Origin of the sequence: Burkholderia sp. HI4860, from assembly GCF_002223045.2 — a bacterium.
Lineage (GTDB): Bacteria > Pseudomonadota > Gammaproteobacteria > Burkholderiales > Burkholderiaceae > Burkholderia.
Map to the genome: position 1 here is coordinate 1,010,155 of NZ_NKFO02000003.1, position 56,303 is coordinate 1,066,457.

General features: G+C 67.6%; 52 protein-coding genes (2 of these 52 only partly in view). 17 read left to right on the plus strand and 35 right to left on the minus strand.

Annotated features, from left to right (window positions below):
- From CFB34_RS19990 to rfbB, 7 genes are all read right to left on the minus strand, one after another.
- Window positions 1–51: the 5' portion of a DegT/DnrJ/EryC1/StrS family aminotransferase gene (locus CFB34_RS19990; protein ID WP_089439379.1), read on the minus strand. Its footprint begins 1,095 nt before the window's first position; only the first 51 of its 1,146 coding nucleotides appear in the window; the start codon lies at window positions 49–51; the stop codon falls past the left edge of the window.
- 79 nt (window positions 52–130) lie between these two features.
- On the minus strand, window positions 131–1,444 hold the full coding sequence (locus CFB34_RS19995; protein WP_089439378.1) for an ABC transporter ATP-binding protein: 1,314 nt from the start codon (window positions 1,442–1,444) through the stop codon (window positions 131–133).
- Window positions 1,434–2,240, minus strand: a complete 807-nt coding sequence (locus CFB34_RS20000; protein WP_089439377.1) for an ABC transporter permease — start codon at window positions 2,238–2,240, stop codon at window positions 1,434–1,436. The genes CFB34_RS19995 and CFB34_RS20000 overlap by 11 nt, the downstream gene beginning before the upstream one ends.
- A gap of 75 nt (window positions 2,241–2,315) precedes the next feature.
- The gene (gene rfbD / locus CFB34_RS20005; protein ID WP_089439376.1) at window positions 2,316–3,212 is read right to left on the minus strand and encodes a dTDP-4-dehydrorhamnose reductase; all 897 of its coding nucleotides are present in this window, start codon (window positions 3,210–3,212) and stop codon (window positions 2,316–2,318) included.
- Window positions 3,209–3,757 (minus strand): dTDP-4-dehydrorhamnose 3,5-epimerase, encoded by a 549-nt coding sequence (gene rfbC / locus CFB34_RS20010; RefSeq protein ID WP_089439375.1) that lies wholly within the window; start codon window positions 3,755–3,757, stop codon window positions 3,209–3,211. Before rfbC ends, rfbD begins: the two co-directional genes overlap by 4 nt.
- Window positions 3,742–4,635 (minus strand): glucose-1-phosphate thymidylyltransferase RfbA, encoded by an 894-nt coding sequence (rfbA, locus tag CFB34_RS20015; protein WP_089439374.1) that lies wholly within the window; start codon window positions 4,633–4,635, stop codon window positions 3,742–3,744. The genes rfbC and rfbA overlap by 16 nt, the downstream gene beginning before the upstream one ends.
- A gap of 11 nt (window positions 4,636–4,646) precedes the next feature.
- Complete coding sequence (rfbB, locus tag CFB34_RS20020; RefSeq protein WP_089439373.1) at window positions 4,647–5,708, minus strand: dTDP-glucose 4,6-dehydratase; 1,062 nt, start codon at window positions 5,706–5,708, stop codon at window positions 4,647–4,649.
- A 338-nt stretch (window positions 5,709–6,046) separates the two neighbouring features.
- Between rfbB and CFB34_RS20025 the strand changes: the two genes are divergently transcribed.
- A complete protein-coding gene (locus CFB34_RS20025; RefSeq protein WP_089440361.1) occupies window positions 6,047–6,886 on the plus strand; it encodes a symmetrical bis(5'-nucleosyl)-tetraphosphatase in 840 nt (279 codons plus the stop codon).
- A 32-nt stretch (window positions 6,887–6,918) separates the two neighbouring features.
- Here CFB34_RS20025 and CFB34_RS20030 read toward each other — a convergent pair whose 3' ends face one another.
- From CFB34_RS20030 to CFB34_RS20065, 8 genes are all read right to left on the minus strand, one after another.
- Complete coding sequence (locus tag CFB34_RS20030) at window positions 6,919–7,776, minus strand: lysophospholipid acyltransferase family protein (RefSeq protein WP_089439372.1); 858 nt, start codon at window positions 7,774–7,776, stop codon at window positions 6,919–6,921.
- Between the two features lie 19 nt (window positions 7,777–7,795).
- Window positions 7,796–9,076, minus strand: coding sequence for a dihydroorotase (locus CFB34_RS20035; RefSeq protein ID WP_089439371.1), 1,281 nt, complete (start codon window positions 9,074–9,076; stop codon window positions 7,796–7,798).
- Window positions 9,077–9,129: 53 nt separating this feature from the next.
- The gene (locus CFB34_RS20040; protein WP_006476735.1) at window positions 9,130–10,161 is read right to left on the minus strand and encodes an aspartate carbamoyltransferase catalytic subunit; all 1,032 of its coding nucleotides are present in this window, start codon (window positions 10,159–10,161) and stop codon (window positions 9,130–9,132) included.
- A 73-nt stretch (window positions 10,162–10,234) separates the two neighbouring features.
- Window positions 10,235–10,747, minus strand: coding sequence for a bifunctional pyr operon transcriptional regulator/uracil phosphoribosyltransferase PyrR (gene pyrR / locus CFB34_RS20045; protein WP_089439370.1), 513 nt, complete (start codon window positions 10,745–10,747; stop codon window positions 10,235–10,237).
- Window positions 10,734–11,183: a Holliday junction resolvase RuvX gene (gene ruvX / locus CFB34_RS20050; RefSeq protein WP_011351144.1), complete on the minus strand. Its 450-nt coding sequence runs from the start codon at window positions 11,181–11,183 to the stop codon at window positions 10,734–10,736. The genes pyrR and ruvX overlap by 14 nt, the downstream gene beginning before the upstream one ends.
- On the minus strand, window positions 11,180–11,758 hold the full coding sequence (locus tag CFB34_RS20055; RefSeq protein ID WP_011351143.1) for a YqgE/AlgH family protein: 579 nt from the start codon (window positions 11,756–11,758) through the stop codon (window positions 11,180–11,182). The genes ruvX and CFB34_RS20055 overlap by 4 nt, the downstream gene beginning before the upstream one ends.
- Before the next feature lie 182 nt (window positions 11,759–11,940).
- Entirely contained in the window at window positions 11,941–13,242 is a 1,302-nt protein-coding gene (locus tag CFB34_RS20060; RefSeq protein ID WP_089439369.1) for a hypothetical protein, read from the minus strand.
- 104 nt (window positions 13,243–13,346) lie between these two features.
- Window positions 13,347–13,517, minus strand: a complete 171-nt coding sequence (locus CFB34_RS20065) for a rubredoxin (protein ID WP_004186709.1) — start codon at window positions 13,515–13,517, stop codon at window positions 13,347–13,349.
- Window positions 13,518–13,771: 254 nt separating this feature from the next.
- Between CFB34_RS20065 and CFB34_RS20070 the strand changes: the two genes are divergently transcribed.
- Both CFB34_RS20070 and CFB34_RS20075 read left to right on the plus strand, forming a co-directional pair.
- Window positions 13,772–14,638 (plus strand): hydroxymethylpyrimidine/phosphomethylpyrimidine kinase, encoded by an 867-nt coding sequence (locus tag CFB34_RS20070; protein ID WP_089439368.1) that lies wholly within the window; start codon window positions 13,772–13,774, stop codon window positions 14,636–14,638.
- A 538-nt stretch (window positions 14,639–15,176) separates the two neighbouring features.
- Entirely contained in the window at window positions 15,177–15,548 is a 372-nt protein-coding gene (locus CFB34_RS20075; protein ID WP_089439367.1) for a hypothetical protein, read from the plus strand.
- A gap of 109 nt (window positions 15,549–15,657) precedes the next feature.
- Here the strand turns inward: CFB34_RS20075 and groL are convergent, their stop codons facing one another.
- On the minus strand, window positions 15,658–17,298 hold the full coding sequence (gene groL, locus CFB34_RS20080) for a chaperonin GroEL (protein WP_039361154.1): 1,641 nt from the start codon (window positions 17,296–17,298) through the stop codon (window positions 15,658–15,660).
- 46 nt (window positions 17,299–17,344) lie between these two features.
- On the minus strand, window positions 17,345–17,638 hold the full coding sequence (gene groES / locus CFB34_RS20085; protein ID WP_039361157.1) for a co-chaperone GroES: 294 nt from the start codon (window positions 17,636–17,638) through the stop codon (window positions 17,345–17,347).
- A 680-nt stretch (window positions 17,639–18,318) separates the two neighbouring features.
- Here groES and CFB34_RS20090 point away from each other — a divergent pair.
- The 6 genes from CFB34_RS20090 to CFB34_RS20115 all read left to right on the plus strand — a co-directional run bounded on the left by CFB34_RS20090 (window position 18,319) and on the right by CFB34_RS20115 (window position 26,085).
- Window positions 18,319–19,785, plus strand: a complete 1,467-nt coding sequence (locus tag CFB34_RS20090) for a carbohydrate porin (RefSeq protein WP_089439366.1) — start codon at window positions 18,319–18,321, stop codon at window positions 19,783–19,785.
- Window positions 19,786–19,850: 65 nt separating this feature from the next.
- Window positions 19,851–20,984, plus strand: coding sequence for a hypothetical protein (locus CFB34_RS20095; protein ID WP_089439365.1), 1,134 nt, complete (start codon window positions 19,851–19,853; stop codon window positions 20,982–20,984).
- An 11-nt stretch (window positions 20,985–20,995) separates the two neighbouring features.
- Complete coding sequence (efeB, locus tag CFB34_RS20100; RefSeq protein WP_089439364.1) at window positions 20,996–22,306, plus strand: iron uptake transporter deferrochelatase/peroxidase subunit; 1,311 nt, start codon at window positions 20,996–20,998, stop codon at window positions 22,304–22,306.
- Window positions 22,307–22,371: 65 nt separating this feature from the next.
- Window positions 22,372–23,406 carry an iron ABC transporter substrate-binding protein gene (locus CFB34_RS20105; RefSeq protein WP_089439363.1) on the plus strand — a complete coding sequence of 345 codons (1,035 nt, stop codon included), beginning with the start codon at window positions 22,372–22,374 and terminating at the stop codon, window positions 23,404–23,406.
- A 2-nt stretch (window positions 23,407–23,408) separates the two neighbouring features.
- Window positions 23,409–25,007, plus strand: coding sequence for an iron ABC transporter permease (locus CFB34_RS20110; protein WP_089439362.1), 1,599 nt, complete (start codon window positions 23,409–23,411; stop codon window positions 25,005–25,007).
- A 28-nt stretch (window positions 25,008–25,035) separates the two neighbouring features.
- Window positions 25,036–26,085 (plus strand): ABC transporter ATP-binding protein, encoded by a 1,050-nt coding sequence (locus tag CFB34_RS20115; RefSeq protein ID WP_089439361.1) that lies wholly within the window; start codon window positions 25,036–25,038, stop codon window positions 26,083–26,085.
- A 46-nt stretch (window positions 26,086–26,131) separates the two neighbouring features.
- Here CFB34_RS20115 and CFB34_RS20120 read toward each other — a convergent pair whose 3' ends face one another.
- The 9 genes from CFB34_RS20120 to CFB34_RS20160 all read right to left on the minus strand — a co-directional run bounded on the left by CFB34_RS20120 (window position 26,132) and on the right by CFB34_RS20160 (window position 35,349).
- Window positions 26,132–26,647, minus strand: a complete 516-nt coding sequence (locus tag CFB34_RS20120) for an SRPBCC family protein (protein WP_089439360.1) — start codon at window positions 26,645–26,647, stop codon at window positions 26,132–26,134.
- Between the two features lie 44 nt (window positions 26,648–26,691).
- Complete coding sequence (locus tag CFB34_RS20125; RefSeq protein ID WP_089439359.1) at window positions 26,692–27,324, minus strand: DUF1571 domain-containing protein; 633 nt, start codon at window positions 27,322–27,324, stop codon at window positions 26,692–26,694.
- Window positions 27,321–27,758, minus strand: coding sequence for a quinol oxidase (locus CFB34_RS20130; protein ID WP_179243618.1), 438 nt, complete (start codon window positions 27,756–27,758; stop codon window positions 27,321–27,323). Before CFB34_RS20130 ends, CFB34_RS20125 begins: the two co-directional genes overlap by 4 nt.
- 31 nt (window positions 27,759–27,789) lie before the next feature.
- Window positions 27,790–28,572: an anti-sigma factor gene (locus CFB34_RS20135; protein WP_089439358.1), complete on the minus strand. Its 783-nt coding sequence runs from the start codon at window positions 28,570–28,572 to the stop codon at window positions 27,790–27,792.
- Window positions 28,569–29,084, minus strand: a complete 516-nt coding sequence (locus CFB34_RS20140; RefSeq protein WP_089439357.1) for a sigma-70 family RNA polymerase sigma factor — start codon at window positions 29,082–29,084, stop codon at window positions 28,569–28,571. Before CFB34_RS20140 ends, CFB34_RS20135 begins: the two co-directional genes overlap by 4 nt.
- Window positions 29,085–29,118: 34 nt before the next feature.
- On the minus strand, window positions 29,119–29,478 hold the full coding sequence (locus tag CFB34_RS20145; protein ID WP_089439356.1) for a hypothetical protein: 360 nt from the start codon (window positions 29,476–29,478) through the stop codon (window positions 29,119–29,121).
- Between the two features lie 294 nt (window positions 29,479–29,772).
- Window positions 29,773–32,766, minus strand: a complete 2,994-nt coding sequence (locus CFB34_RS20150) for a hypothetical protein (protein WP_242808687.1) — start codon at window positions 32,764–32,766, stop codon at window positions 29,773–29,775.
- A 485-nt stretch (window positions 32,767–33,251) separates the two neighbouring features.
- Complete coding sequence (locus CFB34_RS20155; protein WP_089439354.1) at window positions 33,252–34,496, minus strand: FAD-binding oxidoreductase; 1,245 nt, start codon at window positions 34,494–34,496, stop codon at window positions 33,252–33,254.
- A 73-nt stretch (window positions 34,497–34,569) separates the two neighbouring features.
- The gene (locus CFB34_RS20160; RefSeq protein WP_089439353.1) at window positions 34,570–35,349 is read right to left on the minus strand and encodes an ABC transporter substrate-binding protein; all 780 of its coding nucleotides are present in this window, start codon (window positions 35,347–35,349) and stop codon (window positions 34,570–34,572) included.
- A gap of 379 nt (window positions 35,350–35,728) precedes the next feature.
- On the opposite strand from CFB34_RS20160, the gene CFB34_RS20165 reads away from it, so the two are divergent.
- The 5 genes from CFB34_RS20165 to CFB34_RS20185 all read left to right on the plus strand — a co-directional run bounded on the left by CFB34_RS20165 (window position 35,729) and on the right by CFB34_RS20185 (window position 41,138).
- On the plus strand, window positions 35,729–36,703 hold the full coding sequence (locus CFB34_RS20165; RefSeq protein WP_089439352.1) for an ornithine cyclodeaminase family protein: 975 nt from the start codon (window positions 35,729–35,731) through the stop codon (window positions 36,701–36,703).
- A complete protein-coding gene (locus tag CFB34_RS20170; protein WP_089439351.1) occupies window positions 36,700–37,494 on the plus strand; it encodes a PAS domain-containing protein in 795 nt (264 codons plus the stop codon). Before CFB34_RS20165 ends, CFB34_RS20170 begins: the two co-directional genes overlap by 4 nt.
- A 207-nt stretch (window positions 37,495–37,701) precedes the next feature.
- A complete protein-coding gene (locus CFB34_RS20175; protein WP_089439350.1) occupies window positions 37,702–38,433 on the plus strand; it encodes a DsbA family oxidoreductase in 732 nt (243 codons plus the stop codon).
- Window positions 38,434–38,569: 136 nt separating this feature from the next.
- Complete coding sequence (locus tag CFB34_RS20180) at window positions 38,570–40,006, plus strand: DHA2 family efflux MFS transporter permease subunit (protein WP_089439349.1); 1,437 nt, start codon at window positions 38,570–38,572, stop codon at window positions 40,004–40,006.
- Window positions 40,007–40,349: 343 nt separating this feature from the next.
- A complete protein-coding gene (locus CFB34_RS20185; RefSeq protein WP_089439348.1) occupies window positions 40,350–41,138 on the plus strand; it encodes a sulfite exporter TauE/SafE family protein in 789 nt (262 codons plus the stop codon).
- Window positions 41,139–41,243: 105 nt separating this feature from the next.
- On the opposite strand, the gene CFB34_RS20190 is transcribed toward CFB34_RS20185, so the two are convergent.
- The 5 genes from CFB34_RS20190 to CFB34_RS20210 form a co-directional block, all read right to left on the minus strand.
- Window positions 41,244–41,681, minus strand: coding sequence for a hypothetical protein (locus CFB34_RS20190; protein ID WP_089439347.1), 438 nt, complete (start codon window positions 41,679–41,681; stop codon window positions 41,244–41,246).
- Window positions 41,681–42,271 carry a nucleotidyltransferase domain-containing protein gene (locus tag CFB34_RS20195; RefSeq protein ID WP_089439346.1) on the minus strand — a complete coding sequence of 197 codons (591 nt, stop codon included), beginning with the start codon at window positions 42,269–42,271 and terminating at the stop codon, window positions 41,681–41,683. Before CFB34_RS20195 ends, CFB34_RS20190 begins: the two co-directional genes overlap by 1 nt.
- Window positions 42,272–42,492: 221 nt before the next feature.
- On the minus strand, window positions 42,493–44,328 hold the full coding sequence (locus CFB34_RS20200) for a peptidase S1 (protein ID WP_089439345.1): 1,836 nt from the start codon (window positions 44,326–44,328) through the stop codon (window positions 42,493–42,495).
- 615 nt (window positions 44,329–44,943) lie between these two features.
- Window positions 44,944–47,034, minus strand: coding sequence for a D-(-)-3-hydroxybutyrate oligomer hydrolase (locus CFB34_RS20205; protein ID WP_089439344.1), 2,091 nt, complete (start codon window positions 47,032–47,034; stop codon window positions 44,944–44,946).
- A gap of 136 nt (window positions 47,035–47,170) precedes the next feature.
- Entirely contained in the window at window positions 47,171–47,536 is a 366-nt protein-coding gene (locus CFB34_RS20210; protein WP_089424630.1) for a BON domain-containing protein, read from the minus strand.
- Window positions 47,537–47,974: 438 nt separating this feature from the next.
- Here CFB34_RS20210 and CFB34_RS20215 point away from each other — a divergent pair, with 438 nt between their 5' ends.
- The 3 genes from CFB34_RS20215 (at window position 47,975) to CFB34_RS20225 (ending at window position 51,166) form a co-directional block, all read left to right on the plus strand.
- Entirely contained in the window at window positions 47,975–49,417 is a 1,443-nt protein-coding gene (locus CFB34_RS20215) for a TAXI family TRAP transporter solute-binding subunit (protein WP_089439343.1), read from the plus strand.
- 94 nt (window positions 49,418–49,511) lie between these two features.
- Window positions 49,512–50,150 carry a 2-hydroxychromene-2-carboxylate isomerase gene (locus CFB34_RS20220; protein WP_089439342.1) on the plus strand — a complete coding sequence of 213 codons (639 nt, stop codon included), beginning with the start codon at window positions 49,512–49,514 and terminating at the stop codon, window positions 50,148–50,150.
- Window positions 50,151–50,218: 68 nt separating this feature from the next.
- A complete protein-coding gene (locus CFB34_RS20225; protein WP_089439341.1) occupies window positions 50,219–51,166 on the plus strand; it encodes a LysR family transcriptional regulator in 948 nt (315 codons plus the stop codon).
- 34 nt (window positions 51,167–51,200) lie between these two features.
- On the opposite strand, the gene CFB34_RS20230 is transcribed toward CFB34_RS20225, so the two are convergent.
- From CFB34_RS20230 to xdhA, 4 genes are all read right to left on the minus strand, one after another.
- Window positions 51,201–51,602, minus strand: coding sequence for a polyketide cyclase (locus tag CFB34_RS20230; protein WP_089439340.1), 402 nt, complete (start codon window positions 51,600–51,602; stop codon window positions 51,201–51,203).
- Between the two features lie 88 nt (window positions 51,603–51,690).
- On the minus strand, window positions 51,691–52,308 hold the full coding sequence (gene xdhC / locus CFB34_RS20235; RefSeq protein ID WP_089439339.1) for a xanthine dehydrogenase accessory protein XdhC: 618 nt from the start codon (window positions 52,306–52,308) through the stop codon (window positions 51,691–51,693).
- 262 nt (window positions 52,309–52,570) lie between these two features.
- Complete coding sequence (gene xdhB, locus CFB34_RS20240; protein WP_089439338.1) at window positions 52,571–54,934, minus strand: xanthine dehydrogenase molybdopterin binding subunit; 2,364 nt, start codon at window positions 54,932–54,934, stop codon at window positions 52,571–52,573.
- An 18-nt stretch (window positions 54,935–54,952) separates the two neighbouring features.
- On the minus strand, window positions 54,953–56,303 hold the 3' portion of the coding sequence (gene xdhA / locus CFB34_RS20245) for a xanthine dehydrogenase small subunit (protein ID WP_089439337.1). 200 nt of this gene lie beyond the right edge of the window; 1,351 of the gene's 1,551 nt are visible here — the last part of the coding sequence; its start codon lies off the right edge, out of view; the stop codon is at window positions 54,953–54,955.

Genomic DNA, 56,303 nt, shown 5'->3' on the forward strand with positions numbered 1-56,303 from the left:
CGGTTTCGTCACATAGATCGGACTGGCGAAACCATCCGGCTTTTGTCTCATAGGGCGCTCCTGATTGATTCCTCGTGCGGATCCGCACGCGCCGGCCCCGGCGCCGGATCCACTACCGGCCAACGCTGCGTCAGGCCACCGTCTTCGACAACAGCCGCGTCTGGACCTTGTTGTCGAAATGTACGGCGCCATAAAGCGGCAGATAGGTGCCGCGCGAGACGTTGAATTGCACGGCGATCGGCACATGATCGCACGTGTCGACCTGGCCAATGCTCAGGTCGGTCGGCACTGACGTGGCCGCGCTGATGCTGTAATCGCCGCCGCGCAGCGATACCTTGAACGTCCAGTCGACCACGTGGACTTCACCCGCGTGCACGTCGTACAAATGCGCGTGCTCGAGGCCGGTGTCCGAGTACGCGATATCGAAACCGTTCTTGTCGCGCAGGTGATAGCCGAATGCCAGCAGCGGCAGATCTTCCTCGACGCTCACGATCATTCTCAGCGTCACGGTGTCACCGTAGGTAACCTGGCGTGTCGCGCGCCCCTGTTCGTTCAACAACTGCACGTTGACGAAGCTTGCGCGGCCATTGCGGATCCGCTGGAACGCCGCCTGCTTCTGGAATTCGTCCGCGCCGTCGTTGAGATCGGCATCGAGCTCGGCGATCTGCGTCGAGGGCGCCTCGTCGTCGGCAATCACATGCTGCTTCTTGCGGACATAAGACGAGTAATACGACTCGATCACATGGTCCGTCGATCCGACAGCAAGCATGTTGCCGTGATCGAGCAGGATCGCGCGGTTGCACAGCGCCTTCACCGAACCGGGGTCGTGGCTGACGAACAGCAGCGTCGTGCCCCGATCCATCAGCTTCTTCATCACGGCCATGCACTTCGCCTGGAACAGCGCGTCACCGACCGACAGCGCCTCGTCGACGATCAGGATGTCCGGATTGACGTGGATCGCGACCGAGAATGCGAGGCGCACGTACATGCCCGACGAGTACGTCTTCAGCGGCTGGTTGACGAAATCGCCGATCTCGGAGAAATCGACGATGGCCGGATACTTCTCTTCCAGCTCTTCCTCGCTCATCCCGAGAATCTGGCCGTACAGCATCACGTTTTCGCGACCGGTGAACTCGGGATTGAATCCCGATCCGAGTTCGAGCAGCGCGGCAACCTTGCCGTTCGTTTCGACTGTGCCGGCGCTCGGCGCGAGCGTCCCAGAGATCACCTGGAGCAGCGTGGACTTTCCCGAGCCGTTGTGACCGACAATCCCCACCGTCTCGCCGCGCGCGATATCGAACGAGACATCGCGCAACGCCCAGAACTCCCGGTAATACTGCTTGCGGGAGCCGAACAGCATCTGCATGAGGCGTGCACGCGGGTTATCGTAAATATGAAAGACCTTGCTCAGATCCTTCACGCTGACTGCAAGATCAGAGGACATCTGCGAATCCTTTCCGCGTGCGATTAAACCATTGGTAGCCCAGTACCGCGACGCCGATACTGACGATCATCATCACCAACACACCGGTCCAGCTCGGCACGGTTCCAAAGATCACGACGTTGCGGCTTTGCTCGATGACGAACGCGATCGGATTCATTCCGACGATATGCTGGTAACTGGCCGGCAGTGAGCTCACCGGATAAAACACCGGCGTCAAGAACATCAGCACCGTCGTCACGAGCCCGATCGACTGGCCGATGTCCTGGATGAACACGCCCAGCGACGCCAGGAACCAGCAGACACCGAGGGTGAACAGGATGAACGGCAAGACGATCAGCGGGAAATACAGGATCGTGAGATGCACCTGGAAACCCAGCACGAGCATCGCGAGCACCAGCACGCAGAAGCTGATCGCGGCATGGAACAGCGCGACGAGCAGCGCGACGACAGGCAGCACCTCGAGCGGAAACACGACCTTCTTCACGTAGTTCGCGTTACTGATGATCAGTGATGGCGCACGGTTCACGGCTTCCGAGAACACCTGGAACATGATCATCCCGACGAACAGCACGACTGCAAATTCCGTCTTCGAATCAGATCCGGTATTCCAGCGTGCCTTGAAAATCACGCTGAACACAAACGTGTAGACGGTCAGCAGCAGCAACGGGTTGAAGAACGACCACAGCAGGCCGAGCACCGAGCCGCGATATCGGCCGACCACTTCGCGGCGCGCCATTTGGAGGATCAGGCGGCGATGCCGCCAGATAGGAAGTGATGGTTGAATGATTTCCCGCATGACAATCTCTAGCTAAACCATGCCGCACGAACGACTCGGCATGTAGTGTGATGTGCGCCGCCGGATCGGGCAGCATCAGGCATCGAACAGTTCCGCGAGGACGAGCGCAAGCCCGTCCGACCACTGCGGTCGGTGCAATCCGAAACGCTCGTCGAACCGCGTGTTGTCGAGTACCGAGAAGGTCGGACGCGGCGTCTTCGCCGGATACTCGGCTGCGGGGATCGGCTTCACTTCCCGGACAGACAGGCCTGTCTGTGGGGACAGGCTTCTGGCGCCGGCAAAAATGGCTTCCGCGAACGCGTGCCAGGTCGTCGAGCCCTGCGCCGTCATGTGATAGAGGCCGCTCGCGAACGATTCCGCCCGCCGCTCGACGAGCGCTTTCGCCGCCGCGTGCGCGGTCAGGTCCGCAATCATGCGTGCGCTCGTCGGCGCGCCGAACTGATCGCTGACGACCGACAGCGTCTCGCGACTCGCACCCAGCCGAAGCATCGTGCGCAAGAAATTCTGGCCGCGCGACGCGTAGACCCACGACGTGCGGAACACGAGCCAGTCTCCGCCGGCGTCGGCGATCGCCTGTTCGCCGGCCAGCTTGCTCGCACCGTAAGCGTTCAGCGGGCGCACGTCGTCGCTCTCGGCATACGGCGTTCGCTTGCTCCCGTCGAACACATAGTCGGTCGAGAAGTGGATCAGCAACGCGCCACACTTCCGCGCGGCGCGCGCGAGCGCGCCCGCCGCATCGCGATTGATTGCAAATGCAGTGTCGGGCTCGTCCTCGGCGCGATCCACCGCGGTATACGCAGCCGCATTGACCACGAGATCGGGCGCGAGCGCGTCGACATATGCAGCGACGGCCGCCGCATCGCCGAGATCAACGACTTGACGTGTCGCGGCTACCACCTCGCCCAGCGGTTGCAGCGCACGCACGAGCTCCCATCCGACCTGCCCGTTCGCCCCCGTCACGAGAATCTTCATGCGTAGGTCTCCAGATCCGCCAGCACGGTACCGGCGAGATCCTTCGGTGCGATCACCGGAGCGCCGTCGAGCGGCCAGTCGATGCCAACGTGTGTGTCGTTCCACAGCAGCACGCGCTCGAATTCGGGATACCAGAAATCGGTCGTCTTGTATTGAAACGTCGCCGCCTCGGACATCACCAGAAAGCCGTGCGCAAATCCGGCAGGCACCCACATCTGCAGGTGATTTTCCGCGGACAGAACGCTGCCGACCCATTTGCCGAACGTCGGCGAAGAACGACGCAGATCGACGGCGACGTCGAACACCTTGCCTTCGACGACGCGGACCAGCTTGCCCTGCGCATGACGGACCTGATAATGCATCCCGCGCAGCACGGACTTGACCGAGCGCGACTCGTTGTCCTGAACGAACTCGACATCCGCAACCTGCTCACGGAATTCCCGCTGATTGAAGCTCTCGAAGAAATACCCGCGAGCGTCGCCGAAGACCTTGGGCTCGATCAGCTTGACGTCTGGAAGTGCCGTGGAAGTTACCGTGATTGCCATAGAATCTTGTCCGTCAGTAGGTTCTTCAGATATTGCCCGTACGCGTTCTTGGCAAGAGGAGCGGCAAGCGTCAGCAGGCGCTCGGCATCGATCCAGCCCATTCGGTAAGCAATCTCCTCGGGGCATGCGACCACGAGGCCCTGGCGCTTCTGCAGGGTCGCGATGAAAGCCGCAGCCTCCATCAGCGAATCGTGCGTGCCCGTGTCAAGCCATGCGTAGCCGCGCCCCATGATCTCCACCTGCAGCTTGCCTGCCGCGAGATAACGGGAATTGACATCGGTGATTTCGAGCTCGCCGCGCGCTGACGGCTTGATGTCGGCCGCAATGTCGCACACGTCGTTGTCGTAGAAATAGAGGCCAGTCACGGCGTAGCGGGAGCGCGGCTGGGCCGGCTTCTCCTCGATCGACATCGCGCGCATCTGGTCGTCGAATTCGACGATGCCGTAGCGCTCCGGATCCTGCACGTGATAGGCAAAGACGGTCGCGCTTTCGGTACGCCCATTCGCCGCGTGAAGCTGCTTCGCGAGATCGTGACCGTGGAAGATGTTGTCGCCGAGAACCAGTGCGCTCGGATCGTTGCCGATGAAGTCCCGCCCGATGATGAACGCCTGCGCGAGCCCGTCGGGCGACGGCTGAACCGCGTACTGCAGGTTCATCCCCCACTTCGAGCCGTCGCCCAGCAACGCCTCGAAGCGCGGCGTGTCCGCCGGCGTCGAAATGACCAGCACGTCGCGAATGCCCGCGAGCATCAACGTCGAAAGCGGGTAGTAAATCATCGGCTTGTCGTACACCGGCAGTAGCTGCTTCGACACCGAGTGGGTAATCGGGTACAGCCGCGTGCCCGAGCCGCCCGCGAGAATAATGCCTTTACGTGCCATCGATCAGCCCCTCACGTGCGTTGCGCATAGTTCGTTTCGACCCACTTGCGGTAATCGCCGGACGCGACCTCGTCCACCCATACCTGATTGTCGAGATACCAGCGCACGGTCTTCGCGAGCCCCGTCTCGAACGTCTCGGCCGGCTTCCAGCCGAGCTCGCGCTCGAGCTTGCGCGCATCGATCGCGTAGCGGCGGTCATGGCCGGGACGATCCTTCACATAGGTGATCTGGTCGCGATACGATCCCGTCGCCTTCGGCCGCGCCGCGTCGAGCAGATCACAGAGCGTGTGCACGACGTCGAGGTTCTTCTTCTCGTTCCAGCCGCCGATGTTGTACGTCTCGCCCGGCACGCCGCGCGCAAGCACTTCGCGGATCGCGCTGCAGTGGTCGCCGACGTACAGCCAGTCGCGCACGTTCTGGCCATCGCCGTAGACCGGCAACGGCTTGACCGCGAGCGCGTTCGCGATCATCAGCGGAATCAGCTTCTCCGGGAACTGGTACGGGCCGTAGTTGTTCGAGCAGTTCGTCGTGAGCGTCGGCAGACCGTACGTGTGGTGATACGCACGCACCAGGTGGTCGGAGCCGGCCTTCGTCGCCGAATAGGGGCTGTTCGGGGCGTAAGGCGTCGTTTCCGAGAACTGGGGATCGGTCGCGGACAGCGACCCGAACACCTCGTCGGTCGACACGTGCAGGAAGCGGAACGCCTCCTTGTCCGCATCGTTTAGGCCGTTCCAGTGCGAGCGTGCCGCTTCGAGCAGCGTAAACGTACCGACGACATTGGTCTGCACGAAATCGGCCGGCCCGTGGATCGAACGATCGACGTGACTCTCGGCTGCAAAGTGGATCACTGCGCGCGGCTTGTGCTCGGCAAACAGCGCGTCGAGTGCCGCACGATCGCAGATATCGACACGAGCGAACACATGATCCGGATTCCCGTCGAGCGGCGCCAGCGTACGCAGGTTGCCCGCATAGGTCAGCTTGTCGACGTTGAGCACGGCCTCATCGGACACATCCATCCAGTCGAGTACAAAATTGGCACCGATAAAACCCGCGCCGCCGGTAACCAGGATCATGAAACACCCTCTAATAATAATGTGCGGCGCGCCTGGCAGGCGCTCATCGCACTTCTTGTCATGTCACAGTGGCCAAGTCTCGGCCGATCAGGCCCGGCATTTTAACCGGTCGCCATACCAGCAAAGTCACGAGATGTTAATTTCGGAGTGAAAATGTCAATTATAGGAATCCAGCCGGTGCCAACTCCATGCTGCTAACAACTTGATACAGCGCGAGGCCCTTTGCGCCACGAAAAATAGCATGCCTGGCGGGTCGCCCGATGTGGATCAGCCGTTGCGCCAACGTATATTCATACGATTTTCCCCAGTTCACCTCGTTTCGGTACGATCTGACCCTCATGCTTCCTGCCCCCATCGCCATCGGCGACATCCAAGGCTGTCATTCCGCTTTCCAGTCTTTACTCGAAAAGCTTTCAGCCCCCGCCGACACGCCGCTGTGGATCGCCGGCGACGTCGTCAACCGCGGCCCGGATTCCCTCGCCTCGCTGCGCGCACTCGTCGACCTCGGCCCGCGCGCGACGGTCGTGCTCGGCAATCACGACCTGCACCTGCTTGCGGTCTCCGCCGGCCTGCGCACTGAGCGCCCGGGCGACACCATCGGCGAGATCCTCGACGCGCCCGACGCCGATGCGCTGCTCGACTGGGTCCGCCACCGTCCGTTCGTGCATGCCGAGAACGGCATGCTGCTCGTCCATGCGGGTGTGCTGCCACAGTGGGATGCCACGCTCGTGCTCGAACTCGCCGACGAGCTCCAGCGCGCGCTGCGCGCGCCCGACTGGCGCGACACGCTGCAGAAGCTGTACGGCAACGAGCCGAATCAATGGAGCCCTGATCTGAAGAAACGTGACCGGATGCGCGTCGCGTTCAACGCGTTCACGCGCGTGCGCTTCTGCACGCCCGACGGTGCAATGGACTTCAAGGCGAACGGCGGCCCCGACAGCGCGCCGCCCGGCTACCTGCCGTGGTTTGACGTACCGGGGCGCCGCACCGAGGACGTGACGATCGTGTTCGGCCACTGGGCCGCGCTCGGCCTGATGGTGCGCGAGAACGTCGTCGCGCTCGATTCGGGGTGTGTATGGGGCAATCAACTGTCAGCCGTGCGGCTGACCGCCGATCCGGCGCAGCGCACGGTCACGCAGGTGCAGTGCGATGCGTGCCGCGCGCCGGGCGGAGAGTGATTAAAGGCTGATTCGCGTCGCCGGGAAGCGCGTCAACCCTCACGCCCCGGCACCGGTGCGTCGGCCGCCTCATGCCCAGCCGCGCCGACACCAACCTCGGTCGCCGGATACGCATGCTTCTGCAATTCCGCGAGCGACTCGGCCGTCGGTTTGCCAACCTTCGCCTGCAACTTCACGAGCGCAGCCCCGATCGCTTCACGCGCCGCCGCGGACGTCGCCCGCCGGTCGCCCCCCGGTGCAATCGGTTCACACACGTACAGGTGCGCGACGAGCGGGCCGCCGCGCAACACCATGTCGAGCGACGTGCCCAGCGCCAGTTCGCCGGTATAGGCCGGCGCAACCGACTGCCGCCCCTGCGCATCCTCGTACATCAGGCAGATCGGCTGCACCGCGCAGCCGGCCGACACCGCGGCCTGGAACAGGTTCGCGTGGAACGGCAGCAGTTCCTGCCCGTCGGTCGTCGTCCCTTCCGGAAACACGCACATCAGCCCGCCGTTGCGCAGGCGCTCGGCCATCTCGTGCATGACGCGCATCGCCTCGGTGCGCTTCTCGCGCTGCAGGAACACGGTGTCGAGCTTCTCGGCGAGCCAGCCGACCACCGGCCACTGTCGCACCTCGGCCTTCGACACGAACGGCGTCGGCCGCCACGCGTTGACCGTGTAGATGTCGAGCCACGACACGTGATTGCCGACCACGAGCGCACTCGCGTCGAGCCGCGCGCTGTCGTTATGGACGACGAGACGCATCCCGCAGATCCGCAGCAGCTTGAGCGACCAGCGGCGTATCAGCTCGGCGCGGCGCGCCGGCGTGACGTGCGAAAAACGCAGCGCGACGATCACCATGCCGCGCAACAGGTGGAAAACGAGACGCAGCTTGCGAAGGGCAATCATGGCGATAGTCCGGCGTGGTTCAGGAGCGCTCGAACGCGATCCGCCCGGCCACGAGCGTCGCGCGCACGGTGGCCGGCAGTTCGTAGCCGAGGAACGGCGAGTTGTGGCCCTGGCTCTTCAGCGCACGCGGCTCGACGCGCCAATGAGCGCGCGGGTCGAACACGCACAGGTCGGCCGCACCGCCTTCGGTGAGGCGGCCAGCCGGCAGCTTCAGCACGTCAGCCGGCGCGGACGTGATGCGGCGCAGCGCCTGCGCGAGCGGCGTACGCGTCTCGTCGGCCCACTTCAGCGTCAGCGACAGCAGCAGCTCGAGCCCGGTCGCGCCCGGCGTCGCTTCGCCGAACGGCAACAGCTTCTCGTCGTCGTCGACCGGCGTGTGATCGGAGCAGATCGCATCGATCGTGCCGTCGGCGAGCGCCACGCGAATCGCTTCGCGATCGCGCTCGCTGCGCAGCGGCGGATCGAGCCGGAACTGCGAATCGAAGTAGCCGATGTCGACGTCGATCAGATGCACGTGATTCACGCCGACGTCGCAGGTCACGGGCAGCCCCTCGGCCTTCGCCTCGCGCACGAGCGCGAGGCCGGCCGCCGACGACAGCCGCGCGAGGTGCACGCGTGCGCCCGTCACGCGCATCAGTTCGAAGATCGTGTGCAGCGCGATCGTCTCGGCCGCTACCGGAACGCCGGACAGCCCGAGCCGCGACGCCAGCGCGCCGCTCGCGGCGACACCGCCGCGGCCGATGAACGCGTCTTGCGGGCGCAGCCACGTGGTGTAGCCGTAGGTGCTCGCGTACTGCAGCGCACGCAGCAGCACCTGTGTGTCGCGCACCGGCACGTTGGCGTGCGTGAACCCGACACAGCCGGACTCGGTCAGCGCGACCATCTCGGTGATCACCTCACCCTTGAGGCCGACCGTCAGCGCGCCGAGCGGATGCACGTTCGCCTGGTGCAGGTTGCGCGCACGGAACTTGAGCATCTCGACGAGGCCCGGCTCGTCCAGCACGGGGTCAGTATCCGGCGGGCACACGAGGGTCGTGACACCGCCCGCGACAGCCGCGGCCATCTCGGACGCAAGCGTCGCCTTGTGCTCGTAGCCGGGTTCGCGCAGCCGCGCGCACAGGTCGACGAGGCCGGGCGCGACGATCATGCCCGCCGCGTCGATCGTGTTGTCCGCGTTGAAACCGGCCGGCGCCGCCGTGCCGAGCGCGGCGATCTTGCCGTCCGCGACGAATACGTCGGCCTGCTGCTCGGTGCCGGCGACCGGATCGATCAGCGTGCCGCCTTTGATATGAATCTTCATGCGCTGTCAGTGAATGCGTTGATTGCGTGAATAAGGATGCGCGAAAGCGGGGCTCAGTCGCTGTTGCCGGCGACGATGCCCATCACCGCCATCCGCACGGCGATGCCGAACGTGACCTGGTTGAGGATCACCGACTGCGGGCCATCGGCGACCTGCGAATCGATCTCGACGCCGCGGTTCATCGGGCCGGGGTGCATCACGATCGCGTCGGGCGCGGCCAGCGCGAGGCGCTCGGGCGTCAGGCCCCAGGTCTTGAAGTATTCCTGCGCGGACGGCAGCAACGCGCCGCTCATCCGCTCGTTCTGCAGGCGCAGCATGATGATCACGTCGACGCCCTTAAGCCCTTCGTCGAGGTTGTGGAACACCTTCACGCCCATCTGCTCGAGCCCGCCCGGCAGCAGCGTGCGCGGGCCGATCGCGCGCACTTCCGGCACGCCGAGCGTGGTGAGTGCATGGATGTCGGAGCGGGCGACACGCGAATGCAGGATGTCGCCGACGATCGCCACGCGCAGCTTCGTGAAGTCGCGCTTGTAGTGACGGATCGTGTACATGTCGAGCAGGCCCTGCGTCGGGTGCGCATGGCGGCCGTCGCCGGCGTTGATCACGTGCACGTGCGGTGCGCAGTGCTCGGCGATCAGGTACGGCGCGCCGCTCGACGCATGGCGCACGACGAACAGGTCGGCATGCATCGCCGACAGGTTGTTGATCGTGTCGAGCAGCGATTCGCCCTTGCTCGTCGACGACGCATTGATGTTCAGGTTCAGCACGTCGGCCGACAGGCGCGTCGCGGCGATCTCGAAGGTCGTGCGCGTGCGCGTCGAGTTCTCGAAGAACAGGTTGAACACGGACTTGCCGCGCAGCAGCGGCACCTTCTTCACTTCACGGTCCGTCACGCTGACGAACTGCTCGGCCGTATCGAGGATGTGGTTGACGATCGAGCGCGGCAGGCCCTCGATCGACAGCAGGTGCTTCAGCTCGCCGTTTTTCGTGAGCTGCGGGTTGCCCTTCAGGAAGCCGTAGCGGAACCGGTCGGGGCTCGCGGCCGCGGCGGGATTGCCGGTGCGGCCAGTGGTGTCGGTGGTCATGGTGTGCGTGATTCCAACTATGCAAACGGGCCGCGGTGCAAACCAGCGGCCCGGGATACGGTTCGCGTGTCGTTCAGGCGCCGTGCACCTCGACGCGCAGCGTGAACTGCGCATCGTCGCGTGCGAGCACGAGCGTCGCGCCGGCCGGCACGTCGAGCGCGCCGCCCGCGAAGCGCGCGGCGACCGGCAGCTCGCGGCCGCCGCGATCGGCGAGCACCGCGAGTTCGACCGCGGCCGGACGGCCATAGTCGAACAGCTCGTTGAGTGCCGCGCGCACGGTGCGCCCGGTAAACAGCACGTCGTCGACGAGCACGATGCGCGCGCCGTCGATCTCGAACGGCAGCGACGTCGGGCTGGCCTGGCTGTGCAGCCCCTTCTTCGCGTAATCGTCGCGGTGCAGCGCGACGTTCACGACGCCGAACGCGGGCGCACCGAGATCGCGCGCGAGGCGCTCGGCAAGCCATGCGCCGCCGCTGTGAATGCCGGCGAGCCGCGGGCCGCCCGGTTCGGCGAACGCCGTGCCGTACGCGGCGCGGATCTGGTCGAGCAGGACGCGGTAAAGCGCCTCGGCGTCAATGGTGCTCATGGTCGGACAATTGATCGAGATACTGTTGAAGGATGACGCGCGCGGCCTCGGCATCGAGCATCTCGGCCCGTGCGCGGCCGCGCACGTTGCGCTCGCGCAGCCCGGCCTCGGCCTCGACCGACGAATAGCGCTCGTCGACCCACGTGACGGGCAGCCCGAAGCGGCCGTTCAGCTGGTTGCCGAAGCGCTTTGCCTGCTGCGTCATGTCGTGCGGCGTGCCGTCCGGATGCATCGGCAGGCCGACGACGAGCGCGTCCGGCCGCCATTCGGCCAGCAGGTCGCCGACCGCCTTGAAGCGGTGTTCGCGGTTCAGGTTCTGGATCACGACGAGCGCACGGGCCGAGCGCGTCAGCGCATTGCCGACCGCGACGCCGATACGTTTTTCGCCGTAGTCGAACGCGAGGAGCGTCGCATCGCGCGCGCTCGCGCCACTCATGCGTGCCCTGCTTCGCCGGACAGCATCGACGAGCTGACGCCGAGCAGGCCGAGTGCGGCTTCGAAGCGCTCTTCGGCCGGCGTGTCGAACACGATGCGCGGATCGGCGGCGACCGTCAGCCAGCCGTTGCGGGAAATTTCTTCCTCGAGCTGCCCTGCCCCCCAGCCAGCATGGCCGAGCGTCAGCAGGAAGCGTTTCGGGCCGGTGCCCGTCGCGACCGCCTCGAGCACGTCCTTCGACGTGGTCATCTCCAGCCCACCCTCGACGGACATCGACGAGTTGTAGCTCGCGCCCTCCACCGGCTCGTGCAGCACGAAACCGCGCTCGGTCTGGACCGGGCCGCCGAAGTACACCGGGATGTGCAGCAGCGGCTCGATGTCGAGCTTCAGGTCGATGCGGTTGAACAGCGATTCGAGGTCGATGTCGGTAGGACGATTGATGACGAGGCCGAGCGCACCGCGCTCGCTGTGATCGCAAAGATAGACCACCGTTCCCGAGAACGTCGGATCGGCCATGTTCGGCATGGCGATCAGGAACTGGTTGGTGAGATTGATGCGATCGGAAGGCTTTGACATGGTTTGAATTTTAGCAAAGACGCCGCGGCCTGACCGGGCCGCGATCAACAAGCAACGCCGCACCGCGCTGGCAACGGCGCGCACGGATCACATGGCACTCTAACACGCGCGCGGGCGCTGTCGGCAGCGTGTTGCGGACCCGCGCGGCAAGGGCCGCCGGCGCGTGTTCGTCCCCTTGTTCGTCAGGCCCGGCCGAGCGCCGCGCCGAGCGCGCCGGACGCCGCCGTGAGGTCCGGCGGCGCAACGCCGGCCGCAATCTTCAGCAGCGCCGCGCGCAGCATGTCGGACGCGTGGCCATGCGCATCGAGGCCGCCGTCGGCAAGCGGCACACCGTGCGCCGCACGCCGCCACGCGAGGCCAAGCGTGTCGGCCAGCAGCGCCGCGTGGCCGAGCCCCAGCGCGCACGCGGCCGTGCCGACCCGGTAGGCGGCGCCGGACGCATGCCACGCGGCACCCGCGTCGGCTCCGGCCGGATCGGCCGCGAGGTCGGCCATCGACGCATCGGCCGTCTGCAGGAAATCCTCATAGGCATGCGCATTGACCGTCACGACGCCGAGTGCGCGAGTCGGCGCGGCGGCAACCGCGTCGCGTTCGGCCCGGGCGGCATCGGCCTCCCACAGCGCTTCGGACGCCGGCGTGCCGGCGACGTGCCAGTCGACCGTCAATCCGTAGTCGTGCAGCACGTCGACGAGCGCGACATCCTCGGCCGCGGCGCCGAACAGCGCGAAATCGCGCCACAGCAGCGCCACCGTCTCCCGCACGAGTTCGGGCGGCGCACTGCGCCGGCCCTGCGCGTGCTCGCCGAGCAGCAGGTTCGTGCGCGCGAGAAAGCGCTTCAGCTCGGGTGCGCCGCTGGCGCGCAGCGCGCGCACGCATGCGGCCGCGAGCCGCCAGAAATCGTATGGCTCGTCGCCGGCGAGCGCGACCAGCATCGCATCGAGTTCGTCGAGTGCCGCGTCGGGTGCGCCGTGTTCCGCGCGCAGCACGCCAAGCAACGCCTGTTCGTAGCGGGCACGAATCCGGGTCGCGAACGCGTCGGGCAGCACACGCAGCGTGGCGGGCGGCACCGCGCGGCCGACGAGCGCGAGCGCGTCGAGCGGCACCTGCGCGCGCAGGTCGGCGGCGCTTTGCGCACGCAATGCGCGGAAATGTTCGAAGAGAACCGGCGAGCAGGCGAGCTCACGCAGGTTGTGGCGTGCGACGGCCGCGCGGAAATCGCGCAGCGCGGCACGCCAGCCGGCCGAAGTCGGCTCGGCGGCGACGAGCGGCACGGCGGCCGACAGCTGCCCCGCGAAACGCGCGGCCGGCAGCCAGCCGGCTTCCGCGAGCACGGCCGCCGCAGCGGCGAGCGGTGCGGCCGCGTCGTCGCGATGCTCGAAAGCGTCGGCGGCCGCCGCAAGCCATGCGTCGGCCGCGCGCACGGCTCCGCCGCGCGGGTTGGGCAGTGCGTCAGGGTGGGGAACGTTCGCCGGTTCTGGCCTCATGGACACGCGCGCCTGTCATCGTCAAGTCGCTCGCGCGAGCCTCGACGCATGAGCGCCGGGTCGATGCGAGGCCTGAGCGGTGTGTCCGTGGGCCAAGGGTCCGGTCAGATCTGGACCATCTCGAAGTCTTCCTTGCGGGCGCCGCATTCAGGACACGTCCAGTTGATCGGGACGTCTTCCCAGCGCGTGCCCGGGGCAATGCCCTCTTCCGGCAGCCCGGCTTCTTCGTCGTAAATCCAGCCACAAATCAGGCACATCCAGCTCTTGTATTCCATCTTAAGCCGCGTCGGGAAAGTCGGTAAATTCGGGAGCCATGATGGTACCGTGTCGGGGCCGGACTGCCTAGCAATCGCGCTGGAGTAACGCGACTACGTTGCGCTGCGCTAAAAAATCCGTCGTGCGGGCCGGATTCCGCCGCATAATGGCTGAAAAGTGCGGCCTGCCGGGCAACACAGGGCCGAAAACGCCCATTTCGCCTCGCCGTCCGCATGCCCGTCGCTTTCCCGTTTTTCTCTTGCCCCATTTTTACATGTCCAGCAACGCCCCTCCGATCGTCCTCACCTTTGGCCTGTCCGACCCCACCGGCGGCTCTGGCATTCAAGCCGATCTGTTGACCCTGGCGAGCATGGGCTGTCACGGCGTGTCCGTCCTGACGGGCTACACCGTGCGCGACTCGGCCGCCTGCGACGAAGTGACCGGCCTCGATCCCGACGTGGTCGCCGCCCAGGCGCGCATGCTGCTCGAAGACATGCCGGTTGCGGCGTTCAAGATCGGCGCGGCGACGCGCGCGGAAGTCGTGAGCGCGATCGCCGAGGTCGTCGCCGACTACGACGGCGTGCCGCTCGTGCTCGCGCCCGACTTCACGCTCGACGACGAGCACGTGCTCGCAGCCGACGACCTGCGCGAATCGATCGCCGACCTGCTGGCACCGCAAACCACGCTGCTGGTCGCCGACTACGCGACGCTGATCGCGCTCGCGCAGCCGGACGGCGACGCCGAGGCGCCGAATCTCGACGCGGCGGTCTCGCACCTGCTGTCGCAGGGCTGCGAGTACATCCTGTCGTCCGAGACGGGCTCGCACCGGCTCGTCAATACACTGTACGGCGAGGAAGGCCAGCTCCGCGAGGACATGTGGGATCGCTCGCCGCACCGCCTGATGGGCATCACGGACACGCTGGGCGCGGCCATCGCGGCGTTGCTCGCGAACGGCCAGGAGCCGCCCGAAGCGGTTCGCGAAGCGCAGGAATACCTGTACCAGGCCACGCGTGACGCATTCCGGCCCGGCATGGGAGCGTACTTGCCCGACCGGTTCTTCTGGGCGCGCAGCAACGAGGATTCGGATACGCCGCCGGCCGTGAAGGCCGACGCGGTGCCGAGGACGTCGCATCGGCATTGAGGTGACCTAGGGGCACGCGGGTGTTTAGACGATCAAACGCCCGCCGCACCACTCCCTTCTCGTCCCCTACTGCCCGCATCCGTCATTCAGTCCGACACGGCCGCAGTCATCGCGGCTGAATCCGCATTCCGCCAGCCCGATTCGATTCGTATCAACGTTCAGTTGAGCGATGAACGAACGTCGAACATTTCAAGACCCAAGCTCGCCAAAAATCGAATCGGTCCCATAGATTGGCCGCGATATCCCCTGCTACGGTTCACCCCATTCAATGTGCACCATGCAAAGGAGTATGCGATGGTTCAGGACACGCTCCTGAAATCGAAGGGAATCAGGGCCGAATCTCGAGATGCCTGTCGTCTGGATGAGTCAAACCGGCCCCGCCGCATCCCGTGGTCACGAATCCCGGAAGTCGGGCGCAAGAACGCCACCGAGGCAAGCACGGCACAGTGGGAGTAACGCTATGGTTCGAGCCAAATGTGTTGCGTCGATTGTGTTGTGTGTCCCGATCGCTATCTGCCACGCCAGAACGGTAAGCACCGTGACCGTCGAGCAATCCGGCCAGACGTCAGCCCCGGACGACCCGCTGACCAGGGACGCATGCAAGAATTTCAAACCGACCGTCGCGCAACTGAAGCGGTTCTTCTCGAGAGCCGCGCCGATTGACGGCAGGTTTGTCGCTCACGATTACTACTCGCCCTGCCATTCGGATGGCGCCATTTCGTTTCCGGACGGCAGTTCGGGGAGGTGGCGCGTCTACTCCAGCGGCACCGCATCGCTGACCTGGGCATCGAGCGACAACACGGTCTACCTCTACAACGGTCGGAACAACGGCTGGCACGATCCGTTCGCGTGCAGCTACGGCCTTCACGATGAAGACGACGACACTTCGTGCTATCTGCCGGGCTTCTGATTTCGATCGTCCGGCGAATCCATAAAAAAAGACCCGCATCGCTGCGGGTCTTTTTCTTTGGCTGGAGCGCGCATCGCTGCGCGCCCCGGACACCATCGACCGAAGTCGATTACATGTCCATGCCCATGCCGCCCATGCCGCCCGGCATACCGCCCGGCATCGGTGCGTCTTCCTTCGGCAGTTCAGCAACAGCTGCGTCCGTCGTCAGCAGCAGGCCTGCAACCGACGCTGCGTTCTGCAGTGCGGTACGCGTGACCTTGGTCGGGTCGACCACACCGGCTTCGACCATGTCGACGTACTCGCCCGTCGCTGCGTTGTAGCCGTAGTTGCCCTGGCCTGCAGCAACTGCCGCCACCACGACGCTGGCTTCTTCGCCGCCGTTCGTGACGATCTGGCGCAGCGGCTCTTCCATTGCGCGCAGCACGATCTTGATGCCGGCGTTTTGATCGGCGTTAGCGCCGGTCAGGCCTGCGATCGCGGTGCGAGCGCGGATCAGCGCAACGCCGCCACCTGCCACGATGCCTTCTTCCACAGCTGCGCGCGTTGCGTGCAGTGCGTCTTCGACACGTGCCTTCTTTTCCTTCATTTCGACTTCGGTCGCTGCACCAACCTTGATCACTGCAACACCGCCAGCCAGCTTGGCCACGCGCTCTTGCAGCTTTTCACGGTCGTAGTCCGACGTCGCTTCTTCGATTTGCGCGCGCACTTGCTTCACGCGTGCTTCGATGTTCACGGCTTCGCCTGCGCCGTCGATAATCGTCGTGTTTTCCTTGCCCACTTCGATGCGCTTCGCCTGGCCCAGTTCTGCCAGCGTTGCCTTCTCGAGCGTCAGGCCGGTTTCTTCCGCGATCACCTGGCCGCCGGTCAGGATCGCGATGTCTTCCAGCATCGCCTTGCGACGGTCGCCGAAGCCCGGCGCCTTGACCGCAACGGTCTTCAGGATGCCGCGGATGTTGTTGACGACCAGCGTTGCGAGCGCTTCGCCTTCGATGTCTTCAGCGATGATCAGCAGCGGACGGCCAGCCTTCGCGACTTGCTCGAGTACCGGCAGCAGATCACGGATGTTCGACACCTTCTTGTCGTGCAGCAGCACGAACGGGTTGTCGAGGACAGCGACTTGCTTTTCCGGGTTGTTGATGAAGTACGGCGACAGGTAGCCGCGGTCGAATTGCATCCCTTCGACGACGTCGAGTTCGTCAGCCAGCGACTTGCCGTCTTCGACGGTGATGACGCCTTCCTTGCCGACCTTGTCCATCGCTTCAGCGATACGATCGCCGATCGACGTGTCGCTGTTCGCCGAGATCGAGCCGACCTGTGCGATTTCCTTGTTCGTCGTGCACGGCTTGCTGATCTTCTTCAGCTCTTCGACAGCCGCTGCGACTGCCTTGTCGATGCCGCGCTTCAGGTCCATCGGGTTCATGCCCGATGCGACGTACTTCATGCCTTCGCGAACGATCGATTGCGCGAGGACGGTTGCCGTCGTCGTGCCGTCGCCTGCGTTGTCGCTGGTCTTGGAAGCGACTTCCTTGACCATTTGCGCGCCCATGTTCTGGAGCTTGTCCTTCAGCTCGATTTCCTTCGCGACCGACACACCGTCCTTGGTGACCGTCGGGCCGCCGAAGCTGCGCTCGAGCACCACGTTGCGGCCCTTCGGACCGAGCGTGACCTTGACTGCGTTGGCGAGAATGTTCACGCCTTCGACCATCTTCGAACGGGCGGAATCGCCGAATACGACGTCTTTAGCTGCCATCTTCTAACTCCTTGAATTCTTGGGAATATGTACCGTCAGTGGACGCTTACTTCGCGTTGACCACGGCCATGATGTCTTCTTCGCGCATGACCAGCAGTTCGCTGCCGTCGACCTTCACGGTCTGGCCTGCGTACTTGCCGAACAGGACGCGATCGCCGACCTTCACGTCGAGCGCGATCGGGGCGCCCTTGTCGTCGCGCTTGCCCGGGCCGACGGCCAGGACTTCACCCTGGTCCGGCTTTTCAGCAGCGGCGTCGGGGATCACGATGCCCGAGGCGGTCTTGGTTTCCTGATCCAGGCGCTTGACGATCACGCGATCGTGCAAAGGACGAAGGTTCATATTCACTCCTCTCTTGACTGAGATTGAAGAACGCTTAGGGAATCTGCCCGGCTTATCGCCCGGCAGAGAATTGTTAGCACTCTCGTGCAGCGAGTGCTAATTATATGGACGGGTTTTGACAAATTCAAGAAGGGGAACCGGACGAATTTTCGGAGTGGGGACGAGGCGAAAAAGCACGCGGATCCGACAAAAAAACCATTTAAAAACAAATCATTACAAGCTCAACCCAGCCTTGCCGGCGAGGCTGCGCTGCCCCGGAATCTCATCCAGCCCCGTTTGGACACCGGGAAAGCACGGAGTTCCCGCGATCGCCGGCATCACTCGATAAATGCTGCAGCGGCGTCGATTCCATCCGCCGGCACGCGCGATCCCGCACCCGCCGGTCGCCTCCTGCGCCCCGCGCAGCGGAGCCATCGATCCGCATCGAAGCATTCATTTTCATTACGCCGATATTTACGGTTTACCTCTCCACTAAACACGTGTCAGGCCACATCCGTAAGGACGTGGATTACATTCAGTAATTTAGATGCGAATCATTCTCGTTTACATTGACATTCCCATTCGACACTCCTACGATGCGCCGCGTTGCGTTCATCTTCATGCCCTGGCCGATCGGTGCCGAGCGTCCGGGCAGCGACCGACAAGCAGGACTCCAGACTAAATAGAACCAGGGATTTGATATGAAGTTTGCGTCGTTCCAGGGAGACACCATCCGTGCTCGGATGCGCCCCGCCGCCTGCGCGGCCATCCTCGCGTGTGCCTCGTTCGCGAGCGGCGCGGCGTTCGCCGACGTGCCGGTCGACGCCCAGCCGGAAGCCCCCGAGGCCGACCTGGCGATCCAGGCGAAGCCGACCAACATGTGGACCGGCATCTGGACGCGCCAGAGCCTGCTCGGCGACATGGGCGGCATCCGCCCGTGGCTCGGCAAGTACGGCGCGACGCTGCAGATCACCGAAACCAGCGAGTACCTCGCGAACCTGCGCGGCGGCCTGAACCGCGGCGGCGCCTACGACGGGCTGACGACCGCCACCCTGACGGTCGACACGCAGAAGGCAATCGGCCTGCCCGGCGGCACGTTCAACGTCAGCGCGCTGCAGATCCACGGCACCAACCTGAGTGCGCGCAACCTCGGCACGCTCAACACCGCGAGCGGCATCGAGGCGCAGGGCACGACGCGCCTGTGGGAGCTGTGGTACCAGCAGTCGTTCCTCGACAAGCGCGTCGACGTGAAGATCGGCCAGCAGAGCCTGGACCAGGAATTCATGGTCAGCACGTATGCGAACACGTTCGTCAACACGATGTTCGGCTGGCCCGCGCTGCCCTCCTACGACCTGCCGAACGGCGGCCCCGCGTATCCGCTCGCGGGCCTCGGCGTGCGCGTACGCGCGCAGATCACGCCGAAGCTCACCGCGCTCGCGGGCGTGTTCGACGGCGATCCGCTCGGCAACAACCCGAGCAACCTGAGCGGCACCAACTTCAACCTGCACAACGGCGCGCTCTATATCGGCGAGTTGCAGTACGCGCTGAACCAGCCGTCCGACGGCGAAATGGACACCGGCCGCTCGAACGGGCTGCCGGGTACCTACAAGATCGGCGTCTGGTATCACAACGGCCGCTTCGCGGACCAGAACGTCGGTACCGACGGGCTGTCGCTCGCGGACCCCGCGTCGAACGGCGACGCCCAGCAGCGTCACGGCAACTACAGCTTCTACGCAGTGGCCGACCAGATGATCTGGCGACCCGACCCGACCGGCCCGCGCAGCCTCGGCGTGTTTGCGCGCGTGATGGGCGCGCCGGGCGACCGCAACCTGGTGAGCTTCTCCGCCAACGCGGGGATCGTGCTGAAGGCGCCGTTCGCCGGCCGCGACAACGACAGCGTCGGCCTCGGCGTCACGTACATCCAGGTCGGCAACCACGTGACCGACCTCGACCAGACCGCGCGAACGTTCGCGACCGGCCCGTACGGCGTGCGCACCCGCGAGACGACGCTCGAGGCGACCTACCAGTACCAGGTCAATCCGTGGTGGATCGTCCAGGCCGACGCGCAGTACACGTTCAATGCCGGCGCCGGCCAGAACCCGAGCGACGCGACCCAGCCGCTGCGCAACACGTTCGTGCTCGGCGCGCGGACGACGATCACGTTCTGAGCGGACGCGCCCACGCCGACCATTTTCGCGCGCCGCCCGGACGGCGCGCTCCCCAGGAGATTCACATGATTCGATCCGCCCCGCTTCGCCGCCTCGCGACGGGCGCACTGGCCGCCGCCGCGCTGACGGCCGCCGCCGGCGCACTCGCCGAGCCGCAAGGTTTCCTCGAGACCGTGCATCGCCACACCACGCTCGTCAACACGGTGCCGGACAACGGCGACCAGAACCCGTACGCGATCGCGGTCGCGCCGGTGTCGGCCGGCACGATCCAGGCGGGCGACGTGCTCGTCGACAACTTCAACAACGCGGCGAACCTGCAAGGCACCGGCAGCACGATCGTCAACTACCGCCCGTCGACCAAGCAGCTGAGCCTGTTCGCGTCGATTCCGCGCGACCTGAAGGCCTGCCCCGGCGGCGTCGGCCTGTCGACGGCGATGACGATGCTGAAATCCGGCTGGGTGATCGTCGGCAGCACGCCGAGCAACGACGGCACGACCAACACCAAGGGCGCCGGCTGCCTGATCGTGCTCGATCCGCAAGGCAAGATCGCGTCGACGTGGTCGACCCCGAACATCAACGACCCGTGGGGCAACATGGCCGTGGTCGACCGCGGCGACAGCGCGACGCTGTTCGTCAGCATGGCCGGCTTCGGCGTCGGCGGCGCGGACGGCAATCCGCCCGTCTACAAGCAGGCGACCGTGCTGCGTCTCGACCTCGACGTGCCGGCCGGCAAGCCGCCGGCGATCAAGCAGGAAACGGTCGTCGCGAGCGGCCTCGGCGCGCAGGCCGACAAGGGCGTGTTCCTGGTCGGCCCGACCGGCCTCGCGCTGTCGGGCGACCAGAAGAAGCTGTACGTGTCGGACGCGATCGGCAACCGCATCGTCGAAATCGACGATCCGCTCACGCGCGACACCAGCGCGGGCGTCGGCCGCCAGGTCACCGCCGACGGCTTCCTGCGCCGCCCGCTCGCGCTCGCCACCGCACCGAATGGCCACCTGCTCGCGACCAACGCGCAGAACGGCCAGGTCGTCGAGATCGACCCGGTTGCCGGCAAGCAGATCTACGCGCGCTGGATCAATACCGACAAGGCGCAGACGCCCCCCGGCAACGGCAACCTGTTCGGCATCGCGATGACGCCCGAAGGCGACGGCTTCTACTACGTCGCGGACGACGTCAACACGCTGTTGCTCGCGAAGTAACGGAACCCATCATGGCAGACGATTCCAACCAGCCACCGCGCCCCGCACGGCGCGGCTTCCTGAAGGCGGGCGGCGCCGCGGTGGCCGCCGGCCTCGCGGCGGCGTCGATCCCGGCCGCGCAGGCCGCGGATGCGCCGGCCGCCGCGCCCGCATCCACGCCCGCTTCCGCGCATGACGGCATCGAGCCGTTCTACGGCAAGCACCAGAGCGGCATCACGACGCCGCAGCAGCGCCACGCGTATTTCGCGGCGCTCGACCTGACGACGGCCCAGCGCGCGGATGTCATCGCGCTGCTGAAAACCTGGACCGACGCCGCCGCGCGCATGACGCGCGGCGATACCGCGCAACCGCTCGCCACGACGGGCAGCGACGAAGTCGCGCCGGCGGACGGGGGCGACGCGCTCGGCCTCGGCCCCGCGCGCCTGACGATCACGTTCGGCTTCGGCCCCGGCATGTTCGCGCTCGCCGGTAAGGACCGCTATGGCCTCGCGAAGCATCGCCCCGCCGCGCTGGTCGACCTGCCGCGTTTCAACGGCGACCAGTTGCTGCCGGAAAAGACCGGTGGCGACCTGTTCATCCAGGCGTGCGCGGACGACGCGCAGGTCGCGTTCCACGCAGTGCGCCAGCTCGTGCGCCTCGGCGCGAAGGCAACGCAGATGCGCTGGGGCCAGGCCGGCTTCACGTCGGGCAAGCCCGGCGAAACGCCGCGCAACCTGATGGGCTTCAAGGACGGCACGATGAACCCGCCGATGTCCGACCCGGCCGCGATGAACGAATTCGTGTGGGCCGGCAGCGAAGGCCCGGCATGGATGAACGGCGGCACCTACACGGTCGTGCGCCGGATCCGCATCACGCTCGAGCACTGGGACAACACGGAGCTCGGCTTCCAGGAGCAGGTGGTCGGCCGTCACAAGTACAGCGGCGCGCCGCTCGGCCAGAAGCACGAGTTCGAGGCACTCGATCTCGATGCGGCCGACAAGGACGGCAACCCGGTGATCCCCGACAACTCGCACGCGCGTCTCGCGTCGCCGCAGTTGAACAACGGCGCGCAGATCCTGCGCCGTGCGTACTCGTACAACGACAGCACGAACTTCTACATCGAGCGCTGGCCGCCGTGGCGCCAGCAGACCGAGTACGACGCGGGGCTGATGTTCGTCGCGCACCAGCGCGACCCGCGCAAGGGCTTCATTCCGATCAACGAGAAGCTCGCGAAGCTGGACATCATGAACCAGTTCACCACGCACGTCGGCAGCGCGATCTTCGCGTGCCCGCCGGGCGCGCAACCGGGTTCGTACATCGGCGCCGCGCTGTTCGAGGCATGACGACGCACAACGCAAGGCAACGCACACCTTCCCGGCCCGGCCGGGTGCAACCTGCTGAAAACCACATGAACACTTCACCCGTTAGCCGCCCGCTGCGGCACCTGATTTCCGCGGCGGCCGCCGCGCTGATGCTGACCGGCGCGCTGCACGCCGCGCGCGCGCATGCCGCGACGCTCACGCTGTACAACGCGCAGCACGAGCAGGTCGTCAACCAGCTCGTCAAGGACTTCGAAGCGCAGAGCGGCATCACCGTGAAGGTGCGCTCGGGCGAAGGCCCGGCGCTCGCCGCGCAACTCGTCGCGGAAGGCGACCGCACGCCGGCCGACGTGTACTTCACCGAGAACTCGCCGGAGCTCGTGCTGCTCGACCGCAAGGGCCTGTTCGCGAAGACCGACGCCGCCACGCTGCAGTCGGTGCCCGCGCGCTTCAACCCGGCCGACGGCAACTGGGTCGGCGTGCTCGCGCGCGAGAACGTGCTCATCTACAACACCGCGAAAATCCAGCCGCAGCAGCTGCCCGCTTCGCTGCTCGATCTCGCGAAGCCGGAATGGAAGGGCAAGGTCGGCGTCGCGCCGAGCGACGCGGACTTCCTGCCGCTCGTGAGCGCGGTGCTCGCGCTGCACGGCGAAGCCGCGACGCTGCAATGGCTGAAAGGCCTGAAGGCCAACGCGCAGATCTTCGACGACGACGAAGGCGTGACGGCGGCCGTCAACCGCGGCGGCGTGCTGACCGGCATCGTCAACAACTACTACTGGGACCGCCTGCACGCCGAGCTCGGCGACAAGTCGACCCGCAGCGCGATCTACCACTTCGGCAAGGGCGACGTCGGCGGGGCCGTCAATGTGTCCGGCGCCGCGGTGCTGAAGGCGTCGAAGCACCAGCCGGAAGCGCAGAAGTTCGTCGCGTATCTCGTCAGCGAGCGCGCGCAGAAGCTGATGGCCGGCGGCCATATCAGCTTCGAGTATCCGCTGCATCCGGGCGTCGCGCCCGATCCGATCCTGAAACCGTTCAACGAACTGAGCCCGCCGGCACTGTCGTTCGAACAGCTCGGCGACGACAGCCAGGCCGGCAAGCTGCTGCGCCAGGCCGGCCTGCTCTGACCATGAGCGACGCCGTGTCCCGCACGGCAAGCACCGCACGCGACGGCGAGCCCACCGCGACACGGCGCCGTCCGTCACGCGCGCTCGTCGCCGCGGCCGCGTGCGGGCCGCTCGCGATCCTGCTGCCGCTCGGCTTCACGCTGTACCGCGCGGCCACCTTCGGCGTCGACGATGCGATCGAGCTGCTGTGGCGCCCGCTCGTCGGCGAACTGCTGGTCAACACGCTGTCGATCACGCTCGCCGCGACCCTCGCGTGCACGCTGCTCGGCACGGCGCTCGCGTGGTTCATCGAGCGCACCGACCTGCCCGCGCGGCCGCTGTGGACCGCGCTCGCGGCCGCGCCGCTCGCGGTGCCGCCGTTCATCACGAGCTATGCGTGGGTATCGCTGAGCCTCGACCTGCAGGATTTCCTCGGCGCGCTGATCGTGCTGAGCTCCGCATACTTCCCGCTCGTCTACCTGCCGGTGGCCGCCGCGCTGCGCGAGCTCGATCCCGCGCTGGAAGAAAGCGCGCGCACGCTCGGCTGCTCGCCGTGGCATACCTTCTTCCGCGTCGTGCTGCCGCAGCTGCGCCCCGCGCTGTGCGGCGGGATGCTGCTCGTCGCGCTCGGCGTGCTGTCCGAGTTCGGTGCATTCCAGTTGCTGCGCTTTCGCACGTTCACGACCGAGATCTATGCGGAATACCGCACCGCGTTCGACAGCGGCGGCGCCTCGCTGCTCGGCTGCGTGCTGATCGCGCTGTGCCTGCTGTGCCTCGCGATCGAGGCACGCGCTCGCGGCCATGCGCGCTACGGTCATACGCACCGCGCCGCGCGCCGCGTCGCGATGCGTTATCCGCTCGGCCGTCTGCGCGGCCCCGTCACCGTCGCGTTCGCCGCGCTCGCGGCAGCGACGCTTGGCGTGCCGCTCGCGATGATCGGCTACTGGCTCACGCAACAGGGCGCAGCCGCCGTCACGCCGGCCGACGTGTCGCCCGAACTGCTGTGGCAGGCCACGCTCGCATCGTCCGGCTATGGCCTGATGGCGGCCGCCGTCACGACGCTGCTCGCGCTGCCGCTCGCGTTCCTGCTGGTCCGCTATCCGGGCCGCGTCGCGACGCTCCTCGAGCGCACCGCGATGACCGTGCAGGGCGTGCCGGGCATCGTCGTCGCGCTGGCAATCGTGTCGATCACCGTGCGGCTGCTGCAGCCGCTCTACCAGAGCGCGCCGGCGCTCGTCGCCGCCTACGCGATCCTGTTCCTGCCGCTGGCGGTCGTCAGTGTGCGCGCCGCGCTGTCGCACGTGCAGGTCCGGCTCGAGGAAACCGCGCGCTCGCTCGGCCTCGGCTGGCGCGCGACGCTCACGCGCGTGGTGCTGCCGCTCGCGGCGCCCGGCCTCGGCGCGGCCGCGACGATGGTGTTCATCTCGGTCGTGACGGAACTCAACGCGACGCTGCTGCTGTCGCCGATCGGCACCCGCACGCTCGCGACGCAGGTGTGGAGCGATACGGCGACGCTCGCGTTCGCCGCCGCGGCGCCCTACGCGGCGCTGCTCGTCGCGCTGTCGCTTGGCGCATCGGGACTGCTGTTCCTGCTGCTCGGCCGCGCGTCGGTGCGCGACTGAGCGCCGCCCTTTTTCCCCGGAACCGCCCATGAGCGAACTACGCATCCACGGCCTGTCGAAATCGTTCGGATCGCACACCGTCCTGCACGACATCGACCTCACGGTGCGGCGCGGCTCGCGCCTCGCGCTGCTCGGCCCGTCCGGCAGCGGCAAGACGACCCTGCTGCGCGTGCTGTGCGGCTTCGAGCGCGCCGAGCGCGGCACCGTCGAAATCGACGGGCGCCGCGTGGCGGCGCCCGACGTGCACGTACCGCCCGAGCAGCGCCGGATCGGCTACGTGCCGCAGGAAGGCGCGCTGTTTCCGCATCTGTCGGTGGCCGACAACATCGCGTTCGGGCTGCCGCGCGCGGCGCGGCGGCGCCATCATCGCGTCGACGAACTGCTCGAGATGGTCGGGCTGCCCGCGTCGTATGCGAGCCGTGCGCCGCAGCAACTGTCCGGCGGACAGCAGCAGCGCGTCGCGCTCGCTCGTGCGCTCGCGCCCGAGCCGTCGCTCGTGATCCTCGACGAACCGTTCTCCGCGCTCGACACGTCGCTGCGCCACGAAACGCGCAGCGCGGTCGCCGATGCGCTCGCCGCGGCAGGCGCGACCTCGGTGCTCGTCACGCACGACCAGCCCGAGGCGATGACGCTCGGCGACGAAGTGGCGGTGATGTGGCACGGCCGGCTCGTGCAGACGGCCGCACCGCAGACGCTGTACCGGCAGCCCGTCACGCGCGACGTCGCGTCGTTCGTCGGGCAGGCGGTGCTGCTCGCCGGGCGTGTGCGCAACATGCGCATCGCCTGCGCGCTCGGCGACCTGCCGCTCGTCGCGCCGCTGCCGGACGGGCCGGCCGATGCGATGCTGCGTCCCGAGCAGATCGGCATCGTGCCGGTCACGCACGGCGACGCGGCGCGCGGCCATACGGCGCGTGTCGAAGCCGCGCAGTTCGCGGGCCAGGACGCCGACGTGCTCGTGCGCCTCGATGCCGATGGCGACGTGCGCGTGCGCGCACGCGTGCCGGGACACCGGTGTCCGGCCGTCGGCGAACGTGTCGCATTGGTGGTGGATGGCGCGGTGATGGCGTACGCGCGCTGAGCGGCGCGGGCCGTCGCTACGTGCTTTTACTCGCGTTCACCCGCGCTCAGGCATCGGCGCAGCCCGCATCCGGCAAAGGCCGGAAGGTCCGGCCCTCCGTCTCGACCGCCGCGCCCAGCAGCCGCGCGAGCCCCTTCGCGCCTTCGCGCATCACGACGTCGTGGTTCCATCGGAACAGCGGGCGACCGAGCGGCTCCAGCCAATTCATCCAGCGCACGTGCGTGCGGATGTGCCAGTCGTAGCGCACGATCGTACGTGCGCCGTCGGCGACGAACGACCAGCATCCGTCGCCTTCGATCGCGCCGCTCGCACGGCCTTCGAGCACATGCGGCGGCTCGACGCGCCGTACGCGCATGTCGAAGGTCAGCCGGTACGGCAGCGCCCCCTTCCACGTGTAACGGTGCAGCGCGCCGACGCCGCGCGCGTCGCCCGGTTCGATCTCGACGGTGCGCACGGCACCCTTCCACCAGGCGGGCCAGCGGTCGACCTGGTAGATCGCGTCCCACACCGCCGCGAGCGGCGCGTCCACGCGCCAGGTCGTCGAGAACCGGTATTCCGCCATGCAGCCTCCGGCATGCCCGTCACGGGCATGAGTCAGCGCACCGCTCAGGGCGCGAAGAAGCGGTCGGGAAACGCGACGTCGATTTCGATATCGTCGAGCGTCACGGTTTCGAGCGGCACGTCGTCACCGTCCGCGAAACTGACGACCTTCAGCGGAAAGCCGTCCTCGGTATCGAGCCACAGCCGGTAGCGATGCACGCCGTCGACCGCATGCGCGGGCGCGCCCGTGACCGACACGCGCAGCGCGGTCCGGCCGCCGACGGCCTCCTCGCCTTCGGTCACCGTCGCGCCGCCTTCCTGCAGCGCATGGACGTTGCGCAGCAGCTCGCCGACGTCCGACCGGTCGACCCGGTGGCCGCTGCGGTCGCGCACGAGCGGATTGGACGGCGACAGCGTCAGCGCGGGCGGCGCATGCACGCCGAACGGACGCAGCCGCACCTTGCCGTCGTCGGGATCGTACGCGAGCACCGCGCCGTGATGCGGCGACACGAAATCCATCCGGACGAAGCCCGGTTTCAGGTACGCGTAATGGATTTCGGTGCGCTCGCCGCCGCGCGCGGACGAGCGGATCGTCGCGCGGTACGAGCGGACGTGGTCGAAATGCGCCTGCGCGACGGTCACGGGATCGGCGGTCATGCTCGCTCCTATCAGGCTCGCGGCCAGCAACGCGGCGATCACGGCGCCGCCTCGACATCGAGCACGCCTTCCATCCCGCGCTCGCGATGGCTCCTGAAAAACAGCAGCCGATGCGTGCAATAGTAGGCGAACCGGCCCGGCTGCGTCGGCGTGAAGCGAAACGTCTTCGGCGTCGTGCCGAGCGCGGTGCGCACCGCGATGCCGGCCTGCGGCGCATCGATTTGGAAGCTGTGCGGCACCGGGCCGGGTTCGGCCGACACGGTCAGCTCGACCGGCACGTGCGCCCGCACGATCACGTGGTTCGGTCGGAAGAAATAGCTGCCGCCGACGATCGCCACCCGTTGCACGCCGTCGGCGTCGACGGGCACGCGCAGCGGCGTATCACCGTCCGCCTGCGCAAGCGCCGTGCCCGTGGCGAGCGCCGCCAGCACCAGCGTCAGCATCGGCACGCGCCCCTTCGTCATCGTCGTCTTCATCACCTGCTCCCTGCCGGCGGCGCCACGCGCGTTACCCCTTCCACGCGTTGGTCGAGCCGCCTAGCGCGCCGCACGCGTCGATCGCGAGTTCGCGCAGGCGCCGTTCGTCGCCCTGGCCGGACAATGCGTAGCCCATCCCGCGATCCGACCAGAAGTACGTGTAGCGGCCGCCGGCCGACATCGCCTTCGGCGCGAGACGCCGTGTGTCGTAGGCCGTCATGTACAGCGTCACGCGCTCGCCGTCCGCGCGCTGGTACATGAATTGCGCGGCCGGCCCCGCTTCGCCAGGGAGCAGCCGGCCGCCGAGCAACCGGTAACCGTATTCGTCGAGCGACGGCGCACGCACGGGCCGCCCGAGACGCGCGGACAGCCACGCGACGAGATGGTCAGGATCGCCCGCCCCGACCTCGACCGGATGGTCGCGGTCGGCCACGTACGTCGCATAGGCGGCATCCGCGCGTGCGGCGAACGCCGGTTCACCACCAAACGCCACCCAGCCCACATGCAGCGCGACACCGATCAGCAGCCCGGCCGCGAGCCCCGCGAACGCATAGGCGATCCCGCGCCGGCGCGGCGCACGACGTTGCACGAACAGCGCGGGCGCGGCGGCCGGCAGCGGGAACAGCGCCTGCAGCGCGTCGCGCTGCGCCCGATAATGCGCGAATCGTTCGGCCTCCTGCGGATTGGCCAGCACGCGCTCGAGCACCTCGCGACGCTCGTGCCCGGACAGCTCGCCATCCAGCAACGCGGACAGCAGTTGCGCCGACGCATCGTCGTCCCGCTCGTTCGAAGGCTTGTGCGGATCGTCCATCATGTTTTCCCGATCACCCGTAATGCCGCCGTGCCGTGCGCCGGCGGCTCGTCGGACAACAGCACGCGCATCTGCCCGCGCGCCCGTGCAAGCCGCGACATCACCGTTCCCACCGGGACGCCGAGCACCGCCGCGGCATCGCGATAGCTCAATTCCTCGAGCGCGACCAGCAGCAGCACCTCGCGCTGTTCGACCGGCAGCCGGTACAGCGCGCGCTGCACGTCGCGCAGCACCAGCCCGCCGATTTCGCCGGCCGGTGCGGCCATCGTCTGCCACGGCGCCGTCGCGTCGTCGACCGCGATCTCGTGCCGCGCGCGCAACTGGTCGATGAAGCGGTGCCGCAGCAACGTCAGCAGCCACGCGCGCAGGTTGCCGCCGTCGCGCGGCGGGCGGTTCAGCGCCCGCTCGAGCGTGTCCTGCACGAGATCGTCTGCCCAGGCCCGGTCACCCGTCAGCGCGCGCGCATAACGCGTGAGATGCGGCAACCACACCAGCAGATCCGATTCGTAGCTCATCAGGATGCCTCGCGTAGCGCCCCACCACGCGTCGTCACGGACGCGCGACGTGCCACATGCCGCCGACCCCGTCGCCGCCCGCGTCGCCGGGCTTGTGATCCAGCTTCCAGCGATAGAGCGGGCGCCCGCGGTACGCCCATTGCTTGCTGCCGTCGTCCCGCGCGACGAGGCTCAGCGCGCCCACTGGCTTGTCGTACGCGTCGCCGCGCGCAGGCGGCCAGTTGGCCGCGCACGCGCTGTCGCACGCGCTCTTGCCGGGCGCATCGCGATCGAACACGTACAGCGTCATGCGATCTTCGTCGACCAGCTTTCCGTCGCCGGCTCGCGGTGGTTCCGCGGCGGCCGGCCGCACGATTGACGCCGTCAGCGCGGCGACGACGAGTATCCGTTTCATGCCCTTTCTCCTTGACACGGCATCGCGACACGGCGGCACCAGCCGGGACGATCGGCTTCGTCATGACCATTATCCGGCCGGCCGGCGCTGCCGGGATTCGATAGGTAAACGGATGGAGGCGACCGGTTATTCCACGCCGGCCGGCGAGCGTCGCTGGCGGCGACGGCAACCATTCGTGCGACGAAAGAAAAAGGGGCACCAAAAGACAACGCGGCATGACAGCGATGTCATGCCGCGTTGTGCGGCCCGTTGCGCACGGCGGCCGATCCGGCTCCGCCGTGCGTGCGCGGGAAGTTACTTCGGCAGTGCGCCCGTCAGCGACTGGAGCAGCGACGACACCGGCGCGAGCGGGTTGCCCGGCGCGCTGTTGCCCGAATGCGGCGTGACGGACAGGCCCGGCGCGGAGCCGAGCGCCGTGCCCACCGTCGTGCCGACCGCGTTGACGACCGTCGCCGTCGCGTTGGCACCCGTCGTCAGCAGCGAGCCGACTGCACCCGCCGTGCCGCCGGCCGCGTTCGCGCCCGAGCCGAGCAGGCTGCCGCCCGCCGCTGCCGTCGAACCGGCCGCGCCCGACAGCGCGCCGGCCGCCTGGCCGAGGGCTGCCGGACCGTTCGCGAGTGCGCCCGTCACCGAACCGAGCGCACCGGTCAGTGCGCCGGCCGGGTTGCTGCCGCCCGTCAGGCCGCTCACGAGGTTCGTGATCGGTGCGATCGGGTTGCTGCCCGCCGCACCCGACAGCGTGCCGACGACCTGGTTGACGACGCCTTGCACCGGCGCCAGCGGGTTCGAGCCGCCGAGGTTGCCGAGCGTGCCGACCACCTGGTTCACGACGCCCTGTACCGGCGCCAGCGGGTTCGAGCCGCCGAGGTTGCCGAGTGCGCCCACGACGGAGCCGACCGCGTTACCCAGTGCGTTTGTGGCCGTGCCGACCGCGTTGCTGCTGCCGAGCGTGCCGACGACCTGGTTCACGACGCCCTGCACCGGCGCCAGCGGGTTCGAGCCGCCGAGGTTGCCGAGTGCGCCCGTCACCGAGCCCAGTGCGCCGTTCAGCGCGCCGACTGCGTTGCCGCCCGTCGGCAGCGCGTTCTGCAGGCCGTTGACGAGGTTCGTGATCGGCGTGATCGGGCTACCGCCACCGGCGCCGGACAGCGTGCCGACGACCTGGTTCACGACGCCTTGCACCGGCGCCAGCGGGCTTCCCGCACCGCCGAGCGTGCCGGCGAGCTGCGTGACGACGCCCTGCACCGGCGCCAGCGGGCTTCCCGCGCCGCCGACGTTGCCGAGCGTGCCCGTGATCGTGTTGACCGCGTTGCTCAGTGCACCGGCCGGGTTGCCGCTGCCGAGCGTACCCGTGACCTGGTCGACGACGCTCTGGATCGGCGCCAGCGGGTTCGAGCCGCCACCGATGGCGCCCAGTGCGCCCGTGACCGTGCCGAGGGCACCGGTCAGTGCACCGGCCGGGTTGCCGCTGCCGAGCGCGCCCGTCACTTGGTTCACGACGCCTTGTACCGGTGCCAGCGGGTTCGAGCCACCACCGATACCACCCAGCGCACCCGTCACCGTGCCGAGGGCACCGGTCAGTGCGCCGGCCGGATTGCCGCCACCGAGCGCGCCCGTCACTTGATTGACGACGCCTTGTACCGGTGCCAACGGGTTCGAGCCGCCACCGATACCGCCCAGTGCGCCCGTGACTTGATTGACGACACCTTGAACCGGCGCCAGCGGGTTCGAGCCGCCACCGATGCCGCCCAGTGCGCCCGTCACCGTGCCGAGGGCACCGGTCAGTGCGCCTGCCGGATTGCCGCTGCCGAGTGCGCCCGTGACTTGGTTCACGACGCCTTGTACCGGTGCCAGCGGGTCCGAGCCGCCGCCGATGCCGCCCAATGCACCCGTGACCGTACCGAGCGCGCCGGTCAGTGCACCGGCCGGATTGCCGCTACCGAGCGCGCCCGTGACTTGGTTCACGACGCCTTGTACCGGTGCCAGCGGACTTGAACCACCGCCGATACCGCCCAATGCACCCGTGACCGTACCGAGCGCGCCGGTCAGTGCGCCTGCCGGGTTGCCGCTGCCGAGCGCACCCGTTACTTGATTGACGACACCTTGAACCGGTGCCAGCGGGTCCGCGCCACCGCCGATACCGCCGAGCGCACCCGTTGCCGTACCGAGTGCGTTGCTCAGTGCCCCGGTCGCCGTGTTCAGCGCGCCGGTCAACGCACCTGCCGGGTTGCCGCCACCGAGCGCACCCGTCACTTGATTGACGACACCTTGAACCGGCGCTAGCGGGTTCGAGCCGCCACCGATACCGCCCAGTGCGCCCGTCACCGTGCCGAGTGCGCCGGTCAGTGCGCCTGCCGGGTTGCCGCCACCAAGCGCGCCCGTCACTTGATTGACGACACCTTGAACCGGCGCCAGCGGGTTCGAGCCGCCACCGATACCGCCCAGTGCACCCGTCACCGTGCCAAGGGCACCAGTCAACGCGCCTGCCGGGTTGCCGCCACCGAGCGCACCCGTCACTTGATTCACGACACCCTGAACCGGCGCCAGCGGATTTGAACCACCGCCGATACCGCCCAACGCGCCCGTCACCGTGCCAAGGGCACCGGTCAGTGCGCCTGCCGGGTTGCCGCCACCGAGCGCACCCGTCACTTGATTCACGACACCCTGAACCGGCGCCAGCGGATTTGAACCACCGCCGATACCGCCCAACGCGCCCGTCACCGTGCCAAGGGCACCGGTCAGTGCGCCTGCCGGGTTGCCTCCACCGAGCGCACCCGTTACTTGATTGACAACACCTTGAACCGGCGCCAGCGGGTTCCCCCCACCGCCGACATTACCCAGTGCCCCCGTTACCGTGCCAACCGCATTGCTCAGCGTCCCCGTCGCCGTATTCAGCGCACCGGTCAACGCACCTGCCGGGTTGCCGCCGCTCAGCGCACCCGTCACCTGATTCAGCACACCCTGGACCGGCGCGAGCGGCTGCACCGTGCCGCCGCCACCGCCGAGTGCGCCCGTCACCGCCCCCACGGCGCCCGACAGTACCTGGCCGGGATCGCCCAGCGACGTCTGGATCGCGCCTGCCCCGCCTGCCGCCACGGTGACCGAGCCCAGCGGCGACGTCCCCGTCGCGACCAACCCGACCGACACGCTGTTCGTCGGCGGGTTGACGATCACTTGCGGAATCGGTAGCGCATCAAGGGCCCCCGCCATCGCGGAACCCGAAGCCAGTACCCCGAACACCGTCGTGACCGACAGCGCTACACCCGTCAATTTCAAATTGTGTCCCATCTTTATTTTCCCCATCTCGGTTGGCACAACGTTGATAAAGCATGGGGACCGATTGCACGAAGTGTGCCAATTTGAAAAACAGGATTGATTCGTCTGCCTATTGACGGCCAATAACGCCTTTTTAATCGATTTCAGACGAAATACACGGCCCTGGCGCCGCAATCATCTGATGAAAAAGGCCGACCGAACGCGGATGTAACGTAACGTTTGCGAGCCCCGTGGTAACGTGTTCCGGGTACATTCCGCGTAACACCGGAACATCCGCTGCAACGACGTGTTACACCGTCACGAGCGGCTGCTCATTACGCATTTCACCAATATGAAAATGCATTGATAAATCGCCGATTTGTTGATTTTATTTATTTCGCGATTATCTTTCTTGCCGATTACGCAGATCATTTCCGATCGCACGATTTTTGATAATTCGGATAGCAAACTGAAACATTGTGAAGGCCGGCGCGCGCGACGCTGCGCGCGCCGCCGGATCAGCCGAAACGCGCGGGCCGGTACGGATGGGGATCGATATAGGTCGGCGCGCCCGTCATCATTTCGGCGAGCAGGCGTCCGCTTGCGGGGCCGAGCGTGAGCCCGTGATGGCAATGACCGAACGCGAACCACAGGTGGCGATGGCGCGGCGCGGGCCCGATCACCGGGCGCATGTCGGGCGTACACGGCCGCATCCCGAGCCACGGCTCGGGATCGAGCCGCTCGCCGATGCCGAACGCGTCACGCGCCAACGGTTCGGCGCGCGCGAGTTGCACGCCGGTCGGCGGTGCGCCGCGCGGCGCGATCTCGACGCCGGTGGTGAGCCGCAGGCGGCCGCCTTCCATCGGCGCGACGACGAAACCTGCCTCGGTATCGCACACGGGCACGTTCAACGGCGCGCGCGTCGGCTGGTAATGCATGTGGTAGCCGCGCTTCGCGCGGAGCGGAATCCGGTAGCCGAGCGGCTCGAACACGTGATCGGACCACGGCCCGAGCGCCACCACGGCCGAGCGCGCCGAAATCGGCCCGTGCTCGGTACCGACCTGCCAGCCGTCATCCACCTGCACGAGCGTCCTGGCATCGCCGAGCGCGAACGTGCCGCCGTCGCGCTCGAACAGCCGCGCGTAGGCCTTGGTCAGCCCGCCCGGGCTCGACACGGTCTTCGGGTCCTGCCAGTGGAACGCGCCGCAGAACGCGTCGCCGATACCGGGCTCGCGCGCCCGCAACGCACGTGCGTCGAGCACCGTCATCCGCAGCCCGTGCGCGTCGGCCACGCGCTGCTGCGCGCGCGTTTCCGCATCGAACAGCGCGGGCGAACGGAACGCCTCGATCCACCCGCCGTCGTGCACGAGCGGCTGCGCATCGGTGCGCGCGAGCAACGCGTCGTGCTCCACGACGCTCGCCGCGACGAGCGGTAACAGGTCGCGCGCGGCGGCCGCGAGCCGCTGCGGCGACGATTCGCGCCAGAAGCGCGCGAGCCAGCCCGCATATGCGGGCAGCGCGCGGTAGTCCCAGTAGAGATCGACCGAGCGGTTGCGCGCATAGCGCAGCAGCGTGCCGAGCCGGCGCGGAAATGCGTACGGCACGACCGACGAGCGCTCGATCAGCCCCGCATTGCCGTGGCTCGTTTCCTCGCCGGGCGCGCGCCGGTCGACGAGCGCGACGCGCAGCCCGCGATCCTGCAGATGCAGCGCCGACGACACGCCGACGATGCCGGCCCCCAGAACGATGACGTCGAAATCCATGGTTCCCCGTACTGCGTCGAGATTCGATGCGACACGCGCCGGCGCGGCGGCCGGCGCACGGCGGTGATTGCGATTACTTCGAGACGATGTCGCGCTTGAAGTACTTCTGCGACAGCGCGCTGAGCGTGCCGTCCTTCTTCAGCGCGTCGAGCGCGCCGACGACCTTCGCCTGCAGCGCCTTGTCGTTCTTGCGCATCCCGAAGCCCGTGCCTTCACCGAGCGTCGCCGGATCCTTCAGCGGCTCGCCGACGATCTGGTAGTCGCGCCCGGCCGGCTTGTCGAGGAAACCGTCCTGCGCGGTCTGCGCTTCCTGCACGGCCGCGTCGAGACGCCCCGCGACGAGGTCGGCATAAATCTGGTCCTGATCCTGATACGACACGACGGCCACGCCCGCGTTGGCCCAGTGCGCCTTCAGGAAATCCTCCTGCGACGAGCCCTGCAGCACGCCGACGTGCTTGCCGCGCAGGCTCGCGACGTCGGGCCGCAGCGGCGAGCCGTGCTTCGCGATCATCACGATCGGCACCACGTAGATCGCCGGCGTGAAGTCGATGCTCTGCCGGCGCTTCGACGTGATGTTCATCGCCGAGTTGATCACGTCGAACTTGCGCGCCTGCAGCGCCGGGATCAGGCCGTCGAACGCATTCTCGACCCACACGCATTTCATGTTCAGCTTCGCGCACACCGCGTTGCCGATGTCGACGTCGAAGCCCTGCAGCTGGCCGGCCGGCGTCTTGCTCTCGAACGGTGGATACGCGGCTTCGATGCCGAAGCGCAACGTGGTCTGTTCCGCATGGGCCGTGACGGCCGCGCAGGCAAGCGCCGCAGCGGCGCAAAGGGAGAGCTTCCAGTTCATGACGGTCCTTCCGTTCCGGATTGAGGCGATGAAGATCGGTACACGACGGCTCGGGCCGGAGGCCGGATCGGCATTCGAGCCAGGCAGCCGCCACGCGGCGACGTGTCGTGTCCTGCACGCGAAATATAGACTCAAAGTCTACTATAGACTATAGGGGATACGAGAATCGTGCCCCGATACGCGCTATCTAAAATTCGACACCCATCGCCAACCCCCTTGATTTACCTGAAATTTTTCCGAACCACTCGACGGAACGGCATCTCGAAAAGAAAAATTCTCCCGACTTCGTTTGTCTATATTAGACTTTTCGTCCATCACGAACACCGCCGGACACAGTCGATCGAGACTGTCCTGTCCGGCCCCGACCGGAGATGTCCCCATGACGCAAACCGCCCCGACCCTGCCGCTGACCGTCGACGAAGCCGCGGTGCGCGCGGCCCTGCCGTCGCTCGACGTGCTCGGCACGCTGCGCAGCATGTTCGCGTCGCTCGCCGCGGCGCGCGCGGTGCAGCCGCCGCAAACGCTGACGCTGTTTCCCGACCAGGCCGGCGACTTCATCACGTATCTCGGCGCGCTCGCCGACGCGCAGGTATTCGGCGCGAAGCTGTCGCCGTATGTCGTGACGGGCGGCAAGCCCGACGGGAAACCGATCGTCACCGCGTGGACCGCGCTGATGTCGATGCGCACGGGCCAGCCGCTGATGTGGTGCGACGCCGGGCTGCTCACCATCGAGCGCACGGCCGGCACGACCGCGCTCGCGGTCGACTGCCTCGCGCCGCGCGCCGCGCGCCATCTCGCGATCGTCGGCGCGGGCGCGGCCGGCCTCGCGCACCTGCGGCACACGGCGGCCTTGCGCGACTGGGAGACGATCCGCGTGTACTCGCCGTCACTTGCCGGCGACGCGGCGCAGCAGGCGGCGCTCGCGCGACTCGATCCGCGCGCGCGCGCCGCGGCGAGCGTCGAAGCCTGCGTGCGCGACGCGGACGTCGTGATGCTGTGCACGTCGTCGGGCACGCCCGTGCTCGGCGACGGGATGCTCACGCGCCCCGCGCTCGTCACGTCGATCAGCACGAACGTCGCGCGCGCCCACGAGATCCCGCCCGCCTGGCTGCCCGACATGGACGTGTACTGCGACTACCGGCATACGACGCCCGCGAGCGCCGGCGAGATGCAGATCGCGGCGGCCGAACACGGCTGGGACGCCGCGCGGATCGCCGGCGACCTGCCCGCGCTCGTCGCCGGCACCTGCCCGGCGCCGTCGTACGCCCGTCACGCGTTCTTCCGCTCGATCGGCCTCGGGCTCGAGGACATCGCGATCGCGCACGCGCTGTACACGCACCTGGCGCACGCATGAGCGGCACGCGCGCGCGGGGCCGATACAATGGCGCAACCGCCGCGGCGGCCGCGCGCGGGCGCACGGGCATGCCGGCCAACGGTGCGCCGGCACGCCGGCCCGATGCGCTGCCCGGCTCCCGCCCACCCGAGATGGCGAACCCGATGCGCAAGAAGAAATCCCCCGTCAAAGACCTGCTGCTCACCCGCTATGCGCCGATCGCCGACGGTATCGCCGCGCTGTTCTTCCCGTACGCGGAAGTCGTGATTCACGACCTGCACGACCAGACCGTGCTGTATCTCGCGAACAACCTGTCCAAGCGCGAGGTCGGCGACGATTCCGCACTCGAGGAAATCGATCATTCCGCGCGCGAGCGCGTGATCGGCCCGTACGAGAAGCTGAACTGGGACGGCCGGCGGATGCGCTGCGTGAGCAACGTGCTGTTCGACGACGAAGGCCGCCCGGCCGGGATGATGTGCATCAACTTCAACATCGCGGTGTTCGACGAGGTGCGCGCGACGCTCGACCTGTTCATCAAGGGCGCGGGCGTCGTCGCGCAGCCGGACGAGCTGTTCCGCGACGACTGGCAGGAGCGCATCAACACGTTCCTGCACGGCTGGCTGCGCGAGCGGCAGGTCGGGCTGAACGGGCTCACGCGCGAGCACCGGCGCGAGCTCGTCGAAGCGCTTTACGCGGAGGGCGCGTTCCGCGGCAAGAGCGCGGCGAACTACGTCGCGAACGTGCTCGGGATGGGCCGCGCGACGGTCTACAAGCACCTCAAGCACCTGAAGGAAACGCAGGGCGACGCGTAAGCGCCTCCCCTTCGGGCCGGTTCGCCGCCGCACGCGGCGACGGCCGGGCCTCGGCATTCGCTATCGGGACGCCGCTTCCGCGTCTATGCTTCGTGATACGCCGGGCGCCCGCTTCATATGACCGCATGGCCGCCCGGCCGGGACGAAGCGTCGAAGTACAAAATGATATAGTCTCGGTTACATTTTTTTTGCTGCCCGGAATTGCCCATGACGACCGCTCCCGCCCCGACTGCCCGCCCGACCCTGACCGTCGAAATCTGGTCCGACCTGATCTGCCCGTGGTGCTGGATCGGCAAGCGCCGCTTCGACGAGGCGCTCGCCGCGTTCGCGCACGCCGACCGCGTCGACGTCGCGCTGCGCGCGTACCGGCTGATGCCCGGCCAGCCCGTCGAGCCGGTCGAGGCGATGCTCGGCGGCAAGTACCGGATGTCGCCCGCGCAGGTCGACCAGATGCTGCACCAGGTGACCGATGCGGCCGCGAGCGTCGGGCTGCGCTACGACCTGCCCGGCACGCTCGTCGGCGATACGCTCGACGGCCATCGGCTCGTGAAGCTCGCGGAAGCGACGGGCCGCGCGCACGCGCTGACCGAGCGGCTGTACCGCGCGTATTTCTGCGAGCACGGCTCGCTGTTCGATCACGCCGAGCTGACCGAATTCGCGGTCGAAGCGGGGCTCGAGCGCTCGGCCGTCGAAGCCGTGCTGCGCAGCGACCTGTACCGCGCCGAAGTCGAAGCCGATGCCGCGCGCGCCGCGCAGATCGGCGGTCGCGGCGTGCCGTTGTTCGTGTTCGGCGGCCGCTACGCGGTGTCGGGCGCGCAACCGGCCGACGCGTTCGCGCAGGCGCTCGACCAGGCATGGCGCGACGGCATCGTCGAACTCGACGGCGGCGACGCAGCCGCGTGCGGCCCCGATGGCTGCGAACTGCCGGCGCGCTCGTAACGCCCATCGCATCCATCGCACGCGTCCCGCGCGGACGCGCGACTACGCATCGCTGCTGCCACAAACCGGCAGGAAGCCCGCGCCGAGGGGGTCTACAATGCAGCCTTTCAAATAACTATCAGAAGGCGGCAAGCCCATGACCCACGGGATTCACGGCGAGAAGCGCTGGTACGCGCTGATCGTCCTCTGCCTCGGCGTGCTGATGATCGTGCTCGACAGCACGATCGTGAACGTTGCACTGCCGTCGATCCGCACCGACCTCCATTTCACCGAGACGGCCCTCGTGTGGGTCGTCAACGCGTACCTGCTGACGTTCGGCGGCTGCCTGCTGCTCGGTGGACGGCTCGGCGACCTGTACGGCCAGCGGCGCATGTTCCTCGCCGGCCTCGTCGTCTTCACGCTCGCATCGCTCGCGTGCGGCCTCGCGCAATCGCAGGCGATGCTGATCGCCGCGCGCGCGGTGCAGGGGATCGGCGGCGCGGTCGTATCGGCCGTCGCGCTGTCGCTGATCATGAATCTCTTCACCGAGCCCGGCGAACGCGCCCGCGCGATGGGCGTGTACGGCTTCGTCTGCGCGGGCGGCGGCAGCATCGGCGTGCTGCTCGGCGGGCTGCTGACGAGCTCGCTGTCGTGGCACTGGATCTTCCTCGTCAACCTGCCGATCGGCATCGCGGTGTATGCGATGTGCGTCGCGCTGCTGCCGCGCCTGCGCGCGCCGGCCGGCAACGCGCGGCTCGACGTCGCGGGCGCGATCACCGTCACTGCATCGCTGATGCTGGCCGTCTACGGGATCGTCGGCGGCAACGAAGCCGGCTGGCTGTCGACGCAGACCGTCGCGCTGATCGGCGCGGCCGCCGCGCTGCTCGCGCTGTTCATCGCGATCGAGGCGCGCGCCGCGCATCCGCTGATGCCGCTCTCGCTGTTTGCCTCGCGCAACGTCGCGCTCGCGAACGTGATCGCCGTGCTGTGGGCGGCCGCGATGTTCGCGTGGTTCTTCCTGTCCGCGCTGTACATGCAGCGCGTGCTCGGCTACGGGCCGCTGCAGGTCGGTCTCGCGTTCCTGCCGGCGAACCTGATCATGGCCGCGTTCTCGCTCGGGCTGTCCGCGCGGATCGTGATGCGCTTCGGCATCCGCGGCCCGATCGCGGCCGGCCTGCTGATCGCGGCGTGCGGCCTCGCACTGTTCTCGCGTGCGCCGGTGGACGGCGGCTTCGTCTGGCACGTGCTGCCCGGCATGACGCTGCTCGGCATCGGCGCGGGCGTCGCGTTCAACCCGATGCTGCTCGCCGCGATGAGCGACGTCGATCCGGCCGATTCCGGGCTCGCGTCGGGGATCGTCAACACCGCGTTCATGATGGGCGGCGCGCTCGGCCTCGCCGTGCTCGCGAGCCTCGCGGCCGCCCGCACCGACGCGCTTGCGGCGACGCACGCGCCGCTCGACGCGCTGAACGGCGGCTACCATGCGGCCTTCGCGTTCGGCGCGGCGTTCGCCGCCGCCGCCGCGCTGATCGGCCTCGCGCTGCGGATCCGGCAGCAGGGTGCGGTCGGCGGCGTCGGCCCCGCGATGCACTGACCGGCGACCGGCGGCGGGTGGCATCGACCGCCGCCCCTCGAACCAGGGCGCGCACCGTCGCGCCCTTTTTTATACGTGCCGGGCCGGGCACTCGTTCTCGCTTCACCCGGCATTTCGGGCGGATCAGTCGCAAGGAAGACGGCCACCCCGCCCCCGCTCCGCTCAAACGCCTGTTTTACTTCAGGCCGGACGCCCTACCCCACGGGCTTTCCCCACCGATTTTTAACGCAGTCGTACATCCACGCGCCACATTTGCGACAATGACGGACTTTGACGCGCGCGCCGCGGCCACGTGCCGCCGCCGAACGCCGCGTAACCGTCGCCGCATAACTGTCTGCTTCCGATGTCGCTTCCCCATATCGATTTGCTGTACTCGTTGTCCGGCCTGTTCGTCGGCATCCTCGTCGGCCTGACGGGAGTTGGCGGTGGTTCGTTGATGACGCCGATCCTCGTGCTGCTGTTCGGCGTCCACCCGGCAACGGCGGTCGGCACCGACCTGCTGTACGCGGCCGCGACCAAGGCCACCGGCACGCTCGTCCACGGCCTGAAAGGCTCGATCGACTGGCGCATCACGGGCCGGCTCGCGGCGGGCAGCGTCCCGGCCGCGGCCGTCACGCTGTGGTGGCTGCATACGCACGGGATGAACACACCGGGCACCGCGCGGATGATCCAGCTCGTGCTCGGCATCGCGCTGCTGCTCACGTCGCTCGCGCTGATCTTCCGGCCGCAGCTCACCGCGTTCGCCGCACGCAACCCGCTCGCGCCGAGCCCCGCGCGCACGCTGTGGTCGACCGTGCTGACGGGCGCCGTGCTCGGCATGCTCGTGTCGATGACGTCGGTCGGCGCGGGCGCGATCGGCGTGACCGTGCTCCTGCTGCTGTATCCGGCGCTCGCGACCACCCGCATCGTCGGCTCCGACATCGCGCACGCGGTGCCGCTCACGCTCGTCGCGGGCATGGGGCACTGGCTGCTCGGCTCGGTCGACTGGTCGATGCTGCTGTCGCTGCTGCTCGGCTCGCTGCCCGGCATCGTGCTCGGCAGCTTGCTGTCGGCGCGCGCGCCCGAGCGGCTGCTGCGCAACCTGCTCGCCGCGACGCTCGTCGCGGTCGGCGTGCGGCTCGTGCTGGCGTAATACGCGGCGCGACTCGCGCATCGACTTCCTCTCGCCCCAGACGAAACACACCGCCTGGGCTCACGCCCCGGCCTTCCCTTGTCTTGGCAGTCGTCCGGACAAGTCTTACGACGTACCGGTCAGCGTATGCGCCACGGGCAGGTATTTCGTCAGGATGCTCAGCATGGTGGCGGCCTCTGCCTTCGACACCGGCGGAAACGGCGAAACGTACGACGTTCCATTGCGACGCTCGTGCGCCTTCGTGATGAAGGCAAACTCCTGGGGGCTCACACCCAACGAGGCGGACACCCGCTGGATGGCGAGGTTGCGGCCGGCATCTTTGGTTCGCACTTCGTAGAATTCCAGGATGGCCTGGACTACCTGAAAATAGCCTTCGTAGGCCAAGGTAAATACCTGCAGATGTCGAGCGGAATCCAACTCGTCGGCAGTTACCTTGTAGTCCGCGGCATTGCGAAGGAAGCCGGCGATTGCCCCGGGCGTCGGAGCAACCTCATCGAAGGCATTTGCCTTGATCAGGTTTTCGTATTCAGTCGGGCGCGACATCACAGTATCCTCAGCGTAGGGCTTTGCGCGATCTGGGCCATGACCGGATCGGCTTCTACCAGCGCAGTCCATTCATCGGGCTCGTACAAAGAGAAGTTGACGGGGCGTAGCAGGTTTTGCTCGACCACGTGCAAGGCTTCAGATAGCTCGAGGAGCGGGACGTTCCCGATGACGATCAGGTCGATGTCACTACGGCCGCTGTCGGTACCCTTGGCCACTGAGCCAAACACGAACGCCGTGGAGATGTGCGCGGCAAAGGGCAACAAGGCTTCCGTCAACGGCTCCGCAACGGCAAATGACTTGCGCGCGATGCTGACCAGTTCCGGATAAAGGACGAATTCCGTATTCGCTCGGATGCTCCGCTGTCGCCCGCGCCTGGCGTCTTCCTTCAGGACGCCAACCTCGACCAGCCGGTCCACCTGCTTTTGAGCGCTTCCGCGCCCGCTGTTTGCCAGAAGCAGCAGTTCCTGGAGCGTAAAACTGCGGTCAGGTTGCAGCAGCGTGGCCCCAAGGACCCGTTGCATGCCCGGCGTGAAGAGAAAATCCGCGAGACTCACGACAATCCTCGATTTGGGGATGATCAGCCTCATTATAGGGATTTCCAACAAATCCTCAATAGAAGGCCAATCATCCCCATTTTGAGGATTACGGCGCTAATCTCCGGAAAAGACGATGCCCCGCAAGTCCATGACTCACGGGGCATCTTGGGGAACGACAGCACCGCCATCAACACACGTCACGTGACGAATTCCAGCACGTGGCCGGGCAGCGCCTTGACATCACGTCAGGCGGCGCAAGCCGCCCACAGCGCTCACTGCCCCTGCTGCTGCAACTTCTGCTGCTTGAGCTGCTGCGTGCGCATCTGCAGCTTCAGCACGCGCTGCAGCGCCGTGCGGTTGGCGAGGATGCCGTCGTAGAAGTTGGCGAGATCGCCCTTCAGCGCGGTCCGCGACGCGTCGTTCAGGTAGATCATGTGGCCCGACGGGTAGTTCTTGATCGTCAGGTTCTGCGCCTTGAGCGTCGGGTCGAGCGGCATCTGCGCGAGCGTCAGCTCCGTCTGGTGGAACGGCGTGACGGCGTCGAAATAGCCGTTTGCCGACAGCACCTTCAGGTCCGGGTTCACGCTCATCGTCGACGCCAGGTCGCCCGCCGTGTACAGCGTATTGCCGCCGCCCTTGTTCGCGCCGGTCGGATCCGTGTGGCTGAAGTCCCAGTTGTTGAAGACCTGGTCGTTCAGGTCCACGAACGACGACGTCGACGTGTACTTGAGGTCGGTGTTGATGTAGCTGTTCCAAAGCACCGTGTACGCGCCGCCGACGTTCGTGATCGACGGATCGTTGCTGCCCGAGTTCGGCAGGATGTACGGCGCGATGCCCTTGCCCGTGAAGTTCGCGCGACCGTCGTACTGGCCGATCTGCGTGCCCGGCACGAGCGTCAGGAAGAACGTGTACGGCGGGTTGTCGTTCGACGACGGCACGTTGCCGAGCGCGGCCGGGTTGCCGAACGTCTGGATCAGCGACGTCGGATCCGTGCCGATGTACGCGCCCATCTGCTGCGCGGTCTGCAGGTTCAGGTTCAGACGCACGTTCACGAAGCCGCCGTCCTGCGGGTTCGGCTTCTGCGCGAGCGGCGCGAGCGTGTTGTCCGCGTAGTTGCGGGCCTGGACCATGTACGCGTCGAGGTCGGTCGGCGTCGGGTTGAGCGTCGTCTTCTTCCAGTAGAACGCATCGGCCGCGAGCGTCGGGAACGTGCCCGGCGCGGACAGCGCATTCGCGTAGTCGAGGATCGACGACTGCAGCGTGATCCCGTTCAGGTCGATGCCGTCCTCATGCAGCACCCACGACACGACCGCGCTGCGCGCGGTGCCGTACGACTCGCCGTACAGGAACTTCGGCGAATTCCAGCGCGAGTACTTGGTCAGGTAGCGCTGGATGAAGCGGTCGATCGAGCGGGCGTCCTGGTCGGTGCCCCAGAAGTCCTTGTTCTTCGCCGGGGCGATCGCCGCCGAGTAACCGGTGCCGACCGGGTTGATGAACACGAGGTCGGTGCGGTCGAGCAGGCTGTCCGGGTTGTCGAGCAGCTTGTACGGCGCGGGCGGCGTGAAGTTCGGGAACGACGACTGCAGGCGCTTCGGCCCGTACGAGCCGAGCAGCAGGTAGACCGACGACGAACCGGGGCCGCCGTTGTAGAAGAACGTGACCGGGCGCGGCTTCGACGGGTCCGGATTGTCCTGCGTGTACGCGACGTAGAACATCTTCGCGTTCGGTGCCGACGTGACCGGATCGATCGTCGTCAGGTGGCCCGTGGTGGCCGTGTACTTGATGGCCTTGCCGCCGATCGTGACCGTCCGGTGCACGACGGCCGCCCCTTCCGTGGAATCCGTGACCGCGTCGTTCGGCCCGGTGCCGTACACGTCGTTGTCGACGTACGGCTGGTCGGCCGCGGCGGCCGTTGCGGTGGTGTTGGCCGACGTGCTGGCGCCGGCCGACGTCGCGGCGGCGGCGGCAGCCGAAGCGGCCGGGCTCGACCCGTCGTCGCCGCCGCACCCCGTGACGAGCAGCGCAGCGGCCGCTGCCGCGGCGAGCGGCACGCTCAGTGTCGTTCCGAATAGCGCGAAACCGTCTTTCAAGGACTTCCGTGTCGTCATTATTGCCTCTCGAACAGAACGATAAATACCGCCGGTCGCAAAGGATCATTTGCGCCGGCGCTCCGCACCGGGAATGCATTCGTTATGCGACGCACTCCGAGTTTTTTACCGGTTCGGCGAATACCGACCGGCATGATTTACCCCACCCATATTTTTTTGCGACTGCACAATGGAATCAATTCCATTGCGAACGACAATTCGATAATCCGCAGCAATACCGATTCATTCAGCGCATTTGCGTACGCACAAAATCGACGGCAAAGGAATGCCCCGCCAGGCCAGCCGCAGCAAGGGCGCCTCGCTTCGAACAGACGAACAATCCCCCTCGGCGAGATCCCGATTAATCGCAAAACGACGATCAATCGCGACTCGAGCCGATTTAATAAAATCGAAAGGATCGATTAACTAAACGGAAAGAAATATCTCGTATCTGGAATTTATTAAATTAAGTGAAAATACCGGCGCATATTAGGGTTCCGATTTATCCCCGTAAAGTAATAATTTGTTACGGCGCTCGCCATTCCGATAAAAGGCAGTTCGGGACCGATTCCAGAGCACCCAAAAGAAAAAGCCGGACGACCGTCCGGCTTCGTGAGGGCGGCGCGGCGCGCGCCGTCAGAGCGGCACGTCGATCGCGCCGGCGCCGGTCGTGATCGCGTTCGCGCCCGGCGCGGCCGAGATCGGCGGCAGGTTCGCGCTCGTCAGCGCGGGCGCTGCGCCCGGCGTGCCGCCGCGCGGCACCGTGCGGATGACCTGCGACGGCGGCAACGGCGCGCCGTTCCTCAGGTGCTTCCACATCAGGTTCAGCGCCTGCAGGTTGTAGTAATGAACCGGCACGAAGCGCGTGTCGAAGCCCGGCACCGGCAGGAACGCGTCGAAGTGCTGGCCGTTCGTCACCTCGTAGAACACGAGCTGGCTGCGCCCGCCTTCGCTGATGCCGTTCTGCGCGACGTACGCGCGCGACGCGTGGTTCACGGGCACGAGCGCGTCGCTGCGGCCCTGCACGATGATCGCCGGCTTGCCCTGCAGGTTCGCGTTCACGCGCACCGCGTCGACGTTCGCGGGCATCCCGAGCATCCCGTTCGTCCAGAGCTGGCGCAGGCACAGCGCGCCCGCGAAGCTCCCGTCGGGCGTCGCGAGCCGGTGGTCGACGCCCGCGCCCGTGTTGAACACGAGGTTGATGCCGGCCGTCGGCGGCACGCCGTTGCCGACGCCGAACACCGCCGGCATCGGCGACGTGGCGGGCGCGGCGACGGCGCCCGTCGCCGGGTTCGTCGTCGCGAAGCTGAAATTGCACAGGTTGTCGGTGACGCGCGAGCGCGTGTACGCGTTCGCATACGTGACCGCGATCGCCGGAATCGCCTGCGAATCCCACATCGGCGCCTGCAGCAGGTCGGAATCGGCGAGGTAGCCGGCCGCGTGGAGCTGCGCGAGCGCGTCGGCGGCCTGGCTTTGCGTATCGGCGCCCGACACGAGCCCGGCCGCGGCGAGCGTCGCGCAGCGCTGGGTGCGGATCGACTGCGTGGTGGCCGCCGGCAGCGCGCTCAGGTACGGCGCGTCGGCAAGCGACGCCGACGCGGCCGCGCACGGCTCCAGCAGGTTCGCGAGCGTCGCGTAGTCGGCCAGCGGCCGGCCGAACGACGGCACGGGCTGACCGCCCGAGCGCACGACCGCGTTCGGCGCCATCCGCACGTTGATCTGCGGCTCGCCGACCACGACTGCGGTGATCCAGCCGCGGTTGTCCTGTTCGGCCGCCGCGAGCGATGCCCCCCCGCCGTTGCTGACCGACGCGGCGATCGTCGTGATGTCGCCCGCGCGATAGCGCACGCCGTGATGCGAGCCGTCGACCAGCGGCCCGAACTGCTCGTTGAGCGCCCAGTACGCGAACTCGACCGACTGCAGCGTCACGCGCCCCCAGTCCTGCTCGGGATTCTGCTGCGAATGCGCGTGCTTGAACGCATAGCGGTTCGGGAAGCGGGAATTGAACGTGGCGAGATCGCCGCTGGTGACGTTCGCGGTGAACAGGCTCGCGGTGCCGGCCAGCACTGCGTTGGCGAGCGTGCCGTCGATCAGCGTGATGGTGTCCGACATCAGCTCGTGCGCGCCGTTGCCGCCGCCCTTGTCGTTGTAGGCAACCGCGCAGCCGCGCTTGAGCGCCCATTCGCCGGCCGCGGAAATCGCGCCGTACACGCCGCGCGAGCCCGACGACGTCGCGGTGACGATGCACGGCTGCGCGGGATTGAAGCTGGCGGGCACCTGCACGAGCAGCGTGACGTTCTTGCTGCCGCTGCCGTCGTCGGCGTACGCGAGATATTCGGTGCCGGGAATCTTGCCTTCGCCGAGCGTGTCGTTGCCGTCGAGGTCGACGTTCGGCCCCCAGAAGCGGCCGTAGCCGCCGTTTGCGCTCATGTCGACGAGCGCGCGGTAGTTCGACCAGATCGCGAGGCGGCGCAGCTCGGCGGCCGTCGGCCGGGCGGCATTCGCGAAGCCGGGGGCGCTCGCCGCGCCAAGGCCCGTCTTGCCGAGGCCGGCCGTCAGCAGGTCGTCGCTCGCGCCGTCATAGGCCGTCGTGCGCACGCTGCCGGACACGAAACCGGGCAACCGGTTGCGCTCGGCCGACTCGTCGCCGTTACAGGCGCCGAGTATCGCGACCGCGGCCAGCGCCGCGCCGAAAACCATCCGCCTGCCCCACCCGAGTCTCGTCATCGCCGCCCTCTCGATATCGTTATCGGTCCGCCGCCGCTTCGTGCGGCTTGCGGCCTCTCAAGCGCAAACGGGCCCCGGCATGCCGGGGCCCGCCTGAAAACGGGCGCATGCGGCGCTCGCGCGCCGCCGCCCGGCGTTACTGCTGCTGAACCGTCAGCTTGTTCGACACCGACGTCACGCCGCTCACGCCCTTCGCCGCCTCTTCCGCCTTGTCGATCTGGGCCTGGTCGGGCACCGTGCCCTCCAGCGTGATCGCGCCGCCCTTCGAGCGCACGACGATGTTCGCCACGTCGATGCCGCCCGCCTTCGTAATGGCCTTGCGCACCGCATAGCCCAGCTTGCGGTTCGCCTTCTTCGCGGTCTTCGCGGCGGCCTTCGGCGCGCTGGTCGCGGCCGCGGGCGCTTCCGTTGCCGCGGCGTCGCTCGACTGCGCATACACGCTGCCCGACAGACAGGCCGCCACGGCGGCGACACCCAACGCTCTCAACACGATCGACTTCATGCTATCTCCTTATCACTCCGGAACGGCCGTGCACAGTACGGCCGATTACCCCCAAAAGCAGCCGGCCCGCGCGCGAACGGGCGGGACAGCCGGTGTTTTCCACGGCGATACGAGAGAGGCGAGACGGGCTGGCGGCTGGCGCACGCGAAAGCGGGCCGGCCGGGCCGGACAGCCGCCGGCCGAACGCGCCCGGTCTCATTGCGTGCCGGGTCGCGCGCAAATCGGGCGCGGCTGCGTCGCACAATGTAATCCAGCGCCCGCGGAAGCGCAAAGCTTTTGACGCGGGGCCGCCCGCCACTGTCGCCGCGGGGCCGCGCCAGGCCGCCCCACTCGCGCACGCCCGGTGAAACCGGGTACCATCGCCGCGAGCATCGGCGTCGTCCATGACCACCGTCCGATCGTCACCGATACGTCACGCCAGCGTCATCCACCGCCCCCATGAAGCCAGCCCGCCCTCGTCCGCCTCGCCGCATCCTCGCCCGCTTCGTCGCGGTGTCGTGGCGCGACCTCGCGCTGTCGATCGGCCCGACCGTGCTGCTCGCCGGCGCGGCCGTCTGGCTCGCGGTCAAGCTGATCCAGCCGGCCCCGCCGTCCACGCTCGTGATCTCGTCCGGGCCGCCCGGCAGCACGTACTGGAACGCCGCGCAGAAATACAAGACGATCCTCGCGAAAAACGGCGTCACGCTCGACGTCCAGTCGTCCGAAGGGTCCGCCCAGAACCTCGCGCGGCTGTCGAACCCGAACGCGCCGGTCGACGTCGGTTTCGTGCAGAGCGGGATCGGTCCGAAGGAGCGCGACGAACACCTCGTGTCGCTCGGCAGCATCGGCTACGTGCCGCTCGCGATCATGTATCGCGGCCCGGTCGTCGCGCGCCTGTCCGACTTCAAGGGCAAGCGGCTCGCGCTCGGCGCGGAAGGCAGCGGCGCGCGCGAGCTGAGCCTCGCGCTGCTGAAGATGAACGGCATCGTGCCGGGCGGCTCGACCGAGCTGCTGCCGACCGCCGGCGAGGACGCGGCCACCGCGCTGCTCGACGGCAAGATCGACGCGGCGTTCCTGTCCGGCGACTCGACGCAGATCCCGGTGATGGCGAAACTGTTCCGCGCGCCCGGCGTGCACGTGTATTCGTTCACGCAGGCCGAGGCGTACGCGCGGCGCTTTCCGTACCTGACCGCGATCACGCTGCCGATGGGGGTCTACGATCTCGGCCGGAACCTGCCGCCCGCCGACATCCACACGGTCGCGCCGACCATCGAACTCGTCGCGCGCGACTCGCTGCACCCCGCGTTGTCCGATCTGCTGATCGAGGCCGCGCGCGAGGTGCACGGCCACGCGACGATCCTGCAGCACGCGGGTGAATTCCCGTCGCCCGTCACGCGCGGCTTCCCGCTCTCCGACGACGCCGCGCGCTACTACAAATCAGGCAAGACCTTCCTGTACCGGCGGCTGCCGTTCTGGGTCGCGAGCCTCGTCGACCGGCTGCTCGTGGTGGTCGTGCCGCTGATCGTCGTGCTGATCCCCGGGCTGCGGCTCGTGCCGTCGCTGTACGGCTGGCGCGTGCGCTCGCGCATCTACCGCTGGTACGGCGCGCTGATCGCGCTCGAGCGCAGCGCGCTCGGCGAGCACACGGCCGAGGAACGCGTGCAGTTGCTCGACGAGCTCGACGACATCGAGGAAGCCGTAAACCGGATGAAGATGCCGCTCGCTTATGCCGGGCAGTTCTACGTGCTGCGCGAGCACATCGGCTTCGTGCGCGAACGGCTCACCCCGCACGACCAGGACACGCCGGCCGGCCCGCCGGGCGCCGGCGGCCCGCCGCAGGCACGTGCCGAAGCCGCGCCGCCGGCCGGCACGCCCCCTCGGGCGACTCCCGGTTCCGCGTAAGCGGACGATCCGCGATCATTGCCGCATGCGCGCGCCGCCGCGTAACATGGAGGCCGCCGCCAGGCGCCGCTCGCCCCACCCTCTGGAGATCGCCATGACAACCGGCCTCGACACCGCCCAACCCGCCTGGTTCTACGACTTCGTGTCGCCGTTCTCCTACCTGCTCCTCGAACAGCTCGACAAGTGGCCGGACGTGCCGTTCGAGCCCGTCGCGGTGTCGCTGCCCGACCTGCAGCGCCACTGGGGGCAGCGCTCGAGCGCGGACGTGCCCGCCAAGCGCGTGTTCACGTACCGTCACGCACTGTTTCGCGCCGAGCAGCTCGGCATCCGCTTCAAGATGCCGCCCGCCCATCCGTTCGATTCCGACAAGGTGTTGCGCCTCGCGATCGCGCTGCGCGCCGACATCGCGACCGTGCTGGAAATGTTCCGCTTCATCTGGCACGACGGCAACGACCCGTCGACACCGGAAGGCTTCGCGGCACTGTGCGAGCGCGTCGGCGTCGGCCACGGCGACGAACTGATCGAATTCGAGGAGACGAGCGCGCAGTTGCGCCGCAATACCGACGACGCGATCGCGCTCGGCGTGTTCGGCGTGCCGACGTTCTGGATGAACCAGCAGCTGTTCTGGGGCGAGGACGCGCTGCCGATGGTGCTGTACTGCGCGCGCACGCCGAACTGGCTCGAATCGCGCGAGGTCAAGCGGATCAGCGTGCTGCCGAAGGGCCGCGTGTGATGGCCGGTATCACGCACGCCAACGTGCGGCTGCGGTAAGGTTACGCTTCCCCGGAATCCCCTTCTACGATGGAAGAAAACGACCGTACCGCCTCGCTCGATATCTGGCTCGTGCGCGTGTTGCGCACGCTGCTGCTCGAGCGCAGCGTGACGCAGGCCGCGCTGCGGCTGAACCAGACCCAGCCGGCGATCAGCACCGCGCTGCGCAAGCTGCGCGAGACGCTGAACGACCCGATCCTCGTGCGCGGCAAATCCGGCATGGTGCCGACCGAATACGGCGCGTCGCTGCTCGAGGCCGCGCAGCGCGCGCTGCGCGAGGTCGACTTCATCGCGACGCCGCACGGCGACTTCGATCCGTCGTCCGCACGGCGCACGTTCCGCGTCGCCGCCCCCGATTACCTGAACGATTTCTTCATGCCGACGCTGATCGAGCGCTTTCGCGACGCGGCGCCGCATGCGCATCTGGAAATCGACTCGCTGAATCCCGCGCTCGATCACGCGGGCGCGCTCGAATCGGGCGCACTCGACCTCGTGATCGGCAACTGGCCGAAGCCCGACCCGCAGTTCGCACGCCAGGACCTGTTCTCCGACACGATCGTGTGCTTGATGCGCGACGCGCATCCGCTCGCACGCGAGCCGCTCACGCGCGAAGCGTATGCGTCAGCCGCACACGTCGCGCCGACGCCGTACACCGGCGACAAGCGCAACGCGATCGAGATCGGCCTGGCACGCGCGCGCCTCACGCGGCGCATCGTGACGACGCTGCCCTACTTCGGCATCGTGCCGCAGGTACTGCTGCAGTCGGACCTGATCTTCACGACGACGCGCCGCTTCGCGACACACTACGCGCAGTTGCTGCCGCTCGTGGTCGTCACGCCGCCCGTGCCGTTCCCGCGCATCAAGAGCTACCTGCTCACGCATCCGCAGCCCGACCGCCCGACCGACATCGCGTGGCTGTGCGCGCTGATGCAGAGCGTGTCCGACGAGCTGACGGTTCCCCGCAGCCGCAAGCGCTGAGCCGCGACACGATACACGGCACGGCCGCTCGAGTTCAGGCCGTACAGAAGGTTTCCTGCAGATGGGCCCAGCGCACGACGCCCGCCGCATCGCGCTCGAACACGGCGGTTGCGCGGCGCGCGGGCAGCTCGCCCGACGTGGCGTGCTGCGCTTCGAGATAGGTGACGGTCGCATGCGACGCATCGGCCGCGAGCACCCGGATGTCCGACAGCGTGATGCGCAGCCCCGGCTTCGCGCCGGCGAGCTTCGCGAACAGCGCGCGCGTACCGTCGTGATCGACCTCGCGGCCGTCGGTCAGGATCATCGTGAATTCGGTGGAAAACGCGGCGAGCAGCGCATCGAGCGCCTCGGGTGCGGTATCGACGCCGGACAGCCAGCGCTCGATGGCGACGAGGCTCGCATCGAGCGCGTCGAGATAAACCTGATGATCGGACATGGCACGTGCACGGTAAGGCGCGGCCCGATGCCGCGCGTCGTCGTGCAGTGTATGCAAAATCGCGCGGCCCTGCGCTGGCCGCGCGGCGCTACCGCGTGCAGGACTCGTCGTCGCGCGCACGCCCCGAAGCGGTGGCCTTCGCGTCGGCCACCGGCATGCCCGAGCGCGCCTGCAGCAGCTCCGCGCACACGGCCACCGCGATCGCGCCCGGCGCCTTGTCGACGATCCCCGCAACGCCGATCGGGCACACCATCTCCACGAGCCGCGCCGGATCGACGCCGCGCGCGGCAAGCCGGCGCTCGAACTTCACGCGCTTGGTGCGCGAACCGATCATCCCGAAGTATGCGTAGTCGCGCCGCCGCATGATCTGCGCGGCGAGCGAGAAGTCGAGCGCGTGGTTGTGCGTCATCACGAGGAAGTACGCGCCGGGCGGCGCGGCGTCGACGACGGCCTCCGGCGTGTCGGTCGGCTCCGGCTGCACGTTCGGCGGACATTCGTCCGGGAACAGCTCGTCGCGCGTGTCGACCCACTGCACGACGCACGGCAGCGCGCCGAGCAGCGTGACGAGCGCGTGACCGACGTGCCCGGCGCCGAACAGCACGATGTGCATCGGCGCCGGCGTGCCGGTCGCGCGATTGCGCTGGCCGGTGCCCGGCGCGAACGCCGGGTCCGACGCGGTGCAGAGCGAGCGGGCGGGGCCGTTCATGTCAGCCTCCGCTGGGCCGCCCCAAGGAGGCTGACCGCCCCCTCGGGGGGAGCCGTGCATGGGACCGGAGTAAGCGCTGAAGCGCCAACTCCGGTCGACAGCGAACGAAGTGAGCGTGGGGGCTGTTTCATCTCAGCCTCCTCCGGGCCGCCGCAAGGAGGCTGACCGCCCCCTCGGGGGGGCCGTGCATGGGACCGGAGCAAGCGCTGAAGCGCCAACTCCGGTCGACAGTGAACGAGGAGAACGTGGAGACCGTTTCATCTCAGACAGCCTGGGCGGCGCGTGCCGCCCGCACCGCGCTGACCGCACGCAGGATCGACTCGCCGGTCGCCGGCGCATCGAGCGGCGGGTTCACCTGGTAGTCGCCGACCGCAGCTACTGCATCGCGCACCGCGAAGAACACCGAGAACGGCAGCAGCAGCGGCGGCTCGCCGACGGCCTTCGAACGGTGGATGCTGTCCTCGACGTTGCGGTTGTTGAACAGCTTCACGTTGAATTCGGGCGGCGTGTCGTTCACCGTCGGGATCTTGTACGTGGACGGCGCATGCGTCATCAGCTTGCCGCCCTTGTTCCACCACAGCTCCTCGGTCGTCAGCCAGCCCATCCCCTGGATGAACGCGCCTTCGACCTGGCCGATGTCGAGCGCCGGGTTCAGCGACGCGCCCACGTCGTGCAGCGCATCGACGCGCAGCGTGCGCATCTCGCCGGTCAGCGTGTCGATCACGACTTCCGACACGGCCGCGCCGTACGAGTAGTAGTAGAACGGCCGGCCCTGCAGCTTCGACTGATCCCAGTACAGCTTCGGCGTCGCGTAGAAACCGTCGGACCACAGCTGCACGCGCGCGAGGTACGCCTTTGCGATCACTTCGTCGAACGGCACGCCGTTGCCGCCCACCCACACGATGTCGTTGGCGAACTTCACGTCGGCCGCATCGACCTTGCCGTCGCCGAACTGCTTCGCCGCGAACACCGCGAGCCGCTCGCGCAACTGGCGCGCCGCATCCTGCGCAGCCTTGCCGTTCAGGTCCGAGCCCGTCGACGCAGCGGTCGCGGACGTGTTCGCGACCTTGCTGGTGTCGGTTGCCGTCACGCGGATCCGGCCGAAGCGGATGCCGAGCTCGTGCGCGACGACCTGCGCGACCTTCGTGTTGAGCCCCTGCCCCATCTCCGTGCCGCCGTGGTTCACGAGCACCGAGCCGTCGGTATAGATGTGCACCAGCGCGCCGGCCTGGTTGAAGTGCGTGACGTTGAACGCGATGCCGAACTTCACCGGCGTGATCGCGATGCCCTTCTTCAGCACCGTGTTGCGTGCGTTGAATTCGCGCACGCCCGCACGCCGCGCGCGGTAGTCGCTCGTCGCTTCGAGTTCGCCGAGCAGCTCCTGCAGCACGTTGTCCTCGACCGTCTGCCCGTACGGCGTGACGTTGCGTTCGGTCTTGCCGTACAGGTTCGCATAGCGGACGTCGAGCGGATCGCGATCGAGCGCGCGCGCGATGTCGTCGAGGATGTACTCGATCGCGAACGCCCCCTGTGGGCCGCCGAAGCCGCGGAACGCGGTATTCGACTGCGTGTTGGTCTTGCCGCAGTAGCCGGCGATGTTCACGTCGCCCAGCCAGTACGCGTTGTCGAAGTGGCACACTGCGCGCGTCATCACCGGGCCCGACAGGTCGGCCGAGAAACCGCAGCGCGACGTCATGTCGAGCGCGACGCCGTCGATGCGGCCGTCATCGTCGTAGCCGACGTCGAAGCGGTAATGGAAGTCGTGCCGCTTGCCGGTGATCATCATGTCGTCGTCACGGTCCGGACGCAGCTTCACCGGGCACAGCAGCTTCCACGCGGCGAGCGCCGCACAGCACGCGAACAGGCCCGACTGCGATTCCTTGCCGCCGAACCCGCCGCCCATCCGGCGGCACTCGACGAGCACGTTGTGCGACGCAACGCCGAGCACATGCGCGACGAGGTGCTGCATCTCGCTCGGGTGCTGCGTCGAGCAGTACACGTGCATCCCGTCGTCGTCCTTCGGCACCGCGTACGCGATCTGCCCTTCGAGATAGAACTGCTCCTGGCCGCCGAGCAGCATTTCGCCCGACTCGCGATGCGGCGCGACGGCGAGCCGCGCCGCCGCGTCGCCGCGCGCGAGCTTCAGCGGCGGGATCACGTAGGTTTCGGCCGCGCGCGCTTCCTGCGCGGTGAGGATCGCCGGCAGCTCCTCGTAGTCGACCTGGGCGCGGCGCGCGGCGAGCCGCGCGGTTTCATGCGACGTCGCGACGACGATGAACATCGGCTGGCCGACGAACTGCACGATGCCCTTCGCGAGCACCGGGTCGTCGTGGATGATCGGGCCGCAATCATTGACGCCCGGGATGTCGTCGGCCGTGAACACGGCGACCACGCCGGGCGTCGCGCGCACCGCGTCGAAGTTCATCGACACGATCTTCGCGTGCGGTTTCGCCGACAGGCCGAGCGCCGCGTGCAGCGTGCCCGCGACGACCGGGATGTCGTCGGTGTAGGTGGCACGCCCGCTGACGTGCAGGTGCGCGGATTCGTGCGCGCGCGATACGTGGACCTGCGCCGCGTCGGCTTGCGGGTCGAGGGTGCTCAGGAACGGTTCTGCTTGCTGGTTCATGTTCGGTGTTCTCCGTCTTCAGACGCGCGCCGCGTCGGTGCCGGGTTCGGCGGCCACTTCACGCACATTCAGGGCTTGCGGCGGCAGCGGGTCGTGCGGGCGCGTCTCCAGCCAGAAGCGATACATCAGGTTCTTCGCGGTATCGAGACGGTACGTGCTCGTCGCGCGCATGTCGGACAGCGGCTGGTAGTCGCGCTCGAGCGCCTGCATCGCGGCCTGTGCGGTGGCTTCGTGCCACTGCGCGCCGTCGAGCACGGCTTCCGTCTGGGTCGCGCGCTTCGGTGTCGCGGCCATCCCGCCGAACGCGATGCGCGGCTCGCGGATCGTGTCGCCGTCCGCGATGAACGCGAACGCCGCGCACACGGCCGAGATGTCGGAGTCGAACCGCTTCGACAGCTTGTACGTGCGGAACTGCAGCTTCTCGCGCGCGCCGGTGCGGGTCGGCACCTTCAGGCCGACGACGAATTCGTGCGGCGCCATGTCCTTCTGCTGATAGCCCGTGTACAGCGCCTCGAGCGGCAGCTCGCGCACCGTGTCGCCGCCGCGCAGCACCACGCGCGCGCCGAGCGCGATCAGGCCCGGCATCGAATCGCCGATCGGCGAGCCGTTCGCGACGTTCCCGCCGATCGTGCCCGCGTTGCGGATCGGCAGCGACGCGAAGCGCTTCCACATCTCGGTCAGTTCCGGATACTGGCCGGCCAGCGCCGCGTACCCTTTCTCGACCGTCACGCCAGCACCGATTTCGATCCAGTCGCCGCCGTGCACGATGTTCTGCAGTTCGGCGATCTGGCCGACGTAGATCAGGTCGTCGAGCCGGCGCATCTGCTTGGTGACCCACAGACCGATGTCGGTACTGCCTGCCAGGATGCGCGCGTCGGGCCGCTCGACCTTCAGCGCGGCCAGCGCGTCGAGCGTGCGCGGCGCCGCGAAACGCGCGCCGTTGATCGTCGTGTAGTCGAACGTCTCGTCGCGCTTGAGCGACGCGAGCGTGCGGGCCAGCGCGGCCGTGTCGACCGGCGCCGACGGCGCCGGTGCATCGAACATCTGCACGGCCGCATCGACGATCGGGCGATAGCCGGTGCAGCGGCACAGGTTGCCGGTCAGCGCATCGGCGATCTCGGTGCGCGTCGGCACGTCCTTCGCCTTCGCGCACGTGCCGGCACGGCCGCAGCCCTCGTGGCCGTGCTTCTCGTACAGCGCCCACATCGACATCACGAAGCCGGGCGTGCAGAACCCGCATTGCGAACCGTGGCAGTCGACCATCGCCTGCTGCACCGGATGCAGCGCACCGTCCGGCTGACGCAGGTCCTCGACCGTCAGCAGCGCCTTGCCGTCCAGCGTCGGCAGGAACTGGATGCATGCGTTGACG

What these genes read in the sequence shown, in the direction of transcription:
- CFB34_RS19995 (WP_089439378.1), bottom strand. Translation starts at nt 1,444, where the DNA reads ATGTCCTCTGATCTTGCAGTCAGCGTGAAGGATCTGAGCAAGGTCTTT.
- CFB34_RS20000 (WP_089439377.1), bottom strand. Translation starts at nt 2,240, where the DNA reads ATGCGGGAAATCATTCAACCATCACTTCCTATCTGGCGGCATCGCCGC.
- rfbD (WP_089439376.1), bottom strand. Translation starts at nt 3,212, where the DNA reads ATGAAGATTCTCGTGACGGGGGCGAACGGGCAGGTCGGATGGGAGCTC.
- rfbC (WP_089439375.1), bottom strand. Translation starts at nt 3,757, where the DNA reads ATGGCAATCACGGTAACTTCCACGGCACTTCCAGACGTCAAGCTGATC.
- rfbA (WP_089439374.1), bottom strand. Translation starts at nt 4,635, where the DNA reads ATGGCACGTAAAGGCATTATTCTCGCGGGCGGCTCGGGCACGCGGCTG.
- rfbB (WP_089439373.1), bottom strand. Translation starts at nt 5,708, where the DNA reads ATGATCCTGGTTACCGGCGGCGCGGGTTTTATCGGTGCCAATTTTGTA.
- CFB34_RS20025 (WP_089440361.1), top strand. Translation starts at nt 6,047, where the DNA reads ATGCTTCCTGCCCCCATCGCCATCGGCGACATCCAAGGCTGTCATTCC.
- CFB34_RS20030 (WP_089439372.1), bottom strand. Translation starts at nt 7,776, where the DNA reads ATGATTGCCCTTCGCAAGCTGCGTCTCGTTTTCCACCTGTTGCGCGGC.
- CFB34_RS20035 (WP_089439371.1), bottom strand. Translation starts at nt 9,076, where the DNA reads ATGAAGATTCATATCAAAGGCGGCACGCTGATCGATCCGGTCGCCGGC.
- CFB34_RS20040 (WP_006476735.1), bottom strand. Translation starts at nt 10,161, where the DNA reads ATGACCACCGACACCACTGGCCGCACCGGCAATCCCGCCGCGGCCGCG.
- pyrR (WP_089439370.1), bottom strand. Translation starts at nt 10,747, where the DNA reads ATGAGCACCATTGACGCCGAGGCGCTTTACCGCGTCCTGCTCGACCAG.
- ruvX (WP_011351144.1), bottom strand. Translation starts at nt 11,183, where the DNA reads ATGAGTGGCGCGAGCGCGCGCGATGCGACGCTCCTCGCGTTCGACTAC.
- CFB34_RS20055 (WP_011351143.1), bottom strand. Translation starts at nt 11,758, where the DNA reads ATGTCAAAGCCTTCCGATCGCATCAATCTCACCAACCAGTTCCTGATC.
- CFB34_RS20060 (WP_089439369.1), bottom strand. Translation starts at nt 13,242, where the DNA reads ATGAGGCCAGAACCGGCGAACGTTCCCCACCCTGACGCACTGCCCAAC.
- CFB34_RS20065 (WP_004186709.1), bottom strand. Translation starts at nt 13,517, where the DNA reads ATGGAATACAAGAGCTGGATGTGCCTGATTTGTGGCTGGATTTACGAC.
- CFB34_RS20070 (WP_089439368.1), top strand. Translation starts at nt 13,772, where the DNA reads ATGTCCAGCAACGCCCCTCCGATCGTCCTCACCTTTGGCCTGTCCGAC.
- groL (WP_039361154.1), bottom strand. Translation starts at nt 17,298, where the DNA reads ATGGCAGCTAAAGACGTCGTATTCGGCGATTCCGCCCGTTCGAAGATG.
- groES (WP_039361157.1), bottom strand. Translation starts at nt 17,638, where the DNA reads ATGAACCTTCGTCCTTTGCACGATCGCGTGATCGTCAAGCGCCTGGAT.
- CFB34_RS20090 (WP_089439366.1), top strand. Translation starts at nt 18,319, where the DNA reads ATGAAGTTTGCGTCGTTCCAGGGAGACACCATCCGTGCTCGGATGCGC.
- CFB34_RS20095 (WP_089439365.1), top strand. Translation starts at nt 19,851, where the DNA reads ATGATTCGATCCGCCCCGCTTCGCCGCCTCGCGACGGGCGCACTGGCC.
- efeB (WP_089439364.1), top strand. Translation starts at nt 20,996, where the DNA reads ATGGCAGACGATTCCAACCAGCCACCGCGCCCCGCACGGCGCGGCTTC.
- CFB34_RS20105 (WP_089439363.1), top strand. Translation starts at nt 22,372, where the DNA reads ATGAACACTTCACCCGTTAGCCGCCCGCTGCGGCACCTGATTTCCGCG.
- CFB34_RS20110 (WP_089439362.1), top strand. Translation starts at nt 23,409, where the DNA reads ATGAGCGACGCCGTGTCCCGCACGGCAAGCACCGCACGCGACGGCGAG.
- CFB34_RS20115 (WP_089439361.1), top strand. Translation starts at nt 25,036, where the DNA reads ATGAGCGAACTACGCATCCACGGCCTGTCGAAATCGTTCGGATCGCAC.
- CFB34_RS20120 (WP_089439360.1), bottom strand. Translation starts at nt 26,647, where the DNA reads ATGGCGGAATACCGGTTCTCGACGACCTGGCGCGTGGACGCGCCGCTC.
- CFB34_RS20130 (WP_179243618.1), bottom strand. Translation starts at nt 27,758, where the DNA reads ATGAAGACGACGATGACGAAGGGGCGCGTGCCGATGCTGACGCTGGTG.
- CFB34_RS20135 (WP_089439358.1), bottom strand. Translation starts at nt 28,572, where the DNA reads ATGATGGACGATCCGCACAAGCCTTCGAACGAGCGGGACGACGATGCG.
- CFB34_RS20140 (WP_089439357.1), bottom strand. Translation starts at nt 29,084, where the DNA reads ATGAGCTACGAATCGGATCTGCTGGTGTGGTTGCCGCATCTCACGCGT.
- CFB34_RS20145 (WP_089439356.1), bottom strand. Translation starts at nt 29,478, where the DNA reads ATGAAACGGATACTCGTCGTCGCCGCGCTGACGGCGTCAATCGTGCGG.
- CFB34_RS20150 (WP_242808687.1), bottom strand. Translation starts at nt 32,766, where the DNA reads ATGGGACACAATTTGAAATTGACGGGTGTAGCGCTGTCGGTCACGACG.
- CFB34_RS20155 (WP_089439354.1), bottom strand. Translation starts at nt 34,496, where the DNA reads ATGGATTTCGACGTCATCGTTCTGGGGGCCGGCATCGTCGGCGTGTCG.
- CFB34_RS20160 (WP_089439353.1), bottom strand. Translation starts at nt 35,349, where the DNA reads ATGAACTGGAAGCTCTCCCTTTGCGCCGCTGCGGCGCTTGCCTGCGCG.
- CFB34_RS20165 (WP_089439352.1), top strand. Translation starts at nt 35,729, where the DNA reads ATGACGCAAACCGCCCCGACCCTGCCGCTGACCGTCGACGAAGCCGCG.
- CFB34_RS20170 (WP_089439351.1), top strand. Translation starts at nt 36,700, where the DNA reads ATGAGCGGCACGCGCGCGCGGGGCCGATACAATGGCGCAACCGCCGCG.
- CFB34_RS20175 (WP_089439350.1), top strand. Translation starts at nt 37,702, where the DNA reads ATGACGACCGCTCCCGCCCCGACTGCCCGCCCGACCCTGACCGTCGAA.
- CFB34_RS20180 (WP_089439349.1), top strand. Translation starts at nt 38,570, where the DNA reads ATGACCCACGGGATTCACGGCGAGAAGCGCTGGTACGCGCTGATCGTC.
- CFB34_RS20185 (WP_089439348.1), top strand. Translation starts at nt 40,350, where the DNA reads ATGTCGCTTCCCCATATCGATTTGCTGTACTCGTTGTCCGGCCTGTTC.
- CFB34_RS20190 (WP_089439347.1), bottom strand. Translation starts at nt 41,681, where the DNA reads ATGTCGCGCCCGACTGAATACGAAAACCTGATCAAGGCAAATGCCTTC.
- CFB34_RS20195 (WP_089439346.1), bottom strand. Translation starts at nt 42,271, where the DNA reads ATGAGGCTGATCATCCCCAAATCGAGGATTGTCGTGAGTCTCGCGGAT.
- CFB34_RS20200 (WP_089439345.1), bottom strand. Translation starts at nt 44,328, where the DNA reads ATGACGACACGGAAGTCCTTGAAAGACGGTTTCGCGCTATTCGGAACG.
- CFB34_RS20205 (WP_089439344.1), bottom strand. Translation starts at nt 47,034, where the DNA reads ATGACGAGACTCGGGTGGGGCAGGCGGATGGTTTTCGGCGCGGCGCTG.
- CFB34_RS20210 (WP_089424630.1), bottom strand. Translation starts at nt 47,536, where the DNA reads ATGAAGTCGATCGTGTTGAGAGCGTTGGGTGTCGCCGCCGTGGCGGCC.
- CFB34_RS20215 (WP_089439343.1), top strand. Translation starts at nt 47,975, where the DNA reads ATGAAGCCAGCCCGCCCTCGTCCGCCTCGCCGCATCCTCGCCCGCTTC.
- CFB34_RS20220 (WP_089439342.1), top strand. Translation starts at nt 49,512, where the DNA reads ATGACAACCGGCCTCGACACCGCCCAACCCGCCTGGTTCTACGACTTC.
- CFB34_RS20225 (WP_089439341.1), top strand. Translation starts at nt 50,219, where the DNA reads ATGGAAGAAAACGACCGTACCGCCTCGCTCGATATCTGGCTCGTGCGC.
- CFB34_RS20230 (WP_089439340.1), bottom strand. Translation starts at nt 51,602, where the DNA reads ATGTCCGATCATCAGGTTTATCTCGACGCGCTCGATGCGAGCCTCGTC.
- xdhC (WP_089439339.1), bottom strand. Translation starts at nt 52,308, where the DNA reads ATGAACGGCCCCGCCCGCTCGCTCTGCACCGCGTCGGACCCGGCGTTC.
- xdhB (WP_089439338.1), bottom strand. Translation starts at nt 54,934, where the DNA reads ATGAACCAGCAAGCAGAACCGTTCCTGAGCACCCTCGACCCGCAAGCC.